This is a genomic window from Embleya sp. NPDC025285 (genome assembly GCF_055558835.1).
In genome coordinates this window covers 229,925-287,137 of sequence record NZ_JBVHLU010000001.1, presented here as the reverse complement: position 1 = coordinate 287,137, position 57,213 = coordinate 229,925, and the positions used below count along the sequence as shown (strand labels likewise).

General features: G+C 72.0%; 50 protein-coding genes and 2 pseudogenes (2 of these 52 only partly in view). 29 read left to right on the top strand and 23 right to left on the bottom strand.

Annotated elements, in window-relative coordinates; genetic code table 11:
• The 3 genes from ACZ4FV_RS01160 to ACZ4FV_RS01150 form a co-directional block, all read right to left on the bottom strand.
• Positions 1-1,898, bottom strand: the 5' portion of a protein-coding gene (locus ACZ4FV_RS01160) for an AfsR/SARP family transcriptional regulator (protein ID WP_465321544.1). Its footprint begins 1,351 nt before the window's first position; the window shows 1,898 of its 3,249 coding nt (coding positions 1-1,898); it begins with the start codon at positions 1,896-1,898; its stop codon lies off the left edge, out of view.
• A gap of 222 nt (positions 1,899-2,120) precedes the next feature.
• Positions 2,121-2,390 carry a DUF397 domain-containing protein gene (locus ACZ4FV_RS01155; protein WP_465321543.1) on the bottom strand — a complete coding sequence of 90 codons (270 nt, stop codon included), beginning with the start codon at positions 2,388-2,390 and terminating at the stop codon, positions 2,121-2,123.
• Positions 2,387-3,256, bottom strand: a complete 870-nt coding sequence (locus ACZ4FV_RS01150) for a helix-turn-helix domain-containing protein (protein ID WP_402229602.1) — start codon at positions 3,254-3,256, stop codon at positions 2,387-2,389. Before ACZ4FV_RS01150 ends, ACZ4FV_RS01155 begins: the two co-directional genes overlap by 4 nt.
• A 259-nt stretch (positions 3,257-3,515) precedes the next feature.
• On the opposite strand from ACZ4FV_RS01150, the gene ACZ4FV_RS01145 reads away from it, so the two are divergent.
• The gene (locus ACZ4FV_RS01145) at positions 3,516-3,917 is read left to right on the top strand and encodes an ATP-binding protein (RefSeq protein ID WP_395859738.1); all 402 of its coding nucleotides are present in this window, start codon (positions 3,516-3,518) and stop codon (positions 3,915-3,917) included.
• A gap of 85 nt (positions 3,918-4,002) precedes the next feature.
• On the opposite strand, the gene ACZ4FV_RS01140 is transcribed toward ACZ4FV_RS01145, so the two are convergent.
• Positions 4,003-4,950 carry an alpha/beta hydrolase gene (locus tag ACZ4FV_RS01140; RefSeq protein ID WP_395859739.1) on the bottom strand — a complete coding sequence of 316 codons (948 nt, stop codon included), beginning with the start codon at positions 4,948-4,950 and terminating at the stop codon, positions 4,003-4,005.
• A 149-nt stretch (positions 4,951-5,099) separates the two neighbouring features.
• Between ACZ4FV_RS01140 and ACZ4FV_RS01135 the strand changes: the two genes are divergently transcribed.
• Entirely contained in the window at positions 5,100-6,266 is a 1,167-nt protein-coding gene (locus tag ACZ4FV_RS01135; RefSeq protein ID WP_395859740.1) for an aromatic ring-hydroxylating oxygenase subunit alpha, read from the top strand.
• A gap of 481 nt (positions 6,267-6,747) precedes the next feature.
• Positions 6,748-8,283, top strand: coding sequence for an outer membrane protein assembly factor BamB family protein (locus ACZ4FV_RS01130; protein WP_402229168.1), 1,536 nt, complete (start codon positions 6,748-6,750; stop codon positions 8,281-8,283).
• On the opposite strand, the gene ACZ4FV_RS01125 is transcribed toward ACZ4FV_RS01130, so the two are convergent.
• From ACZ4FV_RS01125 to ACZ4FV_RS01090, 8 genes are all read right to left on the bottom strand, one after another.
• Positions 8,199-9,044 carry an urease accessory protein UreD gene (locus tag ACZ4FV_RS01125; RefSeq protein WP_402229170.1) on the bottom strand — a complete coding sequence of 282 codons (846 nt, stop codon included), beginning with the start codon at positions 9,042-9,044 and terminating at the stop codon, positions 8,199-8,201. The two genes, ACZ4FV_RS01130 and ACZ4FV_RS01125, sit on opposite strands and share 85 nt — an antisense overlap.
• The gene (gene ureG, locus ACZ4FV_RS01120; RefSeq protein WP_395859743.1) at positions 9,041-9,790 is read right to left on the bottom strand and encodes an urease accessory protein UreG; all 750 of its coding nucleotides are present in this window, start codon (positions 9,788-9,790) and stop codon (positions 9,041-9,043) included. Before ureG ends, ACZ4FV_RS01125 begins: the two co-directional genes overlap by 4 nt.
• On the bottom strand, positions 9,780-10,469 hold the full coding sequence (locus ACZ4FV_RS01115; protein ID WP_402229174.1) for an urease accessory protein UreF: 690 nt from the start codon (positions 10,467-10,469) through the stop codon (positions 9,780-9,782). The genes ureG and ACZ4FV_RS01115 overlap by 11 nt, the downstream gene beginning before the upstream one ends.
• 126 nt (positions 10,470-10,595) lie before the next feature.
• Positions 10,596-12,317 (bottom strand): urease subunit alpha, encoded by a 1,722-nt coding sequence (locus ACZ4FV_RS01110; protein WP_402229176.1) that lies wholly within the window; start codon positions 12,315-12,317, stop codon positions 10,596-10,598.
• Complete coding sequence (locus ACZ4FV_RS01105) at positions 12,314-12,739, bottom strand: urease subunit beta (protein ID WP_465321541.1); 426 nt, start codon at positions 12,737-12,739, stop codon at positions 12,314-12,316. Before ACZ4FV_RS01105 ends, ACZ4FV_RS01110 begins: the two co-directional genes overlap by 4 nt.
• Positions 12,736-13,038, bottom strand: coding sequence for an urease subunit gamma (locus ACZ4FV_RS01100; RefSeq protein ID WP_395859746.1), 303 nt, complete (start codon positions 13,036-13,038; stop codon positions 12,736-12,738). Before ACZ4FV_RS01100 ends, ACZ4FV_RS01105 begins: the two co-directional genes overlap by 4 nt.
• Positions 13,039-13,120: 82 nt before the next feature.
• Entirely contained in the window at positions 13,121-14,359 is a 1,239-nt protein-coding gene (locus tag ACZ4FV_RS01095; RefSeq protein WP_395859747.1) for an acyltransferase family protein, read from the bottom strand.
• Positions 14,360-14,618: 259 nt separating this feature from the next.
• Entirely contained in the window at positions 14,619-16,628 is a 2,010-nt protein-coding gene (locus ACZ4FV_RS01090; RefSeq protein WP_465321539.1) for a S9 family peptidase, read from the bottom strand.
• Between the two features lie 95 nt (positions 16,629-16,723).
• Between ACZ4FV_RS01090 and arfB the strand changes: the two genes are divergently transcribed.
• Positions 16,724-17,146 carry an alternative ribosome rescue aminoacyl-tRNA hydrolase ArfB gene (gene arfB, locus ACZ4FV_RS01085; protein WP_465321537.1) on the top strand — a complete coding sequence of 141 codons (423 nt, stop codon included), beginning with the start codon at positions 16,724-16,726 and terminating at the stop codon, positions 17,144-17,146.
• Positions 17,147-17,396: 250 nt separating this feature from the next.
• The gene (locus tag ACZ4FV_RS01080; RefSeq protein ID WP_402229185.1) at positions 17,397-17,897 is read left to right on the top strand and encodes an ATP-binding protein; all 501 of its coding nucleotides are present in this window, start codon (positions 17,397-17,399) and stop codon (positions 17,895-17,897) included.
• Positions 17,898-17,903: 6 nt separating this feature from the next.
• Here ACZ4FV_RS01080 and ACZ4FV_RS01075 read toward each other — a convergent pair whose 3' ends face one another.
• On the bottom strand, positions 17,904-18,770 hold the full coding sequence (locus ACZ4FV_RS01075; protein WP_395859750.1) for a DUF1206 domain-containing protein: 867 nt from the start codon (positions 18,768-18,770) through the stop codon (positions 17,904-17,906).
• A 199-nt stretch (positions 18,771-18,969) separates the two neighbouring features.
• Positions 18,970-20,150, bottom strand: a pseudogene (locus tag ACZ4FV_RS01070) (acyl-CoA dehydrogenase family protein).
• A gap of 101 nt (positions 20,151-20,251) precedes the next feature.
• Between ACZ4FV_RS01070 and yidD the strand changes: the two are divergent.
• On the top strand, positions 20,252-21,001 hold the full coding sequence (gene yidD / locus ACZ4FV_RS01065) for a membrane protein insertion efficiency factor YidD (protein ID WP_402229189.1): 750 nt from the start codon (positions 20,252-20,254) through the stop codon (positions 20,999-21,001).
• Between the two features lie 43 nt (positions 21,002-21,044).
• On the opposite strand, the gene rsgA is transcribed toward yidD, so the two are convergent.
• The 3 genes from rsgA to ACZ4FV_RS01050 form a co-directional block, all read right to left on the bottom strand.
• Positions 21,045-22,133, bottom strand: coding sequence for a ribosome small subunit-dependent GTPase A (rsgA, locus tag ACZ4FV_RS01060; RefSeq protein WP_395859753.1), 1,089 nt, complete (start codon positions 22,131-22,133; stop codon positions 21,045-21,047).
• A gap of 237 nt (positions 22,134-22,370) precedes the next feature.
• Positions 22,371-23,675: a YihY/virulence factor BrkB family protein gene (locus ACZ4FV_RS01055; RefSeq protein ID WP_395859754.1), complete on the bottom strand. Its 1,305-nt coding sequence runs from the start codon at positions 23,673-23,675 to the stop codon at positions 22,371-22,373.
• Between the two features lie 177 nt (positions 23,676-23,852).
• The gene (locus tag ACZ4FV_RS01050; RefSeq protein ID WP_395859755.1) at positions 23,853-24,389 is read right to left on the bottom strand and encodes a hypothetical protein; all 537 of its coding nucleotides are present in this window, start codon (positions 24,387-24,389) and stop codon (positions 23,853-23,855) included.
• A 226-nt stretch (positions 24,390-24,615) separates the two neighbouring features.
• Here ACZ4FV_RS01050 and ACZ4FV_RS01045 point away from each other — a divergent pair, with 226 nt between their 5' ends.
• From ACZ4FV_RS01045 to ACZ4FV_RS00995, 11 genes are all read left to right on the top strand, one after another.
• Positions 24,616-24,699 carry a putative leader peptide gene (locus tag ACZ4FV_RS01045; protein WP_355541009.1) on the top strand — a complete coding sequence of 28 codons (84 nt, stop codon included), beginning with the start codon at positions 24,616-24,618 and terminating at the stop codon, positions 24,697-24,699.
• A 133-nt stretch (positions 24,700-24,832) separates the two neighbouring features.
• Positions 24,833-26,530, top strand: coding sequence for a nitrite/sulfite reductase (locus ACZ4FV_RS01040; protein ID WP_395859756.1), 1,698 nt, complete (start codon positions 24,833-24,835; stop codon positions 26,528-26,530).
• Complete coding sequence (locus ACZ4FV_RS01035) at positions 26,527-26,748, top strand: hypothetical protein (protein ID WP_395859757.1); 222 nt, start codon at positions 26,527-26,529, stop codon at positions 26,746-26,748. The genes ACZ4FV_RS01040 and ACZ4FV_RS01035 overlap by 4 nt, the downstream gene beginning before the upstream one ends.
• Positions 26,745-27,443: a phosphoadenylyl-sulfate reductase gene (locus tag ACZ4FV_RS01030; protein ID WP_465321534.1), complete on the top strand. Its 699-nt coding sequence runs from the start codon at positions 26,745-26,747 to the stop codon at positions 27,441-27,443. Before ACZ4FV_RS01035 ends, ACZ4FV_RS01030 begins: the two co-directional genes overlap by 4 nt.
• Positions 27,444-27,498: 55 nt before the next feature.
• Positions 27,499-28,425: a sulfate adenylyltransferase subunit CysD gene (gene cysD, locus ACZ4FV_RS01025; RefSeq protein WP_395859759.1), complete on the top strand. Its 927-nt coding sequence runs from the start codon at positions 27,499-27,501 to the stop codon at positions 28,423-28,425.
• Between the two features lie 2 nt (positions 28,426-28,427).
• Positions 28,428-29,774 (top strand): sulfate adenylyltransferase subunit 1, encoded by a 1,347-nt coding sequence (locus ACZ4FV_RS01020; RefSeq protein WP_395859760.1) that lies wholly within the window; start codon positions 28,428-28,430, stop codon positions 29,772-29,774.
• Positions 29,775-29,936: 162 nt separating this feature from the next.
• Positions 29,937-31,043: an ABC transporter substrate-binding protein gene (locus tag ACZ4FV_RS01015; protein ID WP_395859761.1), complete on the top strand. Its 1,107-nt coding sequence runs from the start codon at positions 29,937-29,939 to the stop codon at positions 31,041-31,043.
• A gap of 84 nt (positions 31,044-31,127) precedes the next feature.
• Positions 31,128-31,925 (top strand): ABC transporter ATP-binding protein, encoded by a 798-nt coding sequence (locus ACZ4FV_RS01010; RefSeq protein WP_395859762.1) that lies wholly within the window; start codon positions 31,128-31,130, stop codon positions 31,923-31,925.
• Positions 31,912-32,835, top strand: a complete 924-nt coding sequence (locus ACZ4FV_RS01005; protein ID WP_402229200.1) for an ABC transporter permease — start codon at positions 31,912-31,914, stop codon at positions 32,833-32,835. The genes ACZ4FV_RS01010 and ACZ4FV_RS01005 overlap by 14 nt, the downstream gene beginning before the upstream one ends.
• Positions 32,836-32,837: 2 nt before the next feature.
• Positions 32,838-33,575 (top strand): sirohydrochlorin chelatase, encoded by a 738-nt coding sequence (locus ACZ4FV_RS01000; RefSeq protein WP_395859764.1) that lies wholly within the window; start codon positions 32,838-32,840, stop codon positions 33,573-33,575.
• 24 nt (positions 33,576-33,599) lie between these two features.
• Positions 33,600-34,487 (top strand): phosphotransferase enzyme family protein, encoded by an 888-nt coding sequence (locus ACZ4FV_RS00995; RefSeq protein ID WP_465321531.1) that lies wholly within the window; start codon positions 33,600-33,602, stop codon positions 34,485-34,487.
• A gap of 13 nt (positions 34,488-34,500) precedes the next feature.
• Here the strand turns inward: ACZ4FV_RS00995 and ACZ4FV_RS00990 are convergent, their stop codons facing one another.
• Positions 34,501-35,625 (bottom strand): SAV2148 family HEPN domain-containing protein, encoded by a 1,125-nt coding sequence (locus ACZ4FV_RS00990; protein ID WP_395859921.1) that lies wholly within the window; start codon positions 35,623-35,625, stop codon positions 34,501-34,503.
• Positions 35,626-36,213: 588 nt separating this feature from the next.
• Between ACZ4FV_RS00990 and ACZ4FV_RS00985 the strand changes: the two genes are divergently transcribed.
• From ACZ4FV_RS00985 to treZ, 4 genes are all read left to right on the top strand, one after another.
• Positions 36,214-36,417 (top strand): hypothetical protein, encoded by a 204-nt coding sequence (locus ACZ4FV_RS00985; RefSeq protein ID WP_395859766.1) that lies wholly within the window; start codon positions 36,214-36,216, stop codon positions 36,415-36,417.
• 165 nt (positions 36,418-36,582) lie between these two features.
• Positions 36,583-38,697 carry a glycogen debranching protein GlgX gene (glgX, locus tag ACZ4FV_RS00980; protein ID WP_395859767.1) on the top strand — a complete coding sequence of 705 codons (2,115 nt, stop codon included), beginning with the start codon at positions 36,583-36,585 and terminating at the stop codon, positions 38,695-38,697.
• A gap of 163 nt (positions 38,698-38,860) precedes the next feature.
• Entirely contained in the window at positions 38,861-41,152 is a 2,292-nt protein-coding gene (treY, locus tag ACZ4FV_RS00975; RefSeq protein WP_465321529.1) for a malto-oligosyltrehalose synthase, read from the top strand.
• 87 nt (positions 41,153-41,239) lie between these two features.
• The gene (treZ, locus tag ACZ4FV_RS00970; protein ID WP_402229210.1) at positions 41,240-43,000 is read left to right on the top strand and encodes a malto-oligosyltrehalose trehalohydrolase; all 1,761 of its coding nucleotides are present in this window, start codon (positions 41,240-41,242) and stop codon (positions 42,998-43,000) included.
• Positions 43,001-43,058: 58 nt separating this feature from the next.
• Here treZ and ACZ4FV_RS00965 read toward each other — a convergent pair whose 3' ends face one another.
• Positions 43,059-43,919 carry a PPK2 family polyphosphate kinase gene (locus ACZ4FV_RS00965; protein ID WP_395859923.1) on the bottom strand — a complete coding sequence of 287 codons (861 nt, stop codon included), beginning with the start codon at positions 43,917-43,919 and terminating at the stop codon, positions 43,059-43,061.
• Positions 43,920-44,670: 751 nt separating this feature from the next.
• Complete coding sequence (zapE, locus tag ACZ4FV_RS00960; RefSeq protein ID WP_395859925.1) at positions 44,671-45,717, bottom strand: cell division protein ZapE; 1,047 nt, start codon at positions 45,715-45,717, stop codon at positions 44,671-44,673.
• A gap of 31 nt (positions 45,718-45,748) precedes the next feature.
• On the opposite strand from zapE, the gene ACZ4FV_RS00955 reads away from it, so the two are divergent.
• From ACZ4FV_RS00955 to ACZ4FV_RS00930, 6 genes and pseudogenes are all read left to right on the top strand, one after another.
• Positions 45,749-46,489 carry a pyrimidine reductase family protein gene (locus ACZ4FV_RS00955; RefSeq protein ID WP_395859770.1) on the top strand — a complete coding sequence of 247 codons (741 nt, stop codon included), beginning with the start codon at positions 45,749-45,751 and terminating at the stop codon, positions 46,487-46,489.
• 174 nt (positions 46,490-46,663) lie between these two features.
• Complete coding sequence (locus ACZ4FV_RS00950; RefSeq protein ID WP_395859771.1) at positions 46,664-47,140, top strand: indole-3-glycerol phosphate synthase; 477 nt, start codon at positions 46,664-46,666, stop codon at positions 47,138-47,140.
• Between the two features lie 61 nt (positions 47,141-47,201).
• Positions 47,202-48,626, top strand: coding sequence for a UDP-N-acetylmuramate--L-alanine ligase (gene murC / locus ACZ4FV_RS00945; protein WP_395859772.1), 1,425 nt, complete (start codon positions 47,202-47,204; stop codon positions 48,624-48,626).
• 86 nt (positions 48,627-48,712) lie between these two features.
• On the top strand, positions 48,713-49,123 hold the full coding sequence (gene msrB, locus ACZ4FV_RS00940) for a peptide-methionine (R)-S-oxide reductase MsrB (protein WP_395859773.1): 411 nt from the start codon (positions 48,713-48,715) through the stop codon (positions 49,121-49,123).
• Positions 49,124-49,274: 151 nt separating this feature from the next.
• Positions 49,275-50,150: a TIGR04222 domain-containing membrane protein gene (locus tag ACZ4FV_RS00935; RefSeq protein ID WP_465321527.1), complete on the top strand. Its 876-nt coding sequence runs from the start codon at positions 49,275-49,277 to the stop codon at positions 50,148-50,150.
• 96 nt (positions 50,151-50,246) lie between these two features.
• Positions 50,247-51,451 (top strand): annotated as a pseudogene (locus ACZ4FV_RS00930) (MbnB/TglH/ChrH family RiPP precursor modification enzyme).
• A 535-nt stretch (positions 51,452-51,986) separates the two neighbouring features.
• Here the strand turns inward: ACZ4FV_RS00930 and hemQ are convergent.
• Both hemQ and hemG read right to left on the bottom strand, forming a co-directional pair.
• The gene (gene hemQ, locus ACZ4FV_RS00925) at positions 51,987-52,784 is read right to left on the bottom strand and encodes a hydrogen peroxide-dependent heme synthase (protein WP_395859777.1); all 798 of its coding nucleotides are present in this window, start codon (positions 52,782-52,784) and stop codon (positions 51,987-51,989) included.
• A gap of 30 nt (positions 52,785-52,814) precedes the next feature.
• Positions 52,815-54,287, bottom strand: a complete 1,473-nt coding sequence (gene hemG, locus ACZ4FV_RS00920; protein WP_395859927.1) for a protoporphyrinogen oxidase — start codon at positions 54,285-54,287, stop codon at positions 52,815-52,817.
• Between the two features lie 66 nt (positions 54,288-54,353).
• Here hemG and ACZ4FV_RS00915 point away from each other — a divergent pair, with 66 nt between their 5' ends.
• Positions 54,354-55,415, top strand: a complete 1,062-nt coding sequence (locus ACZ4FV_RS00915) for a DUF4349 domain-containing protein (protein WP_402229218.1) — start codon at positions 54,354-54,356, stop codon at positions 55,413-55,415.
• Between the two features lie 62 nt (positions 55,416-55,477).
• Here ACZ4FV_RS00915 and hemE read toward each other — a convergent pair whose 3' ends face one another.
• Positions 55,478-56,542, bottom strand: a complete 1,065-nt coding sequence (gene hemE, locus ACZ4FV_RS00910; RefSeq protein ID WP_395859779.1) for a uroporphyrinogen decarboxylase — start codon at positions 56,540-56,542, stop codon at positions 55,478-55,480.
• A 93-nt stretch (positions 56,543-56,635) separates the two neighbouring features.
• On the opposite strand from hemE, the gene ACZ4FV_RS00905 reads away from it, so the two are divergent.
• A protein-coding gene (locus tag ACZ4FV_RS00905; protein ID WP_395859780.1) for a DUF3000 domain-containing protein crosses the window boundary here: on the top strand, positions 56,636-57,213 show its 5' portion. It continues 19 nt past the right edge of the window; the window shows 578 of its 597 coding nt (coding positions 1-578); the start codon lies at positions 56,636-56,638; its stop codon lies off the right edge, out of view.

Sequence of the window (57,213 nt, the reverse complement as noted above, 5' to 3'; positions counted from 1 at the left end):
AACCAGCGCGCGTGCCGCTCCGCGGTCGCGTCCACCTCGCCCGCGTCGGCGAGCCGCTCGCTCGCGTAGGCCTGGATCGTCTCCAGCAACCGGTAGCGGGTCTCGGTGCTGCCGATCACGTCCACGAGCGACTTGTCCACCAACCCGGCGAGCAGGTCGAGCACGTCGGCCGCGGCGAAGTCCTCGCCCGGCAGCACCGCCTCGGCGGCTTCCAGCGTGGTGCCGCCGGCGAACACCGACAGTCGACGCAGCGCGACCCGTTCGCGCTCCTCCAGCAGGTCCCAGCTCCACTCGACCACCGCGCGCAACGTCTGGTGCCGGGGCAGCGCGGTCCGACTCCCGCCGGTCAGCAGCCGGAACCGGTCGTCGAGCCGGTTCGCGATCTGCGCGGGGGTGAGCGAGCGGGTGCGGGCGGCGGCGAGTTCGATGGCGAGCGGTTGCCCGTCCAGCCGCCGGCAGATCTCGGCGACCGCGCCGATGGTGGCGGCGTCGACCACCAGGCCCGGGCGGACCGCGCGGGCCCGGTCGGCGAACAGCCGCACCGACGCGTAGGTCATGCCCTCGTCCACGCCGACGTCGACCGGGGGCAGCGCGAGCGGCCCCAGCGGGCACAACATCTCGCCGTCGATGCCCAGCGGTTCCCGGCTGGTGGCCAGGATCCGCAGGTTGGGTGTCTGGGCGAGCAGTCGGCCGGCGAAAGTCGCGGCGGCGGCGATCAGGTGTTCGCAGTTGTCCAGGATGAGCAGGATGGGTCGGCCCGCGAGCAGCTCGGCGATCCGGTCCACGACATCGCGGCCGGGGCCGGGCAGGTGGGTGTCCAGCAGACCCACCTCACGTCGTCCCAATGCGGCCAGCACCGCCTGTGGGACGTCCAACGGGTCCAGCACCGGGGCGAGTTCGACGAACCAGATGCCGCCGTCCACACCCTGACCGCGAGCCGCGAGCCGGGCGCCGGCCTCGGTGCTCAGTCGGGTCTTGCCCGCGCCTCCCGGGCCCACCACGGTGACCAGGCGCGACTCGTCGAGCAGCCGGTCGACCCGGACCACCTCGTCCTCGCGGCCGACGAACGTGGTCAGCCGCGCGGGCAGATTGCCCGGCGCCGGGCGGGGCTCGACCGGGGGGTGGGGCTCGGCCGGCGCGGGCGGGGTCGCCCGAGCCGTCGGGCGCGGGTCGCCGCCGCGCAACACCGCGAGGTAGGCCGCCTCCAGGTCCGGCGAGGGGTCGATGCCCAACTCGTCCGCGAGCCGCTCGCGCAGGTCCTGATACAGCGTCAGCGCGTCCGCCCGGCGGCCCTCTTCGTGCAGCGTGCGGATCAGCAGTCCGTACAGTCGCTCGCGCAACGGGTGTTCGCGGGTCAACTGTTCCAGTTCGGCGGCCAGTCCCTGGCTGCGGCCGAGCGTCAACTGGGCCTGCACCCGATCCTCGATCGCGCCCAGGCGCTGCTCGGCCAGCCGCGCCGCGGGGCCGATCGCGAACGGCGCGTCGGCGGCGTCGACCAGCGCCGGGCCCCGCCACAGCGCGAGCGCCCGGCCCAGGGTCTCGGCGGCGCTCGCCGGATTGCGTTCGCCCAGCATCCTGCGACCGCGGACCGCGAGTGTGCCGAACACGTGCGCGTCCACGTCCTCGGGGCGAATCCCCAGCACGTAGCCGGCCGGCCCCGAGTCGAGCTCGGCGGGCAGTTGTCGACGCAGCCGGGAGATCAGCGACTGGAGCGCGTTGCCGGCCCCGGCGGGCGGCTCGTCGCCCCACACGGCCGCGATCAGCCGGTCCGCGGAAACCGGCTTGCCGGGGTCCAGGGCAAGCCGGATCAGCAGCGCACGCAACCGCGCGCCGCCGATCGTCACGGATCGACCGTCGTCGTCCCACACCTGGAGCGGGCCAAGCACCGAGATCTGCACCCCACCACTCTTCCACCCCGATGCGCTGCCGGAGCGAACCGGAGGGCAGCGCACGGAGTGGAGTAAGGGGTCGGCGACGGAGAGTTGCGCATTGGGAGCGTCCCGGGGCACGGGAACCCGGGACGATCATCGGGAGAATTCACTCTTTCGTGGGATTAATTCCCACTCCTGGGAGTGAGGAGCGCGAACAATCAACCGTTCGGTATCGGAACGGGACTCGACTCAGGCGCCGATCCCACCGATAAAGGTCCGCCACGCGCCGGCTTCCAGTTCGAGCACCGGACCGGCGGCAACTTTCGAGTCGCGCACCAGGACGGCGCTCTCGACGGGGGCCGTCTCGACGCAATTGCTGGTGGCGCCGCTGTATGTGCTCCGCCGCCACGCGTGGCCCGCGACAGCGCTGTGACCTGCATCTTTCCCATCGGGGTAGGAAACCGCAGTGATACTCGGGGAATCGAACCGGAAAAGCGAACCCGGGTTTGTGTTGCTCAAGACAATTCCTTTGCTGCGAGCTCGATCATGGACAAGGATTCACCGTACGACAGCGCCGAAGCGCGGATGTCCTCAAACAAACGCTCATAGACACTGACGTGTTCGGGCTCCTCCAGATAGAGGCTACTCGTATGCGTGTCGAGTACGACCACATCCAGATCGGAAAGCGCGGGGAATCCGATGATCGCGAATGAACCCTCGATCGCCGGGTGTGCGCCCGCCGAGAACGGGAGGATCTGCAGGCGCACGTGCGGCCGCGCGGCGGCGGCCATCAGGTGTTCCAACTGGGCCCGCATCGTCTCCCGACCGCCCACCACGGTGCGCAGCACGGACTCCGAGATCACCACGGTCAGCCGGAACGTCGCCTCGCCGTGCGGCCCGACGCGGTCCAGCACCGCCTGCCGCTCCTGACGGACCCGCACGAGCATGTCCACCTGCTCGGCGGACATGTCCTCGCGCACCGCGGCAATCACCGCCCGGACATAGTCCGGCGTTTGCAACAGGCCGGGAATGAGCGAGAGTTCGAATCCCCGCATACCCGAGGACTCGGCCTCCAGGCTGAGCAGTTCGGCATAGGAGCTGGGCAGGATCGACGAGTAACTGTGCCACCAGCCGCGCTTCTTCGCCTCACGCGCCAAAGTCAGCAGCGAATCGCGCTCCTGCTCGTCCGCGACCCGGTACAGGTCCAGCAGGATGCGCAGGTCCACCGGTCGTACGCCGCTGCGGCCCAATTCGATCCGACTGACCTTGGAATCCGAGCACTCCAGGCGCACGGCGACATCTTCGAGGCTGAGGCCGCGCGCTTCGCGCAACCGGCGCAGTTCGGTCCCGAGCCTGCGCTGCCGAACGGTCGGATTGGGCGCCATGGCCACGCCGCACCTCCACTTACACGCTGTTCACGCACCGAACCGGAACGTCGGCGCGTCCGATCGGGGGACAGTGTGCCCTACTGCGCGTGGAAGTGTGGTTACTACCGGAAACTTCCCGTCGATCCAAGATTGGGAGTTGCACACTCATTCACGGCCGGGCACGCTCCATGTCCGTCATGACTTAATGTTGTCCACGGGTCGCTCTGGGTGCATATCTCGGATCGCGCGACCCCCTGCCGCACGTCCGGAGGTCGACATGCCGGTGATGGCGGAGGACGTCCGTCACTATTGCGTTCAACTCGCCGCTTCGGCCCTGGGGGTGGGCCGGGCCCGCCGGACCACCGGCAAGGTTTTGCACGACTGGGGCCTGGCCGGGTTGGTCGACGTGGCGGAGGTACTGCTGACCGAACTACTGACCAACGTGCTCGTCCACGTCGGGCCCGGGGCCTGGCACGCGCTGACCCTGCTGCACGACGGCGACGTACTGCGGGTGGAGGTGCGCGACTCGTCGCCGCGCATGCCGATCGCCCGGGTCGGCGACTGGGACGAGGAGTCGGGTCGAGGGTTGCGGATGATCGACGGCCTGGCGCACGCGTGGGGCGCCGATCGACTCCCCCCGGGCAAGGTGGTGTGGTTCACCCTGCCGGACCGGCCGTGACCGGCGACACCCGGGCGCCGGATGGGCCGGGGTCGGTCGGTCCGGCGGCGGGATCGGCGCCGCCGGCTCCCCCGCAGTCGGTGCGTCAGCCGTTGGCGGGGCTCGCGAGCAGGCATTCCTCGGCGAAGGCCAGCACCCGCAGGTGATACGCGCGCGCGGCGTGGTGCAGGCTGATGTTGTGCCCGACACCGCGCTGCGTGTGCGTCTCCACCCAACCCGCGGCGGCGAGCAACTCGCGTGCCTCGTCCGGCACTTCGGGACCGGCCGGCTGGGAGCGCTCGAACTCGGCCACGGTCCAGTGCACCGGCGGCACCACCCTGGCCAGCACCGCGGGCAGCGTGTGCGGGGTCTCCCGTACGTCGAGGAACTCGGCCATCGGCACCGCCGCCGCCACCCGCCCGGCCCGGGTGAGCAGCGCCGGGTCGTAGGACCCGGGCGGCCCGAAGAAGGTGTCCGGAGTGCCGCCGCCGGTCGACGGCACGAAGTCGCCCTCGGTGGGGACCGAGGCGAACTCGGCCAACCGCTGTGGCGTGTACCGCAACGGCGCGCCGCCGACCGCGAGCCCGAGCAGTTCCCGACCGCGCTTGTCCGCGCCCATGCGCAGCGCCAGGATCGCGCCCATCGAGTGCGCCACGACGAACACCGGCAGCCGACCCGGCCCCTTCGACTCCGCGCCGGCCGGGATCCCGGCCGCCTCGGCCGGCGAGTCGGCGAGGCTCTCGGCCACCTCGTCCAGCAACGCGAACACCAGGTCCGCCTGCGCGTCCAGCCCCTGTCGTTCCCGGGCCAGACCCGCGGAGGCCCCGTAACCGGGTCGGTCGATCGCCAGGACCGCCCAGCCGAGGCCCGCGCCCAACAGCAGGAGTGAGCCCTCGGCGGCGCCCTCGCGATGCCAATAGGCCGCGCGCGACCCGCCGCCGTGCAGCGCGAGCAGCAGTCCGCGGGGGCGGACGCCGGGTCCGGGTCGGGCGAGCAGACCCGACAGGGTCAGGCCCGCGATGTCATAGGCAACGTTCTCGACCCGGCCGGGCATGGTGCTGACCTCCACGTGCGATTGCCCACTGATGACACCACATCCGGTCGCGGGTCATTGACGGGGTATCGGCCCGGTCCAACAATGTAACGGTGTAACAGAGATCCGGTCGGGGTTGTGCCGGCCGGCCCGGACATCGGAGTCACACCGTGAAGCACCAGGACGTGGTCGCCACCGGGCGGCGCATCATCGAGCACATCACCCACCGCACGCTCGACCTGGGCGCGGCGCCCGCCGTCCTGGACGGCTCGTGCTTCACCGACCCGGCCCGGCACGCCCGCGAGCGGGAGGTGCTCTTCCGCCGCACGCCGCAGGTGATCGGCTGGGCCGGCGAGGTGGCCGAGCCGGGCGACTTCATCGCGCGCGACGTGGACGGCGTACCGGTCCTGGTGACCCGGGACCGGGACGGCGGATTGCACGCGTTCCTGGACGCGTGCACCCACCGGGGCATGCGGGTCAGCCGGGACGTCCCGGAGACCGAGGGCCTGACCGGCACCGGTTGCGGCAGCGCGCAGCGCTTTCGCTGCGGCTATCACGGCTGGACCTTCGACGACCGGGGCGCCTTGACCGGGCTGCCCGGGCGTCCGCAGTTCCCCGGGATCGACCCGGAGAGGTTCGGCCTGCGCCCGCTGCCGGTCGCGCTGTCCGCCGGCCTGGTCGTGGTCGGCCTGCGTCCGGACGTCGAAGTGGCCGGTGCGTTGGACGAATTGGAGGACGCCTACGCGGGTTTCCCGTACGACCGCACCCGCGCGGTGGTCAGCGAGCGGTTCGAGTTGGCCTGCAACTGGAAGCTCACCGTCGACGTCAACGTCGAGGCGTACCACGTACCGTTCCTGCACACCGCGACCATCAACGGGATCGTGCTCAACCACGGCATCGTCGACACGTGGGGACCGCACACCCGGTTCGCCGTCCCGATCGTGGGGTTCGAGCAACTCGCCGAGGTCCCCGAGGAGTCCTGGCCCGCGCGGCTGCCGATGGTCAACGTGCAGACGGTGTTGCCGTCCACCGTGCTGATCGAGAGCCCGCTGAGCACCACGATGTTGCGGATCTACCCGGGCGATCGGCCGAACCGCTCGGTCGTGCACATGACCGAGGGCACCTGGGAGCCGCTGGCCGAGAGCAGCATCGCCATGGCCCGGGCCAACCACGAGACCAACAAGCGCGTGCTGGTGACCGAGGACTTCCCCGGCGCCGAGTCCTGTCAGCGCGGCTTCGACGCGGGTCTGCCCACGATGGTCGTCGGGACGGGCGAGTCGGCGGTCGCCCATTGGCACCGGGTGTGGGACGGCGCGCTCGAGTCGGCGCGGGACTGAGCGCCGCGACGACCCCGAGCCCGGCGCCGGCGGGCCGGCGGGCGCGGGCGGGTTATGAGCGTCCTGCTCGCGAAACGCTGTGCGGTTCGCGAAGGAGGCGCCTTTGGCCGGGCGCCTCCTTTTCTTTTGCCCGAAGCGGGCCCGCCTGTTTGCCCGAAGCCGGCCTGCCCGTTGCCCCGAAGCAGGCCCGGTCCTCGTCCGGCCCCGGTCCGAATGCGGCGCCAAGCCGGTCCCCACCCGACCCGAACCCGATCCGGACCCGACCCGCCCCCGGTCCGAACCGGTTCCGGCCCGGTCCCGGAGCACGCGCGAACCGGTCCGAAAACGCCGCCGAGGTCGCCCCGGGCGCCTCGTGTTCCCCTCGCGCCTCGGGCCGGCGAACCGTTTCCGGATCGTTTTTCCGGGCTCTATCCGTGCCGCCCCCCAGGTCCTACTCTGCTCTCCAGCAAGCACGTCGACAGGTCCCGGAAGGGCGTGGGCGATGCCCGGAGTGCGGACGCTCGGTGAGGTGCTCGACCACGACGGTCCGCTTGCGGACGGCCCGTTGCGCGAGGTCGCGGCGGGCATCGCCGACGCTCTGGCCCGTGTGCACGCGATCGGTCTCGTGCACGGCCGGCTGGGTCCGGACCAGGTGCTGATCACCCCGTACGGTCCGCGCGTGACCGGCTTCGCGGGCCGCACGGACGCGGACGACGGCGGTGATCCCTCCGAGGACGTGTACGCGTTCGGCACGCTGATCACGCTCGCCGGGGGCGGCACGCCCTCCGCCGAGTTGAGCCCGCTGCTCCGGCGCTGCCTGGATCCCGACCCCGGACAACGTCCGACGGCGGTGGACGTGGACCGGGTGCTGACCCCGCGGCCTTCGATACTGGTCCTGCCCGCCGCTCCCGCGCGCGAGCGCGCCGACATGCCGCAGGCGGCCCGGGCACAGGACCCGCCGACCGGGAGCACGCTGACCCGGCGCCGGCTCCTGATCGCGGGCGGCTTCGCGGTGACCGCGGCGACGGTGACCTCGGCCGGCGTCGCGTTCGCGCGGCTGGGCGAGGGCCGGTCGCAGCCGAAGACGCGATGGCGGCGCGCGGTGGAGGGCCGGGTGACCACCCTCCAGGTCTTCGACAACGTCGCCTACTGCACGACCACCGAGAACGTGGTGATGGCCCTGGGCACCGAGACCGGCGTCGCGCTGTGGACCGCGCGCACCGAGTCGATGGTGTGGTCCGAGCCGGTGGTCTCCGGGACCGCCGTGTTCCTGGCGTGTGTGGCGGGGCAACTCTCCGCGCTCGACCCGGGCAACGGTGAACGCGTGTGGCAGCAGTACGCGGGCGACCAGATCCTCGGCGCGCCGGTGATGCTGGGCTCGTCCCTGGTGGTGGGCACCCGGGACGACCGGGTGCTCGCGTTCGACATCGCGCAGGGCGCGCACCGCTGGGAGTGGAGCGAGTCGGCGCAGCGCGGCGGGGTGATGCCGGCCGTGATCGGCGAGAACGGCGGCGGCGACCTGGTGTACCTGACCCATACCGACGGCACGGTCAGCGCGATCGTCCCCGAGCGCGGGGAGCCGCGATGGTCGATCCACCTCGCCGCGCCGATCACCCGGCCTCCGCACGTCGTCCGTGATCTGGTCTACGTGGTCACCGGGTTCACCCTGGTCGCGCTGAACATCGCCACCGGCGAGATCGTCTGGCGCTTCCGCGGCACCCCGGACCTGACCGCGCCGGTGGTCGTGGACGACATCATCTACACCACCGACGTCGGGACGCTGTACGCGCTGGACGCGCGCACCGGCGCGGAGCGCTGGCGGCGGACCACCGGTGCCGGCGTGCCCAGCCCGGTGGCCGTGGTGGACGGGATCGCCTATGCCGGCGGCACCGACGAGTTGCACGCCTTCGATCGGGCGACGGGCCGGCGGCGCTGGACGCATCCGCTGTCGACCTACCTGACCGCCGCTGCCGCGGGCACCGGCGAGGTGTTGTTGCTGGGTACGGCCGGCTCCGAACTGGTCGCCCTGGAGAGCTGATCCGCCAAGGCCGCGACCGGGGCCGCGGGCGTCGCGGGGGCCGGAGCCGAGGCCGACGTCCCCGCGAGCGCGCGGTGTGCCGTCATCGTGTCCCGCGCGGTCACGGTCACCAGGAGACCGCCGCCCGCGAGATCGCACACCGCCCGGCCCGGCGCACTGGTCGGTCGATCGGGCGGGGCAGGCAGGGTCAACCGGGTGGCCACCACCGTCCCGCCGGCCGTGCCCGCCGGTCCGCGCCAGCCCGGATGCGCGGCCGGGCCGTAGCCGCTTTGCTGGCGCAGCACCGGACGCCCGTCGACGACCACGTCCCAGCGCGAGAGCGCGTCCCCGCAGGGCTCGTCGACACGCCCCAGGACCAGCGTCTCCTGCACCAACAGGCCTGCGTCCGGCGCCGGTTCGGCCCGCACGACGCTGTGGAAGGCGGCCCGCGCGGCCACCACGACCGGTTCCGGCAGCCACTCCAGCAGGCCGCCGGCGCCGATCACCAGGTCCACCCGTTGCCGGGCCGGCGTGCCGTCGCCGATCAGGATCACCGCGGCGGCGGCGGTGCGTACCCGCAGCCGCGCGCCGGCCCCCACCTCGACGCGCAGCGCCAGGTCGTCGCCGCCGATCGGTCCGGCCGCGCCGCCCACGAAGACCACCTCGGCGACACCGCCCGGCACGGACACCTCGCGCGGCAGCAGCGGCACCTGTCCGCGCAGTTCGGTCAGCACCGTGCGGCCGTGCCGAAGTTCCGCGCGGACCAGGGCGGTTGCCCTCACCCGAGGACCGGGGCCGCGGCCGACGCGACCTCGACCCGGCCCGCCGGCCGTACCGGTACCGCCGTGCCGGCCCGCCATGCGGCGATCTGGTCGAGCACCCACGCGGTGACCACGTCCGCGCCCGGACTCTCGCGCAGCGACAGGAAGGCAACCGGGGTGCCCGGTCGCATGCGGGCCGCGTCGCGGTCCATCACGGCCAGGTCGGCGCCGATCTGCGGGGCGATGTCGGTCTTGTTGATCACCAGCAGGTCGGAACGGGTCACCCCGGGGCCGCCCTTGCGCGGCACCTTGTCGCCGCCGGACACGTCGATGACGAACATCTGCACATCGGCCAGACCCCGGCTGAAGGTCATGGTCAGGTTGTCGCCGCCGGACTCGATGATCACCAGGTCCAGGTCCGGATGCGCCGCCTCCAGGTCCTCGATCGCGTCCAGGTTGCCGCTGATGTCGTCGCGCACGGCGGTGTGCGGACAACAGCCGGTCTGCACGGCGGCGATCCGGTCCGCCGCCAACACCCCTGCGGCGCGCAGGAAGTCGGCGTCCTCGGTGGTGTAGATGTCGTTGGTGACCACCGCGAGCGAGAAGCGGTCGGCGAGGACCCGGCACAGCGCGGCGACCAGCGCCGTCTTGCCGGATCCCACCGGTCCGCCGATGCCGATCCGCAACGCGCGCGAGCCGGGCACGGTGGGCGGCGGCGAAGGGTGCGTGTGGGTCCCGCCGTTGCCGGGGGCATGGTCAAGATGCAAAGTGGACGACCTCCTCGTGGGCGTGCAGTTCGGCGCAGACGTCGAGGCCGACCGAGGACCAGCACGGCAGCCGGTCCCAGTCGCCGTCGGCGAACACGGTGCGGGCCGCGTCGGCGGCCTCCTCGGCGACCTGATCGCAGTGCCCGGCCATCTCGGCGAGCACCACGGTGACCGAGATCGGATCGAGGGAGAGCAGCTTGACCGCTGCCGAGGCGGGCCCGTTGACCACGTTGGTCGCGGCCAGCACGGCCGCCTCGCGCTCGTCGAGCCGGGCCCGGGTGGCCGCCGCGCCGAGCACGATCGCGTGGTGCGGGGACACCCCCAGGGCCGGCCACGGTTCGGTGGGCCAGGCCGCCTTGGCCACCCGGCGCAGTGATCGGCCCTGGGCGCGCGAGGCGGCCCGGGCCGGCGCGGAGGGGGTCCGCGCGTCGAGTTCGGCGTCGAGTTCGGCCCACGGCGCGATCTCGGGCAGCGCGTACGGCCCCGCGGTCAGCGCGGCGACGGCGGCGAAGGCCGCCTGCACCGCCCCGGTGCCGTAGAGCTTGCCGAGCAGGAATTCGGTGAGCGTGTCGAGGTCGTGCACCTCGCCCCGCTGGACGGCGTTCTCCAAGCCGCCCGAATGCGCGTAGCCGCCTGCCGGCAGCCTGGAATCCCCGAGCAGGAGAAGTCCAGCACCCATGAGTACCACCTCTTACTGGTCGTAACGTGTCGATGTCGGTCCTGGCCGGTCACCGCAGTCACAGTTCTACATCCTGACGGTGAGTCAGCTTTCACTGACCCTCCGTCAAGAAGCTTTCATGCGCAATCAGAACAGGAAATAACGTTGCGCCATCGGCAGGGTTCCGGCCGGCGCCGCGACCACCTTCTCCCCGTCCACGCGCACCGAGAACGTCTCGGGATCCACCTCGATGTGCGGCATGGCGTCATTGAGCGGCATGGCCGACTTGCCCCGTCCTCGCACATCGCCGGTCGGCACCAGTCGGCGGTCGATGTCCAGCCGCCGCGCGAGCCCGTCCTCCAGCGCCGCCGGCGCCACGAAGTGCACCGACGTCGCCGCGGCGGTGCGCGCCGCCGCACCGAACATGGGCCTGGGCAACACCGGTTGCGGCGTGGGAATGGACGCGTTCGCGTCGCCCATCGCGGCCCACGCGATGGCCCCGCCCTTGACGACCAGGTGCGGTCGTACGCCGAAGAACCTCGGGTCCCACAACACCAGGTCCGCGAGCTTGCCGACGGCGACCGAGCCGACCTCTTCGTCCAGTCCGTGCGCGACGGCCGGGCAGATCGTGTACTTGGCCACATAACGACGGGCCCGCAGGTTGTCCGCGGCCCCATCGCCGGGCAGCGCGCCGCGCCGGACCTTGTTCACGTGCGCGGTCTGCCAGGTGCGCAGCACGGTCTCGCCGACCCGGCCCATCGCCTGGCTGTCCGAGCCGATCATGGAGATCGCCCCGAGGTCGTGCAGCACGTCCTCGGCGGCGATGGTCGAGGGCCGGATCCGCGACTCGGCGAACGCCAGGTCCTCGGCGACGGCCGGATTCAGGTGGTGGCAGACCATCAGCATGTCGAGATGTTCCTCGACCGTGTTGACGGTGTGCGGCCGGGTCGGATTGGTGGACGAGGGCAGGATGTTGGGCAGTCCGGCCACGGTGATGATGTCCGGCGCGTGCCCGCCGCCGGCACCCTCGGTGTGATAGGCGTGAATGGTCCGCCCGCCGATCGCGGCCAGCGTGCCCTCGACGAAACCGGTCTCGTTGAGCGTGTCGCTGTGCAGCGCGACCTGGATGCCCGCCGCGTCCGCCACACGCAGCGCGGCGTCGATCACCGCGGGCGTCGAGCCCCAGTCCTCGTGCAGCTTGAGGCCGCCCGCGCCGGCCCGGATCTGCTCCCACATGGCCTCCTCGGACACGGTGTTGCCCTTGCCCAGGAGGACGAAGTTGATCGGCACCCCGTCCAGCGACTCCAGCATCCGGGCCAGGTGCCACGCGCCGGGCGTGACGGTGGTCGCCTTGCTGCCCTCGGCGGGCCCCGTACCGCCGGCGACCATCGTGGTCACCCCGGCCGACAGCGCCTCGGGGAACTGGGTCGGCGAGATCAGGTGCACATGGCAGTCGACCGCGCCGGCGGTCAGGATCCGGCCGTTGCCCGCGATGATCTCGGTCGACGGGCCGATCACCAGGTCCGGGTGCACTCCATCCATCGTGTCGGGGTTGCCCGCCTTGCCGATCGCCCGGATCCGGCCGTCCCGGATGCCGACGTCGGCCTTGACGATCCCCCAGTGGTCCAGGATCACCGCGCCGGTGATCACCGTGTCCGGCGTGCCCTCGGCGCGGGTGGCCACGGACTGCCCCATCGACTCGCGGATCACCTTGCCGCCGCCGAAGATCGCCTCGTCCCCGGCCGCACCGCGCGGGCGGGTCAGGTCCTCGGTCACCTCGACCAGCAGTTCGGTATCGGCGAGCCGGATCCGGTCGCCGGTGGTGGGGCCGTAGAGCAGCGCGTATCGGTGCCGATCGATCGAGGTCATCGCGCGTCCTCCCCGTCCGACGCGCCCCGTGCCGCGTGTCCCGGGCCCATCGCCTCCCCCACGTCCCCGGCGTCCCCGGTGTCGCCCGCGTCCAGCACCCCGCCGCGGCCGGGCCGGAGCCCGGGCACGATCCGGGCACCGGCCAACGGCACCAGCTCCACCTCGCGGGCCACGCCCGGCTCGAACCGCACCGCGGTCCCGGCGGGCACGTGCAGCCGATGCCCCCAGGCCGCTCGGCGATCGAACTCCAACGCGTCGTTGGCCGCCGGGAAGTGCAGATGCGATCCCACCTGCACGGGCCGGTCCCCGGCGTTGACCACCGGCAACACCAGCACCACCCGCCCCGGGTTCAGCGGGATGGGCTCCTCGCCCAGCAGGATCTCGCCCGGCACCACGGCCGCCAACGACCGGCGCGGCCTCACGGAATCGGCCGATGCACGGTCACCAGCTTGGTCCCGTCCGGGAAGGTGGCCTCCACCTGCACGTCCGCCAACAGCTCCGGAACGCCCTCCATCACGTCGTCCCGGGCGAGCACGTGTCGACCCGCCTCCTGGAGGTCGGCCACCGAGCGCCCGTCCCGCGCGCCCTCCAGCAGGAACGACGACAGGACCGCCACCGACTCCGGGTGGTTGAGCCGCAGTCCTCTGGCTCTCCTGCGCTGCGCCAGATCGGCGGCGTAGGAGACCATCAACCGCTCCTGCTCATGCGGGGTCAGCAACACGTCGTGCCCCTCCTCGAGAGTCGTACCGGCTTGTTGCCCTCGAAGAATCGCCGCCGCGTGTTACCCGTCGAAACGGGGCATGTTAACGCGGTGTATCCAAACCCTCACCACTCGAACGCCGCAACCCGCGCCTCGGGGCGGGGTCGGACGCCGCTCGCATGGTCGTCAGGGACTTGTCGAAGCCGCGCTTCATGAGCCGACTCAGCGGACGCTCGACCAGGCGATGCAGCAGCCATGCCACGGTCAGCGCCGCGACCAGCGCCACCCCGATCGCCGCCCGGTCGCCGAGCCCGCGCTCGCGCAGCCAGTGGATCAGCGTCCAGCCGGCCTCCTGGTGGATCAGATACAGGGGATAGGTCAGCGCGCCGAACACGGCCAGCCCCTTCCACCGCACCCAGTCGAACCAGCCCAGCGCCACCGCGATGATCACCGCGTAGGCCAGAGTGATCGCCACCGACACGCCCACCGTCGACATCGGGTCGCCGACCGCGTCGTCGTAGACCTTCTTCAGGCCCGGCACGTCCGCCATCGCCAGCAGCCAGGTGAAGCCGACCATGGCCCAGAGCAGCAGATTCGGCCCGAAGCGATACATCAGGTAGATGGTCACACCCGCGACGAAGTACGGCGCCTGACGCAACATCGCGAGCTCTTCCAGGATCGGCACCTCGCTGCCGTTCGCGATCATCGCCACGACCAGCCAGATGCCGCAGAAGGCGACCACGCGGCGATAGGTCAATCCCATCGCCACGACGATCGCGAACAGCAGATAGAACTGCAGTTCCAGCCACAGCGTCCAATAGACGCCGTCGACGTCCTTGTACCCGAGCCGGCCCTCGAACATGGTGAAGTTCACCAGCACGGTCCGGGCGTCGATGCCGGCCCGAGCGCCCGGCCGGCCCAGGTCCGGCGCGAAGTGCAGGACCGTGGCGGTGAGCAGGATGGCCGCCCAGAAGGCCGGATACAGGCGCACGACCCGGGAGACCACGAAGTCGCCGGCCTGCCGCCCCCACGAACTCATGCAGATCACGAAGCCGCTGATGATGAAGAACAGTTCGACGCCGAGCCAGCCGTATTGGGTGATCCCGGCGACGGTCGGCATGAAGTCCTGCGGGGTGCGACCGCCCCAGATCTCCGGCACGCCGGCGTCCGCCGTCCAGTGGAAGGACAACACGGCGAGCGCGGCGAACAGTCGAAGCACGTCGAGCGCGTACAGGCGGGTGGGACCCGTGCGGCGGGCGGCGGGAGCCGGGACCGGCGGATCGGGCAAAGGCCCGCGATCCGGTGCGGCGGAGGGTCGCTCTTCGACGGGCGCTTCGGGCATGGTCGGCTTCCTCGACGGTGGGCCGCCTCGGCTCGGACGGTCGACCGCGGCGCGGTCGACACCATCCCACCCGAGGCGGGCGAAAACATACGAACCGATGACCGAGTGCGTCGGCATGTCCGCACTGCCTCGGGAATCACAGGACCCGAGGGTAACGGCCCGCGCGCCCGATCCGGACGGGCGGGCCGACGGGCCGCGTCGCTCACCCGCGCGGCGCCCCGTCGGAGGGGACGCCGCGCTCGGTTCGAGCTGTGTCCGGTCAGAATCCCCCACCCGGCGGGGGGTCGATCGGGTCGGCCGGCCGGAAGCCGAAGACCTTTCCGTAGAACCACAGTTCGGCCTCCAACGCGCGGATGATGTTCTCCGCCCGCCGGAAGCCGTGCTGTTCGCCCTCGAAGGCCAGGTAGACGTACGGCAGCCCCTTCTCCTTCAGGGCCGCGACGATCATCTCCGCCTGGGCCGGCGGGACCACCTGGTCCTCCAGCCCCTGGAACACCGCGAGCGGAGTGGACAGGTGCTCGGTGTGGTTGATCGGCGAGCGCGCCCGATAGACCGCCTCGGCCTCCGGGTACGGGCCGACCAGTCGGTCCAGGTAGCGCGATTCGAACTTGTGCGTGTGCCGGGCCAGCGCCGCGATGTCGGCGACGCCGAAGTGGCTCGCGCCGGCGGTGAAGTCGTCGCCCGCCACCAGCGCGGCCAACGTGGTGTAGCCGCCCGCCGAGCCGCCCCGGATGGCCAGCTTGGTGCCGTCCACGACGCCGGTGTCGGCGAGGTGCCGGGCCACCGCGGTGCAGTCCTCGACGTCGACGATGCCCCACGAGTCGTACAGCAGGTTGCGGTACTCCCGGCCGTAACCGGTGCTGCCGCCGTAGTTGACGTCCGCCACCGCGAAGCCCCGGCTGGTCCAGTACTGGATCCGCAGGTTGAGCACCGCCGACGCCTGCGCGGTCGGCCCGCCGTGGATGGACACGATCAACGGTGGCAGTTCACCCTCCGGCGCCCGCACGTCCGGGTTCTTCGGCAGATACAGCAGCGCGTGCGCGGTACGGCCGGCCGCGGAGGCGAACTCGATCGCCCGCGGCGCGCTGAACCACTGCGCGTCCAACCCGAAGTCCCGGGCCGGGCGCAGCCGTTCGATCTGCAACGCGGTGGCGGTGCCGGGCGCGAGCCGAACCCGGCGCGGCGCGTCCTCGTCGTCCGGACCACCGCCGATCAACAACACCCCGCCGGGCACCGCGATCAGGTCGGACAACCGGTTCAGCCCGGTCTCCACCCGGGCTGGCGGCTGCTCCGGGCGGGTCGGGTCGACCAGACCCAGGTGGTCGAAGCCGCCGGAGCCGACCGAGCAGGCGATCCGGCCGTCGTCGAGGAAGGTGTAGAAGCGCTCGCCGAAGACCCACTGCGGGCCGCCGATCTCCGCCTCGACCGGCGCCACCGCCTCGACCTGACCACCCGCACCGACCCGGTACAGGTTCCACCACCCGGTGCGGTCCGACGTGAACCACAGCGCGCCGTCCGGCCCCCACTCGGGCTGGACCACCGATTCGCGCCCGCCGCCCGCGAGCGCCTGCGCGCCGGTCGGCCGCGGCCCCGCCTCGATCGCCGCGACCATCAGCTCGGCCGCGTCCCACGGCATGTCCGGGTGCGACCACTGGGTCCAGGCGAGCGCGGAGCCGTCCGCGGCCAGGCGCGGCGAGGACACGAAGTCCGGTCCGGTGACCAGGACCCGATCGCCGCCCGGGCCGTCCAGCGGCAGCGCGACGATCTCGTTGACCGCCTCGCCGTGCGTGTTCACCGCCGCCGGCTCGTGGCTCTCGCGCACCGCGACCAGCCACTCGCCCGGACCCCACTGCCCCGCGGGCACGATCGTGAAGTCGGCGTAGCGCAGGCCCGCCTCGACCTCCGGCTCGGCGGAGACCGGCACCGGCGCCGCGTCGCCGGGCGCGAGGCGGTACAACCGCTGATCGGTCCAGTTCGCGAAGACCAGCACACCCGCGCGAACCGTCCAGGCGGCGCCGCCGTACTCGTGCACGCGGGTTCGCGCCGAGAACCCCTCGGGCAGCACGTCCTCGGGCGACCCGCCCGGTCGCAGCCGCACCAACTGGATCCGGCCACCCTCGGACGGCCTACCCTCCGACCACCACACGTCCTCGCCGTCGGCCCGGATGTCGCCGGGAGTCGCGGCCCCCTCCACGAGCCGCTCGGCCGTGATCGGCGAGGGCCAGGACCCGTATGTCTTCGTCTCGTCCGCGTTCATGTCGGCACTCATCCCCCGATCCTCTCCGTCCCGAGCCCGGAAAGCATCCGCCAACGCGCTCGAAAACCCGGTCGACCCGGGCCGGTGCGACACGGGATCATGTCCGTATGACGACAGATCTCGACATTCGCGGCGTGGTGATACCCGTCGCCGAGCTGTCGTGGCGATTCTCGCGCTCCTCCGGACCGGGCGGACAGTCGGTGAACACCACGGACAGCCGCGCCGAGGTGTCCTTCGACCTGGGCGCCAGCACGATATTGCCCGACGAGCTCAAGGAGCGGGCGCTGCACCGATTGGCCGGGCGCCTGGTGGACGGCGTACTCACGGTCGCCTCGTCCGAGCAGCGTTCCCAGCTCATGAATCGACAGGCCGCGGTCCGCCGATTGGTCGAGCTCCTGGTCGAGGCCACCGCCCCGCCCCCGCCACCCCGGCGGCCGACCAAACCCTCGCGCGGGATGCGCGAACGCAGGCTGCGCAACAAGCACCATCGCGGTGAGATCAAACGACTGCGGCGCTCGACGGGCGATTGATCCCGGATCCGAACAGGATCCGAACCGGGCGCAAAGTCGAGATGAAGTGCCACTTACCGAAGCATTACGGATCACACCCGGAAAACCACGCCCCGAGCACGACGGGCCATCGCACACTGCCAACGCCGGCGCAAGACCCGCGCTCCGCAGTGAACGAAGCGAAGGACTCCGGGATGCCATCCCCCGCACGTGTGCCCCATCCGCCCCATCCGACGATCGTCCCGGTCGCGTCCCGCTCGTCGAGTCATCCGTGACCGCCGTCGGGCGGGCCCGCGCCCGCGCTCGCCACGAGCGCACCTCGAGGGACGACCGGCACGACCCGGATCCCGAGCATCGACCCGGGCCCGTGTTCGTGCGTTGGACCATCGCACCCACGGTCGCCGGCGTGCCCGAGGTACGGCATCGCCTGCGCGACCTGTTACGCGCCTGGGGGGTGGCCGAGGAGATCGAGGAGATCCTGCTCCTGGTCGCCACCGAGCTGACCTCCAACGCGGTCCGACACGCCGCGATCCGTACCGAGCGCATCCGGATCACCGCGTCGCACACCGGCGCCGAGGTCCGCCTCGAGGTCGCCGACGACCACCCGTTCCGCCCGCACGCGCTCCTGGACACCGGCCCGGATGCCGAGGACGGCCGGGGGTTGATGATCGTGAAGCTGATGGTCGCCGAAATCGGCGGCCGGATCGACGTCCTGTCGGTCGGCGCCGGGAAGAGCATCCGGGTCACGGTGCGCGGGGACGCGCCGGGGTAGCCGGCCTCAGCGCACCCGGCGCCACCGCGCCTCACAGAACGAGTACAGCCCGAACACCACCAGGCCCAGTGCCACCACCACGAGCAGGGCGGGCCCCACCGGCGTGCCCGCGAACGAGCGCAACGTCTCGTCCACTCCCTTGGCCCGGTTCGGGTCGAACTTCACCGCCGCCACCACGATGAACACACCGGCCGCGCCGAACACCACACCTCGACTGATTCCGCCGATCATCCCGAGCAGGTCCACCACCTTGCGCTGCGTGGGGCTCATCTCGCCGGTGTTCAGCTTCTCCCGGAACTTGCGCAGCGCGTACCGTACGGCCATCCCGATCCCGACGCCGAGCAGCACCAGTCCGGCCAGTCCCACCAGATACCGACCACCCGGCCAGTCCAGCGCCTTGGCGGTGAGGTCCTTCGAGGTCTCGTTGCTGCTGCCGCCCTGCTCCTTGCCCTGCTCGCCACCGTCCGCGGTGAGGGTGCGGATCAGCGAGACGACCACGAAGCCGTAGAAGATCGCCCGGCCCAGCGACATCAGTCGCTTGCTCGCCTTGTTGCCGTCCGGCACGGCCTGCCCGAACGCGGCCTCCACCAGCCGCCACAGGCACATCCCGATCAGCGCGACGACCAGCACCCACAACATGGCCTCGCCGAACGGCTTCTTGCCGATCTCCTCGACCGCACCGCCCCGGTCGGCTTCCTGGTTCTTGTCGCCGAAGGCGATCTGCACCGCGATCGCGCCGACGAGGATATAGAGGAGGCCGCGTGCGGCCAGGCCCGCTCGGGCAAGGCCCACCATCACCTTGCTGTCGGCGGCCTGCCGCCCGGCGGCCTTGGCTTCACGACCCGATTCGGCCATGGAGGCTGACGCTGACATGTCGTATCCCCAAAGGTTGTCCCGGAGCGCCTTCGCGGCCGTGCCGTACGGCATCCGGCTGGGCAGGCGTCTGCCCGGACCGGCCCTGGGCAAACGGCGCGCAAAGCCGCCGCGGCGTCGGGGATCAAGGAATCGAGGGGTCGTCGGGTGGTCGGGTCGCCGGGCGGTCGGGCGGAGGCCCCCCGCCGCGCGGGTCCGATCAGTGGAAGGCGTCCAGGCCGGTGAGCGCCTTGCCGATGACCAGGGTGTGCATCTCCGAGGTGCCCTCGTAGGTGAGCACCGACTCCAGGTTGTTCATGTGCCGGATCACCGGGTACTCCAGCGAGATCCCGTTCGCGCCCAGGATCGTACGCGCCTGACGGGCGATCGCGATCGCCTCGCGGACGTTGTTGAGCTTGCCGAAGCTGATCTGCTCCGGGCGCACCGCGCCCGCGTCCTTGCGCCTGCCCAGGTGCAGCGCGAGCAGGTGCGCCTTGCCGATCTCCACCGCCATGTCCGCCAGCTTGGCCTGGGTGAGCTGGAACCCGCCGATCGGCCGGCCGAACTGCTCCCGCGTGCGGGCGTAGTCCAGCGCGGACTCGAAGCACGAGCGCGCCGCGCCCACCGTGCCCCACACGATTCCGTACCGGGCCTCGCCCAGCACGTCAGCGGGCCGCGCATGCCCACCACGTCGGGCAGCACCGCGTCGGCCGGCAACCGTACGTCGTCCAGCGTCAACTCGCTGGTGATCGACGCACGCAGGGACATCTTGTGCCTGATGTCGACGGCCGCGAAGCCGGCGGTGTCGGTGGGCACCACGAAGCCGCGCACACCTTCCTCGGTCTGCGCCCAGATCACCGCCACGTCGGCCACCGAGCCGTTGGTGATCCACATCTTGCGGCCGTTGAGCACCCAGTCGTCGCCGTCCCGCTTGGCGTGCGTACGCATCGACGCCGGATCCGAACCGTGATCGGGCTCGGTCAACCCGTAGCACCCGAGCGCCTCGCCCGCGGCCAGCCGAGGCAGCCACGTGCGTCGGTGCTCCTCGGTGCCGAAGCGGTGGATCGCGAACATCGCCAGCGAGCCCTGCACCGACACCAGCGAGCGCAACCCCGAATCGCACGCCTCCAGTTCCAGGCACGCCAGGCCGTACTGCACCGCACTGGTCCCGGCGCAGCCGTAGCCGCCCAGGGTCATCCCGAGTACGCCGATCCCGCCCAGCCCACGCGCGAGTTCCCGCACGTCGGGCAGCTCGCCGCGCTCGAACCACTCGGCCACGTAAGGCGTGACCCGGTCGGCGCAGAATCGGCGCACGGTGTCCCGGATCGCCTTGTCCTCGGGGTCGAGCAGATCGTCGATGCCGAGCGGGTCCATCGGGTCGAACGCGGGTGCCTTGGCCATCTGCGGGTGCCTCCTGTGTGCGGACCGGGAGACCCGAACGGCGCCGAACGGGTCCCGGTAGATTGCCCCGAACATAGATCCGGAACACGGGGAGCACCACCATGACCCAACCGCCACACGACCCGCATCCCCTGTTCGGTGACGGCGCGGGCCCGCCCGGCGAGACGCCCGAGCAGCGGCGCCGCCGGCTCGAGGAGGAAGAGGAACGTCGCCGCCGCCAGGAGCGCCGTGAGGATCTCGTGGACGCAGCCGGGGAATTGGGCAACCAGCCCTCGGGCGGCGGAGGTGGTGGTGGTGGCGACGGCTGGTCCGGCGGCGGATCCGGCGGTTCCGGGGGGTCCGGCGGTGGATCGGGCGGTGGTCGTGGAGGTGGTGGCGGCGGAGGTGGTGGCGGCGGAGGCGACGGCCGGGGCTGCTGCGGCCGCGGCGGCAACCGGGACGGCGGCGATCGGGACAGTGGTGGAGGCGGGGGTAGTGGCGGCGGGGGCGGCGGCGGGGGCGGTCGCGGAGGCGGCGGGGGAAACGGCGACTGCGGTTGCGACGCGTGCCTGATCAGCCTGTTCTCGCTGCGCCTGATGTGGATCGCGCTGACCAGCCTGCTCCGCCCACGCGGCGGCTCGCCCGCCCGCCGGTTGGGTGCCGCCGTGGAGCGCTACCGCACCGAGATCAGCCCGCGCACCCCGCCGTGCTGCACCTTCACGCCGACCTGTTCGACCTACGGCAAGCAGGCCCTGCACCGGCACGGCGCGGTCCGGGGCACGTATCTGACGGCGCGTCGGCTGATCCGCTGCCGCCCCGGCAACGGCGGCTTCGACCCGGTGCCGGGCGCACGGCGGGCGAAGGGACACTGACCGGCGGTCGGGGGGCGGACCGAGTCCGCCCCCCGACCCGGCGTCACTTCTTCGGCGACGGCGAGCGGCGCATCTCCTTGTGGATCAGCTTCCACTCACGGGCCCGCTCGGCGCGGATGCGATGGTCCTCGCGCGAGGCGATCCAGCGTGCCTCCCGGAGCAGCTTGCGGTAGCTGTCCAGGCGGCGCTGCGGCAGTTCGCCCGCCTCGATCGCGGCGAGCACCGCGCAGCCGGGTTCGCTGTCGTGCGTGCAGTCGGCGAAGCGACAGTCCCGGACCAGGGCGTCGATGTCCGCGAAGGTGCGGTCCAGACCCTCGCCGACGTCGTACATGCCGACGCCGCGCATGCCCGGGGTGTCCACCAGCACGCCGCCGTTCGGCAGCGGGACCAACTCGCGCCAGGTGGTGGTGTGCCGGCCCTTGCCGTCGCCGCGCACCTCCTGGACCGAGGTCACCTCGGCGCCCGCGAGCGCGTTGGTGAGCGTGGACTTGCCCGCGCCGGAGGTGCCGATCAGCGCGACGCTCTGCCCGGCGGTGTAAGCCTGAAGCACGTCCAGGCCCTCGCCGGTGAGCGCGCTGGCGACCACGACGTCCACGCCCATCGCCACCGACTCGACGTCGGTGCGCAGGTCGTCGGCGTCGGCCGCGAGGTCGGCCTTGGTGAGGATGACCAGCGGCCGGGCGCCGCTCTCCCACGCGAGCGTGAGCAGCCGCTCCAGCCGGCCGAGATCCGGCGGCACGTCCAGCGGGACGACGGCGCCGATCAGGTCGACGTTGACCGCCAGGACCTGACCCGCCGAGCGCCCGGACGCCTGCGAGCGCACCAGTGCGGTCCGGCGCTCCAGCAGCGCGGCGACGAACGCCTCGCGCCCGTCGTCGGGAAACTCCAGCGCGGCCCAGTCGCCGGTGCACGGCAGTTCACCACCGCCGTGCGCGGCCCGCACGGTGCCGTCGGCGGTGACCACCTCGCACAGCGAGCGGTCCACGCGGGCGATCCGCCCGGGGACGAGGCCGTGGGTCAGGTAGGGAGCGAATTCGATGTCGCGGTCCGCGTCCCAGCCGTAGGCGGCGAGCACGTCGGAGGTCGCGACGGAAGAGGTGTTGCGGGAAATGCGGTGCTGCTGGGAAGACAAGCCGGTGGCCCTTCGAGGGGCGGATCCGCCGACCTGCGCGCCACCCGGAACGACCCGGTGCGGCTACGCGGTGCGAACCCGAGAGATGGAGAGGGGGAATGAGGTCCAGCCCATCCGGGCGACCGTCATCAAGGTCGTGGTCACGACATCCACCTCCCACCTGTTGTGTGCGACCTCGGGTCGCGCGCTCTCGGGTACCACGTGGCCCCAGCGGACCACTCGGGAAAGCCTAGGCCATCACGGCCGGTCGCGTCGAGCGTGTTCCTGCTCGCCGGCCACGGGGCGGGTCGGCCGCGGCGGCCACGCCGTGTCGTCCAGCGGCAGGCCCGGCAACTCCTGCCCGGCGGGCATGTGCAGGCTCGGCGGCTGGCCGTTGGTGGGCGGCGGACCGGGCGGTCGAGGCGGTCGGGACGGCATCCGGGTGGGCACTTCGCCGGCCCGGCGGCTGCCGTTGGCCCGACCGTTGACCGTGCCCGCGTCGCCGCGCTTGGCGTCGCGCGCGTGGATGGCCCAGCGCTCGGGGAACTCGGACGGCGGCTCGGCGATGTCGGGGAGTTCGCCGTGGATGACGGTGTCCTCCATCTCGTCGTGCTCGTCCGAGGTGGGTGTCCAGTCGCCGGGGTTGCCCCGGTGCCGGCCCGAGCGCAGGTGCTCCATGGCCGCGGCGATCTCCTCGGCGGCCTTCTCCTTGTCCCGCTCGGCGCGCGCCTGCGCGGTCTCCTGGCTGGGCCAGACCTGGTCGATCGCGGCGTTGACGGCCGCGCCGATCAGCACGGCCATCGCCGCGAAGTACATCCACACCATGACCGCGACCGGGGCGGCGAGCGAGCCGTAGACGGTGGGGCCGTCGATGGTGGTGGCGAGGTACACGCGCAGCAGGAAGCTGCCGAGGATGCACAGGAGCAGGGCGACCAGCGCACCGGGTATGTCCTCGCGCCACGGCGTCCGTACCGGCACCGACACGTGGTAGAGCGAGGTCAGGAAGCAGACCGAGAGCACCACCAGGACCGGCCAGTACAGGATGTGCACGGTCCCGGCGAAGTGCGGGAAGGCCTTGACCACCAACTCGGGACCGGCCACCAGGAGCGGGATCAGGAACATCCCGAGCAGCAGGCCGACCACGTACAGCGTGAAGGACAGCAGTCGGGTGCGTACGATGCCGCGCTTGCCGGACAGGCCGTACATGATCGTGATGGTGTCGACGTAGACGTTGAGCGCGCGCGAGCCGGACCACAGGGCGATCAGGAAGCCGGCCGAGATGATGTCGGCGCGCCCGGAGTCGAAGACGTCGTTGACCAGTGGGACCACCACCTGCTCGGTGCTCTTGCTGGAGAGCACCGACCCGGCGGCCTTGACGATGTCCGCCTTGAGGTCGTTGACCGTGCTGCCGCCGATCATGCCGTGCAGGTAGCCGACGGTACCGGCGAGCCCGAGCAGCAGCGGGGGCAGCGAGAGCAGCATGAAGAACCCGGCCTCGGCGGCCAGGCCGGTGACCCGGTGGTTGAAGCAGGAGATCACCGTCTCGCGGAGTATCCGCCACAATGCGCTCCGCAACCGGATGCGACCGGCCCCTCGCAGGCGAGGTCGTTGTTGGTAGTCCGCTGCCACCCCTTTAAGGTATCCGGCCGGGGGCCCGCCATTCGCCAAGTCGCCGACCGGGTGGATCCACCCCCCGTTCGGCCGCCCTCCACACCCCGTTCATCAGGTGGTCCGCGCTGGTCAGCGAGTGGGCACGAGCACCCCGGAAAGCCTGCTGAGCACCCGCGCCGCGGTGCGCAGTTCCTCGGCCGGCAGGTCCGCGAAGGCGCTCTCCCAACTCTCCCGGAACAACGTGTCGAGCCGGTACAACTCGCGCCGTCCGGCCGGGGTGAGCCGGGCCACCGAGCCGCCCCGGCCGCGCCCGGCGCGCACCGCCTCGACCAGACCCTCGCGTCCGTGCACGTCCAACAGGTCGCGCACGGCGGGCACCGGCAGGCCGAGCACCCGGGCCAGCCGCTCGTTGTCCAGGTCGAGTTCGTCGGCGAGCGCGGCGAGCAGCCGATACCGGGTACCGTCGGCATCGGCGTCGACCGGACCGACCTGCCCGGCACGATCGGCACGGATCGCGGAGAGAAATCCGTTGAGGGCGTACCGCAGTGTCTCGACCGCTTCCTCGCGACGCGGCTCCGGCCGCTCGGAGGCGGATCCCGCGGTAGATACGGGAACGCATACGGAGCGCGTTCTGCGCCGGGGCGCGCCCAGAACCTCGCCTGGCATACCCATCAGCTCCTCGTCCACTGTGGTGCGTGGGCCGCGTACCGTTCGGGGGAAACGGCATCCGACCACCCGTACCGTAACCAACCGCGGCGACGATCCATGCCGCGACCGGCGGGGAAGATCATCTCATCTCATAATGTGGGCATGCGTGTTCGATATGTGAGATGGGCGTTCGCATCCCGGACAGTGATGGACGGCTTTCTGGCTCCATGTCAATCTTTGCGACATGTCACGCGCCGGTATTGCTCTCGTAGGTCGACTCCACGTCGACCTCGGACGCATGTCCAGCGCCGTCTGTTCGCCGGTCTGACGACCCGCCCGTAGCACCTGTCTGCCGGGCGCGCGGTCGCACCGGCACCTCGACTCTCACGGCCGGTCCGGCGAGGGTGCGGCCGGATGCTCCCCTGCGCGTCCCCCACCGATCCGCCCGGAGGACGCTCCCCATGGCCGCCACTACCGACACCGCCGGCAGCGGTCCCCGCGCCCGCAAGACCGCTCGCCATCGCGGCGAGGGTCAGTGGGCCCTCGGCCATCACGAGCCACTCAACGGGAACGAGCAGTTCAAGAAGGACGACGACGGTCTCAATGTGCGCGCGCGCATCGAGAATGTCTACGCCCATCGCGGCTTCTCCTCGATCGACCCCAACGACCTGCGTGGCCGGATGCGTTGGTGGGGCCTGTACACCCAGCGCAAGCCCGGGATCGACGGCGGCAAGACCGGCGTGCTCGAACCGCACGAGCTCGACGACGAGTACTTCATGCTGCGCGTGCGGGTGGACGGCGGCCGGCTGAACCTGGCCCAGTTGCGGGCCATCGCCGAGGTCTCCGAGCGGTTCGCGCGTGGCACCGCGGACGTCACCGACCGGCAGAACGTGCAGTTCCACTGGATCCGGATCGAGGACGTCCCGGAGATCTGGCGGATCCTGGAGGGCGTCGGCCTGTCCACCACCGAGGCCTGCGGCGACACCCCGCGCGTGGTGCTCGGCTCGCCGGTGGCCGGCGTCGCCGAGGAAGAGATCATCGACGGCACCTGGGCCATCGACGAGATCAACCGGCTGTACATCGGCAAGCCCGAGTACTCGAACCTGCCGCGCAAGTTCAAGACCGCGATCTCCGGATCGCCGCTGCTGGACGTCGCGCACGAGATCAACGACATCTCCTTCGTCGGCGTCGTGCACCCCGAGTTCGGCCCCGGTTTCGACGTGTGGGTCGGCGGCGGGCTGTCCACCAACCCCAAGCTCGCGGTCCGCCTGGGCACCTGGGTGCCGCTGGCGGAGGTGCCGCAGGTCTGGGAAGGCGTCATCTCGATCTTCCGCGACTACGGCTACCGCCGGCTGCGCAACCGCGCGCGGCTGAAGTTCCTGGTCGCCGACTGGGGGCCGGAGCGCTTCCGCGAGGTGCTGGAGAACGAATACCTGGGCCGCAAGCTGGTCGACGGCCCCGCGCCCGAGGCGCCCGCGCAGGTGTGGCGCGACCACGTCGGCGTGCGTCCGCAAAAGGGCGGCGGCTTCTACGTGGGCTTCGCCCCGCGCGTGGGCCGGGTCGACGGCGCGACGCTCGGCAAGATCGCCGACCTCGCCGAGCGGCACGGCTCGGACCGGGTGCGCACCACGGTCGAGCAGAAGATGCTCATCCTGGACGTCACCGAGGACAAGGTCGCCTCGCTCAAGGAGGGTCTGGAGGCGCTCGGTCTGCGGGTGGACCCGAGCCCGTTCCGGCGCGGCACGATGGCCTGCACCGGCATCGAGTTCTGCAAGCTGGCGATCGTGGAGACCAAGGGTCGCGGGATCCGGCTGATCGACGAACTCGAGCAGCGGCTGCCGGAGTTCGACCAGCCGATCACGATCAACATCAACGGTTGCCCGAACGCGTGCGCCCGGATCCAGGTGGCCGACATCGGCCTCAAGGGCCAGTTGGTGCTCGACGACGACGGCGAGCAGGTCGAGGGCTACCAGGTGCACCTGGGCGGCGGGCTCGGCCTGGACCCCGGCTTCGGGCGCAAGATCCGCGGCCTCAAGGTGACCTCGGCGGGCCTGGCCGACTACATCGAACGCGTGCTGCGCCGCTTCCAGGAGCAGCGCACCGAGGGCGAGCGCTTCGCCCAGTGGGCCGTGCGCGCGGCCGACGCGGACCTGTCGTGAGCGCCGCCGGCGGCGCCGAGCCGGGTCAGCGGGCCGTCCCGTTCTACTGTCCCTTCTGCGGCGACGAGGACCTTCGTCCGCACGAGGAGGGACACGGCACCTGGCTGTGCTCGGCCTGCCGGCGGGCGTTCTCGCTGAAGTTCCTGGGTTTGGTCTTCCCGCAGAAGCACGGCACCGCAGAGCACGACCGGTCGATCACACAGGAGGAGGCCCGATGACCGTCACCGAGACCACCGATCTCGAGGCACTCGCCACTCGCGCCGGCCTCGAACTCGAGGACGCCGGCGCGTCGGAGATCCTGGCCTGGACGCACGAGCTGTTCGGCCCGACCTGGTGCGTGACGTCCTCGATGGAGGACGCCGTGGTCGCGCACCTCGCCTCGAAGGTGGCGCCGGGCGTGGACGTGGTCTTCCTGGACACCGGCTACCACTTCCCCGAGACCGTCGGCACCCGCGACGCGGTCGCCGCGATCTACGACGTCAACGTGATCACCGTGCACCCGGAGCTGACCGTCGTCCAGCAGGACGAGAAGTACGGCGCCGCGCTGCACGATCGTGATCCCGACGCGTGTTGCGCGATGCGCAAGGTGGCGCCGCTGGAGCGGTCGCTGACGAACTACCGCGCGTGGGCCACCGGACTGCGCCGGGACGACTCGCCGAGCCGGGCGAACACCCCGGTCGTGTCCTGGGACGCGCGCAGGCGCAAGGTCAAGGTCGCCCCGATCGCCCGCTGGACACAGGACGACGTGGACGCCTACGTGGCCGAGCACGGCGTACTGACCAACCCGCTCCTGATGGACGGGTACGCCTCGATCGGCTGCGCGCCGTGCACCCGCCGGGTGGCGCCCGGCGAGGACGCCCGTGCCGGACGATGGGCCGGCAACGGCAAGACCGAGTGTGGGATCCACACATGACCGGCCCGATACGCACCACGGCACCGTGCTCGACGAAGACGAAGGAGGGGTTGGCGTGACCACGACGATCGACAAGGGCACCGCACCCGGGGCCCTGACCCACCTGGACGCGTTGGAAGCCGAGTCCGTGCACATCTTCCGCGAGGTCGCGGGCGAGTTCGAGAAGCCGGTGATCCTGTTCTCCGGCGGCAAGGACTCGATCGTGATGCTGCACCTGGCGCGCAAGGCCTTTTGGCCCGCGCCGGTCCCCTTCGCGCTCCTTCATGTCGATACCGGGCACAACTTCCCCGAGGTCATCGAGTATCGCGACCGCGTGGTGGCCGAGCACAACCTGCGGCTGCACGTGGCGAGCGTGCAGGAGTTCATCGACAACGGCCGGTTGCGCGAGCGCCCGGACGGCACCCGCAACCCGTTGCAGACCGTGCCGCTCCTGGACGCGATCGAGTCCAACCGCTTCGACGCGGTGTTCGGCGGCGGTCGGCGCGACGAGGAGAAGGCCCGGGCCAAGGAGCGGGTGTTCTCGCTGCGCGACGAGTTCGGCGCGTGGGACCCGCGCCGGCAGCGGCCCGAGCTGTGGCAGCTCTACAACGGCCGGCACCGCGTGGGCGAGCACGTGCGGGTGTTCCCGATCTCGAACTGGACCGAGCTGGACGTGTGGCAGTACATCGAGCGGGAGAAGATCGCGCTGCCGCGGATCTACTTCTCGCACGAGCGGGACGTCTTCGAGCGCAACGGGATGTGGCTCTCGCCCGGCGAGTGGGGCGGGCCGAAGGCCGACGAGGAGACGGTGCGGCGCGTGGTGCGCTACCGCACGGTCGGCGACATGAGCTGCACCGGCGCCGTCGACTCCCCCGCCACGACGGTGGCGGACGTGATCGCCGAGATCGCGGTGAGCAGGCTGACCGAACGGGGGGCCACGCGCGCGGACGACAAGATGTCCGAGGCCGCGATGGAAGACCGCAAGCGCGAGGGGTACTTCTAGCCATGAGTGGGACATCCGAGATTTCGCCGGACGCCGCGCCGTCCGCGGACGAGCGCGTGGGTCTGCTCCGGCTGGCCACCGCCGGCTCCGTCGACGACGGCAAGTCCACCCTGGTGGGTCGACTCCTGCACGACTCCAAGTCGGTGCTCACCGACCAGTTGGAGGCGGTCACCCGGGTCAGCAACGAGCGCGGCCAGGAGGAGGCCGACCTCGCGCTGCTCACCGACGGGCTGCGGGCCGAGCGCGAGCAGGGCATCACCATCGACGTCGCCTACCGCTACTTCGCCACCGCCAGGCGCCGGTTCATCCTCGCCGACACACCGGGCCACGTGCAGTACACGCGCAACATGGTCACCGGCGCCTCCACCGCGGAGCTTGCCGTGGTGCTGGTGGACGCGCGCAACGGCGTGGTCGAGCAGACCCGCCGGCACGCGGCCGTCGCGGCGCTGCTGCGGGTGCCGCACGTGGTGCTCGCGGTGAACAAGATGGACCTGGTCGACTACAGCGAGGAGCGTTTCGCCGAGGTCGCGAACACGTTCACCGAGTACGCCGAGGCGCTCGGTGTGCCCGACGTGCGCTCGATCCCGGTCTCCGCGCTGCGCGGCGACAACGTGGTGGACCCCAGCTCGCACATGGACTGGTTCTCCGGGCCGACCCTGCTGGAGTACCTGGAGACGGTGCCGGTGGAGAGCGACCCGACGCTGGAACCGGCGCGCTTTCCGGTGCAGTACGTGCTGCGGCCGCAGTCGGACGACGAGTACCGCGACTACCGCGGCTATGCCGGCCAGGTCGCCTCCGGGGTGTTCCGCGAGGGCGACGAGGTCGTGGTGCTGCCGTCCGGACAGCGCACCTCGGTCGCGGGCATCGACCGGCTCGGCGTCTCGGTGCGCCAGGCCCGGCAGGGCGAGTCGATCACCCTGCGGCTGGCCGACGACGTGGACATCTCGCGCGGCGACCTGATCGCGCCGGTGGACTCAGCGCCGCGGCCCACCCAGGACGTCGAGGCCACCGTGTGCCACGTCGCCGACCGCCCGCTGCGGGCCGGCGACCGGGTCCTGCTCAAGCACACCACGCGCACGGTCAAGGCGATCGTCAAGGACATCGCCTACCGCCTGGACCTGAACGCCCCCATCGACGGCGTGCTGGGCCACGAGCGCCACCTGACCGAACTGCGCGCCAACGACATCGCGCGGGTCGTCCTGCGCACGGCGCAGCCGCTCGCGCTCGACGACTACGCCGTCGGTCGCCGTACCGGATCCTTCCTGTTGATCGACGAGGCCGACGGCTCGACGCTCACCGCCGGCATGGCCGGCGCCGCGTTCCCCGCGCCGGGTCGATGTCACGGCTGACTCGATCGCGGGTGTGACCACCCGCTTTTGACGCTCCGTCAGTTGTACCCAGACATCGTCCGCCGCCGTCCACCACACACGTCGTCCCGGCCCGCGCACAACGGCGCGGGCCCGAGGGAAGGTCCCCGCATGTCCGTTTTCAGGACAAACCGTCGTAGATCGATGCGTACCGGCTTCACCGCCGCCCTCCTTTTGCCGCTGCTCGCGATGTCCGCGTGCGGCTACGGCGAGGACAAGAAGGACGACAAGAAGAACACGCCGGCCGCGGGCGCGGCGCCGGCATCCGGTGGCGCGAAGGCGGGCACCTCGGCCTCGCAGATCCGCCTGGGCTTCTTCGCCAACGTCACCCACGCGACGCCGCTGATCGGTCTGAACGAGGGCTTCTTCGCCAAGGAGCTGGGGAGCACCGAGATCAAGCCGCAGGTGTTCAACGCCGGACCGGCCGCGATCGAGGCGCTCAAGGGCGGCTCGATCGACGCGACGTACATCGGCCCGAACCCGTCCATCTCCGGCTTCACCAGCACCAACGGCGAGTTGTTGCGGATCGTGGCGGGCGCCACCTCCGGCGGCGCGTCGCTGGTGGTCAAGCCCGGCATCAACGGGCCGGCCGACCTCAAGGGCAAGAAGATCGCCTCGCCGCAGCTCGGCGGCACCCAGGACGTCGCGCTGCGTGCGTGGCTGACCAAGGCCGGCTACAGCGTGGACACCTCCGGCAAGGGCGACGTCAGCGTCGTGCCGACCGACAACGCGCAGACCCTGGCCGCGTTCCAGAAGGGCGACCTGGACGGCGCCTGGCTGCCCGAGCCGTGGGCCACCCGGCTGGTGCTGGAGGCCAACGCCAAGGTCCTGGTGGACGAGCGCACGCTGTGGCCCGACGGCAAGTTCGTCACCACCGACCTGATCGTGTCCACCAAGTTCCTCAAGGAGCACCCGGACACCATCGAGGCGCTGCTCAAGGGCCAGGTCGCGGCGAACGACTGGGCCGCGAGCAACCAGGACAAGGCCAAGACCGCGGTCAACGCGAAGATCGCCGAGTACGCCGGCAAGCCGCTCGCGCAGAATGTGCTCGACACGGCCTGGCCGAACATCTCGATCACCAACGACCCGCTCGCGGCCTCGCTGCAAAAGCTCTCCGACGACGGCGTCGCGGTCGGTGTGACCAAGAAGCTCGACATCCACGGCATCTATGACCTCACTCTGTTGAACAAGGTCCTGACCGCGAGCGGCAAGCCCGCGGTCTCCGACGGGGGCCTGGGCCCGAAGAAGTAGCGTTCGCGCCGCTTCGACCCGGGCGACCGTGCCCGACCGAGCCCTTCCCCGCCCGACGCGCCCACCGAGAGAGGTGATCCGGACATGACCCAGACCATCAGCGAGGCCACGACCAAGGCCACGACCCCTGTCGAGACCGGCTTCGCGGTCCGCCTTGACCAGGTCACCAAGATCTTCGGCCGAGGCGGCGGCACGCCCGTCCTGGACGGCATCGACCTGACCGTCGCCCCGGGCGAGTTCGTCTGCCTCCTGGGCGCGTCGGGCTGCGGGAAGTCCACCCTGCTCAACCTGATCGCCGACCTGGACCGGCCCACCTCGGGCACCATCGAGGTCTCCGGCGACCGCCCCGCGCTGATGTTCCAGGACCACGCGCTGTTCCCGTGGCTGACCGCGGGCAAGAACATCGAGCTGGCCCTGAAACTGCGCGGGGTCCCCCGCGACCAGCGGCGCGCCGAGACCGACGCGCTGCTGGAGCTGGTCCGGCTCGGCGGCGCGCACAAGAAGCGCGTGCACGAGTTGTCCGGCGGCATGCGCCAGCGGGTGGCGCTGGCCCGCGCGCTCGCGCAGGCCGGCGATCTGCTGCTGATGGACGAGCCGTTCGCCGCGCTGGACGCGATCACCCGCGACGTGCTGCACGACGAGCTGACCCGGATCTGGGCGGAGACCGGCCGCTCGGTGGTGTTCGTGACGCACAACGTCCGCGAGGCGGTGCGACTCGCCCAGCGGGTCGTGCTGATGTCCTCGCGCCCGGGTCGGATCGCCCGGGAGTGGAAGATCGACATTCCACAGCCGCGCCGGATCGAGTCCACCGGCGTGTCCGAGCTGTCCGTGGAGATCACCGACGAGTTGCGAGGGGAGATCCGCCGCCATGGCCGCGCCTGATCTGACGAAGTCCGCCCCCGAGATCGAGGCCGACGCCGGCAAGGCCCATGTCGAGGAGGACCTGGCCGGGCTCGAGGCCGGTCTGGACGCGCTGGAGAGCTACGAGAAGGAGCGCAAGCCGTTCTCCCGCGTCCTGCTGGAGAAGGTGCTCCCGCCGATCCTGGCGATCCTGCTGGTGTTGGCCGCCTGGCAGATCGCCTACTCGATGGAGATCAAGCCCCGCTACGCGCTGCCCAGCCCGCAGGACGTGTGGGACGCGTTCATGGTGCAGTGGAAGAAGGGCACCGTCTTCGACATCCTGTGGACGAGCCTGTCCCGGGGCATCCTGGGCTTTTTGATCGCGGTCGCGATCGGCACCCCGCTGGGCCTGATCGTGGCCCGGGTGAGCTGGATCCGGGCCGCGATCGGCCCGATCCTCTCCGGTCTCCAGTCGCTGCCCTCGGTGGCGTGGGTGCCGCCGGCGGTGATCTGGTTCGGACTGAACAACAGCGCCATCTACGCGGTCGTGCTGCTCGGCGCGGTGCCCTCGATCGCGAACGGCCTGGTGGCCGGGATCGACCAGATCCCGCCGCTGTACCTGCGCGCGGGCCGGGTGCTCGGCGCGCGCGGCCTCAACAGCGTGTGGCACGTCATGCTGCCCGCGTCACTGCCCGGCTACGTGGCCGGTCTCAAGCAGGGCTGGGCCTTCTCGTGGCGCTCGCTGATGGCCGCGGAGCTGATCGCCGCAGGGCCCGAACTGGGCTCGGGGCTGGGCCAATTGATGGACCAGGGACGAGACCTGGGCGACATGCCGATGATGTTGACGGCGGTGTTCATGATCCTGATCGTGGGCATCGGCATCGAGATGCTGGTCTTCACCCCCATCGAACGCCTCGTGCTGCGCCAGCGCGGCCTGGTCGCGGGGAAGTAGCCATGCGCCCCGCTCCCCCGCTCCTGGCCGTCGCGCACGGCAGCCGCGACCCTCGGCACGCCGAGGCGATGGCCGCCCTGGCCGGACGCGTTCGCGCGCTGCGGCCGGGGTTGCGGGTGGAGATCGGCTACCTGGACCACTGCGGCCCGCGGGTACCCGAGCGCCTGGACGAACTGGCCGACGCCGGTGCGGACGCGGTGGTCGCGGTGCCGCTGCTGTTCACCCCGGCGTTCCACGCCAAGCAGGACGTGCCCGACGTACTGCGACACACCCGCCTGACCGTGCGTCAGGCGGCCACACTGGCCCCCTCTCCGCTCCTGCTGGCCGCCCTGGACCTGCGCATGCGCGAGGCCGGGGTACGGCCGGGCGACGGCCGCTACGGCGTCGTCCTGGCCACCGCCGGTTCCACCGACCCGGAGGCGAACGCGGTGATCACCATCGTCGCGCGGGAGTGGCGGCGCACCGGTTGGTGCGCCGTGGTCCCCGCGTTCGCCTCCGTCCACCAAGGCTCCACGATCGGCGCCGCGGTCGCCGATCTGCGCGCTCTGGGCGCCGAGCGGATCGTCGTCGCGTCCTGCATGCTGGCGCCGGGCATCCTGCCTGACCGGATCCGCGAGCAGGCCGCGGCGGCGGGCGCCGACCCGATCACCGAGCCGGTCGCGGACACCGACGAGATCGCCCGTCTGGTGCTCGACCGCTACGACGCGGCGCTGCCGTCGCGATCCCGGCTCTCCGCCTGACCCGAGACCGGTACCATCACCGGCGTGATCGACTCGGTGGCCGGCGAACGTTCGGTACTCGTACGCGCGTGCGCGAAGGTCGGAGTGCCGTCCGCCGGCGCCACGTTGCTCGCCTTCGGCGAGAACGCGGTGTTCGCGCTGCCCGGTCCGGGCCTGGTGGTCCGGGTCGCGCGCGGGGCGCACATGGCCGAGCGGGCCCGCCGCGAGATCGCGGTCGCGTGCTGGCTCGCCGAACAGGACTTCCCCGCGGTGCGACCGGCGGCGGGCGTCGACCCGCAGCCGGTGTCGATCGACGGCCGTCCGGTCACCTTCTGGGAGTTGCTCTCGCCGGCCGAGCGCGAGCCGGACATCGTCGACCTGGCCAAACTGCTCAAGAAGCTGCACGCGCTGCCCGCGCCGCCGTTCGCGCTGCCCGCCCGGGAGCCGCTCGCGCTCGTGGAGACCTGGCTGGACTCCGCGGACGCCGCGGTGGGGTTGGAGGATCGCCGCTTTCTGCTGGCCCGCCGCGACGCGCTTCAGGCGGCCTGCCGCGAGCTGACCCCGACGCTGCCGCGCGGCCTGATCCACGGCGACGCGCTGCTGCGCAACGTCGGCGTGCACGGCGGCCGGGCACTGCTGCTGGACTGGGAGACGGTCGCCCACGACCTGCGCGAGTTCGACCTGGTGCCCACCCCGTTGTCCGCCATGCGCTACGGCCTGCCCGACGGCGCCGAGCGACGGTTCGCGAAGAAGTACGGCTTCGACGTCACCGACTGGCCCGGCTACCCGGTGCTGCGCGACACCCGCGAACTGGCCGCCACCGCCTGGGTCGCCCAGCACGTGCCCGGCAACCCGGCGGCGGAGGAGGAGTTCCACCACCGGGTCCGCACGCTGCGCACCGGCGACCTGGACGCCCGCTGGCACGCGTTCTGAGCGCCGCGGGCGCTCACGAGGTGCGCTTGCTGTCCGCCCACTGCTGCTCGAACTCTTCCTGGAACAACGGGTAGAGCCCGCGCACCGTGTCGCCCGCCGCGTCGGCGCGCAGCACGAAGGCGGGCGACTCGATCCCGCGCGCGTGCCGCAGGTACGGCTGGACCAGGCCGACGTCGCCGTCCACCAGGTAGGCGCCGAATCGAGGCGCCTCGTCGTACAGCCGGATCTCGATCCGCCTGGGCTCGCGCAGCTTCGAGCGGATCCGGCGCATGTGCAGGATGTTGAGCGTGGTCATCCGGGACAGCAGCCCCTTCTTGATGCCCTCGTCCCGCTCCCGCTGCTTCATCGCGTCGCCTGCCGGGTTCAGGAACAACAGCCGCATCTCGCAGCCGCTCGCGCCCAGCCGGGCGAGATCGCGCCCGGAGTAGTTCTGGCACAGCAGGTTCAGCGACACGCCCATCGCGTCGATCCCGCGCGCGCCGTCCACCAGGTCGGCGAACGGCAACCGGCGTTGCAGCGCCGAGCGGTCCTGGAAGACCCCGACCACGTCCGCGTAGCGCCCGGCGAACAGCTCCTCCACCGCGTCCAGCGCCAGCCTGCGGTCGCCCCGGTCGGCGAGCGGGCCGTCCAGCATCGCCAGCACCCGCAGGCACGCGCGTTCGACCTGGGCCAGCACATCCGGCGACAACACCCGGTTGCGGGCCACGATGTGCCGGCCGATCTCGACCTCTTCCAGGGCGCGTTCCAGCTTGCGCCGGTCGGGCAGGAACGGTTCGAAGCACCACCAGTTGCGCACCATCAGCTCGCGCAGTTGCGGCAGGGTCAGGAACGCGATCAGTTCGTCGTCGGCCGGGTCCACGATGTATCCGCGGCGGCGGCTCATCTCCCGTACCGCCTCGGCGCGTTCGACCCATTCGTTCTGCGCGTTGCCGGCCGCGGCCAGCACCCAGGCGCCGTCGTCGTGGGGGTGTTCGCCGGGGCCGTAGACCGGGATGAGCACCGCGCCGATCACCGCGCGCAGCCGCTGTTCGATCAGGTTCAGGTACACGTACGCCCGACCCGCCCGGCGGGCCCGCAGCAGCGCGCCGGCCCAGTCCTCCTCGGTCCAGGTGAGCGTCGCGGGGTCTATCCCGGGCATCGGGTCGGGCGGGCCGGAGCCGTCCAGGACGGCGGTGTCGACGATCGCGTGCCGGGGGCCGGGCAGCGCTCCCGGGTCGATCGCGAACGAGCCGGTGTCGGTGAGCCCGGCCGTCCCGGCCGAGGACTCGCCGTCGGGGTAGGGGGCGTACGGATCCGGGAAGGTGTCACCGCCGCCGCCCGGCAGCGGGCCGCCCAGGTCACCGAAGCCGGTCGTACTCGTCCCCTCCACAGGATTCTCGGTCGTCGAGGGTGGCGAGTCGGACTCCCGATCGGCCATCGCGTCCCATCCGTTCGTCGTCGAGCCGGAACCGAACGAGCGTATAGCGAAACCCGGGGGCCTCGGGGAGCCCGCGCGGGCCGGGTCGGATACCCCGTTCGAGTGATGGAGCCGCGCGGATTACCCGGATGGCGTAAGGCGATTGGGGGGACTCGACGCGCTCTGGCAACTTCTGCCCAGCGGCACGACGGCGTGCCGGAACAATTGCCGGACGGGAGAGGGTCTTCCCTCCACCTGTTCCGAGACGCAACCGGGACGGATCGACGGTCCGTCTCATGCGGCAGGAACCGTGGCACCCAGGAGGTCGTCATGTTGGCCACGAACAGCAGGATCCCGGCGGGACGAAACGGCGCCGAGGACGATTTCGCCAAGTACCGCGACGTGGTCGCGGACATCTTCGCCCACCACCGGCGGACCACCGTCGCGGGCACCAACGAGGCCGGATGCTCGTGCGGCGGCCCGTGGCCGTGCCGGGACGAGATGCTCGCGGCCGAACTGCTCGACTGGATCTGATCGTTCCGATCGAAACCGATCGCAGTCGACGGCGCGCACGACCACCGCCCCGGGCCGGAATTCCACCCGACCGGGGGACGCCGGAGCGGATCTCGCACATGGATCCGGTTCGGTACGGGAGACTGCAAGCTGCCGAAGCACGATCCGCGACAAAGCAGGTTGCTCATGCAGGTCTGGCCCGGTCATCCGTATCCGCTCGGCGCCACGTACGACGGCGCCGGCACCAACTTCGCGGTCTTCTCGGAGGCCGCCGAACGCGTCTGGTTGTGCCTTCTCGACGAAGACGGCACCGAGCGGCGTGTCGAGCTGCGCGAGGCCGACGCGTTCGTCCGGCACGCCTACCTGCCCGGGATCCAGCCCGGACAGCGGTACGGCTACCGCGTCCAGGGCCCGTTCGCCCCGGCCTCGGGGGCCCGGTGCAACCCGAACAAGCTGCTGCTCGACCCGTACGCGAAGGCGATGTGCGGCGAGGTGCACTGGCACGAGTCGATGTACGGCTACTCGTTCGAGCACCCGGACCTGATGAGCACCACCGACTCCGGGCCGCACACGATGGCCTCGGTGGTGATCAACCCGTACTTCGACTGGGGTGACGACCGGCCGCCACGCACCGAGTACCACGACACGGTGATCTACGAGGCGCACGTGCGCGGGCTGACCCGCACCCATCCGGGGCTGCCCGAGGAGATTCGCGGCACCTACGCGGGCATGGCGCACCCGGCGGTGATCGAGCACCTGGTGAGCCTGGGCGTGACCGCGATCGAGCTGATGCCGGTACACCAGTTCGTCCAGGACCACCGGCTGTCCGACCTGGGCATGCGCAACTACTGGGGCTACAACACGATCGGCTTCTTCGCGCCGCACGCGGCCTACTCGTCCACGGGCGAACGCGGGCAGCAGGTGCAGGAGTTCCGCTCGATGGTCAAGGCGCTGCACGCGGCGGGCATCGAGGTGATCCTCGACGTGGTCTACAACCACACCGCCGAGGGCAACCACCTCGGTCCCACACTGTCCTTCCGCGGCCTGGACAACGCCTCCTACTACCGGCTCGCCGACGACAAGCGCTACTACCTGGACACCACCGGCACCGGCAACAGCCTTCTGATGCGCAGTCCGCACGTGCTCCAGTTGATCATGGACTCGCTGCGCTACTGGGTCACCGACATGCATGTCGACGGCTTCCGCTTCGACCTCGCGGCCACCCTGGCCCGGCAGTTCCACGAGGTGGACCGGCTGTCCTCGTTCTTCGACCTGGTCCAGCAGGACCCGGTGGTGTCCCAGGTCAAGCTGATCGCCGAGCCGTGGGACCTGGGCGAGGGCGGCTACCAGGTGGGCAACTTTCCGCCGCTGTGGACCGAGTGGAACGGCAAGTACCGGGATACCGTGCGCGACTTCTGGCGCGGCGAGGAGCGCACGCTGGCCGAGTTCGGCTCGCGGCTGACCGGCTCCTCCGACCTGTACCAGGACGACGGCCGGCGGCCGATCGCCTCGATCAACTTCGTCACCTGCCACGACGGCTTCACGCTGCACGACCTGGTGTCCTACAACGACAAGCACAACGCGGCCAACCGTGAGGACAACCGGGACGGCGAGAGCCACAACCGCTCCTGGAACCACGGCGTCGAGGGCGAGACGGACGATCCGGACGTGCTCGCGCTGCGGGCCCGCCAGCAGCGCAACTTCATCGCCACCGTGCTGCTGTCCCAGGGCGTGCCGATGATCGCGCACGGCGACGAGTTCGGCCGCACCCAGCGGGGCAACAACAACGTCTACTGCCAGGACAACGAACTCGCGTGGGTGAAGTGGCCACAGGGCGAGGAGCCCGACCAACTGGAGTTCATGCGGATGATGACCCGGCTGCGGGCAGAGCATCCGGTGTTCCGGCGCCGGCGCTTCTTCCACGGCAGGTCGGTCCAGGGCACCCACGACGAACTCACCGACATCGCGTGGTTCACGCCCACGGGCGAGGAGATGTCCGACGGCGACTGGTGGGCGGCGGCGGCCAAGTCCGTCGCGGTCTTCCTCAACGGCAACGCCATCTCCGAGCCCGACCCGCGCGGTCAGAAGATCACCGACGACTCGTTCCTGCTCCTGTTCAACGCCTCGCACGAGGCCGAGGAGTTCACCATCCCCGACGGCCTGGGCAAGACCTGGACGGTCGTGGTCGACACCGCCGACGACAAGACCACGATGCACGAGCCCAAGACCCGCGCGACCGTCGACGGCGGCTCCTGCCAATCGGTCGAGGCCCGCTCACTGGTGGTGCTGCAACGGCCCTGACCGGGCGTGCGCCTACGCACCGGTGCCCCCGGCGCTCGACCGGGGGCACGGCTCGTCGAGCCGGCGCGTCGCCCCCGCCGCCCGAGCCCGCCGACGCGCGTCCGATCAGGTTTCACCACCCCGGCGGGTGGTAGCCCGTGGTCCTCCGGGGAAGCTTGTCCGCATGACCTCGTCGCCTTCGCGTGTCCCCACCGGCACCTACCGGCTGCAACTGCAACCCGCCTTCGGGTTCGCCGACGCCGCCGCCGCCGTGCCCTACATCGCCTCGCTCGGGGTGAGCCACCTGCACCTGTCACCCATCCTGCAGGCGGTGCCCGGGTCCACCCACGGCTACGACGTCGTCGACCACTCGCGCGTGTCCGCCGACCTGGGCGGCGAGGACGGCCTGCGCGAGCTCGCCGCCTCGGCCGCCGCGCACGGCCTGGGCATCGTGGTGGACATCGTGCCCAACCACATGGCGGTGCCCACGCCCGAGTCGCTCAACAGGCCGCTGTGGGAGACCCTGCGGGACGGGCCGGACTCGCCCTACGCCCGCTGGTTCGACATCGACTGGACGCGGCACGACGGCCGGGTCCTGCTGCCCGTGCTCGGCGGACCCGTCGAGGAGGTCGCCGACGAGCTGATCGTGGACGGCGACGTGCTGCGCTACCACGACCACGAGTTCCCGCTCCGGGCCGGCACCGACAAGCTCGCGCTCGAGGAGCTGCTCGCCGCGCAACACTTCGAACTCGCGCACTGGCGGCGCGCGGACACCGAGCTCAACTACCGCCGGTTCTTCACCATCGCGGGCCTGATCGGGCTGCGCCAGGAGGACGACGAGGTCTTCTCGGCCACCCACGAGACCATCCTGCGGCTGCTCAACGAGGGCCTGGTGCACGGCCTGCGGATCGACCACCCGGACGGGCTCGCCGACCCGCGCGCGTACCTGGACCGGCTGCGCGCCGCCGCGCCGAACGCGTGGATCGTGGTGGAGAAGATCCTCGCCGACGAGGAGCGGCTCGCCGCCGACTGGGCCTGCGACGGCACCACCGGCTACGACGCGCTGCGCCGGGTGGACTCCCTGTTCACCGACCCCGAGGGCGCCGAGCCGCTGCGCGCACTGCACCGCGAGCAGACCGGCGTCCGTGAGGGCTTCGACTATCTCGCCCAGGAGGCCAAGGCCGAGGTGCTCGACGGTGGACTTGCCACCGAGTTCGCCCGACTGCGACGGGCCCTGGACCGACTCGAACCGATCGCCGGCGCCGGTGACATCGGCCGCGCGCTGCCGCCGCTGCTGGCCGCGTTCCCCACCTACCGCCCCTACCCCGGCGGCGGCCCCGAATCGATCGCGGCGATGGCACGCGCCCTCACCGGCGTCCCCGGGCAGGTCTCCGAAGCGGCCCGGGAGATCGCCGAACTCGCGCTCGCCGACGGAGAGTTCGGCACCCGCTTCGGCCAGGTGGCGGCGGCGCTCGCGGCCAAGGGCGTCGAGGACCGCGCGTTCTACCGTTGGTACGGCCTGACTTCGCTGAACGAGGTCGGCGGCGCACCGGACTCGATCGGCCTGGACATCGCCGGCTTCCACGCCGCGTGCGCGCGGATGTCGCCGACCACGATGACCACGCTGAGCACCCACGACACCAAGCGCAGCGAGGACGTGCGGGCCCGACTCACGGTGCTGGCCGAGGTGCCCGAGGACTGGGCCGAGCGGGTGCACACGTGGAACGACTGGTCCCGGCCGCACCGCTCCGAGTTCCGCTTCGGGCCGGACGGCTACGACACCTACCTGCTGTGGCAGACCCTGGTCGGCGCGTGGCCGCTGAGCCCCGACCGGGCCGTCGCCTACCTGCGCAAGGCGATGCGCGAGGCGGCCCGGGCCACCACCTGGACCGACCCGAACCCCGACTACGAACAGGCGAGCGAGGCGTTCATGCGCGCCGTCCTGGCGGACGAGGAACTCACCGCCGACATCGCCGAGTTCGTCACCGACCTGGACCGTCCCGCACGCACCGTCTCGCTCGGTGCCAAGCTGGTCCAGCTCACCATGCCGGGCGTGCCGGACGTCTACCAGGGCGGCGAACTGGCGCTGTACACCCTGGTCGACCCGGACAACCGGGCCCCGGTCGACTTCGGCCGCGAGCACGGCCCGCTGGACGCGCTCAAGTTCAAGGTCACCTCGGCCGCGCTGCGGCTGCGGCGCGAGCATCCGACCTGGTTCGCCGGCGCCTACGAGCCGCTGCTCGCGCGCGGCAAGGAGGCCGACTACGCGATCGCGTTCGTGCGCGGCGGCGAGGCGATCACCGTGGCGACCCGACTGCCGGCCGGTCTCGCGGCCAAGGGCGGCTGGGGCGGCGCGCTGCTCCCGCTGCCGCCGGGCCGCTGGGTCGACGCGCTCACCGGCGACACGTACACCGGCCAGGCCCGGCTGCGGCACATCCTGGAGAACCTGCCGGTGGCCCTGCTCACCCGCGGCTGACCCGGCCGCCCCCGCTCACGCACGTTCGCATCCGCCGCCACCCGTCGCCACGTTCGCCCGCACGTTCCCGGAAAGGACACAACCATCGTGGTCAGGTTCGAGGTCTGGGCTCCGAAAGCGTCGTCCCTCGACGTCGTCGTCGACGGCCGGCGCAAGCCGATGCGGGACGCGAACCGGCCCGGGTGGTGGCAGGCGGACGTGCCGGCCGCGGTCCACGGGAGCGACTACGCGTTCGTGATCGACGGCAGCACACCGCTGCCCGACCCGCGCTCGCCGTGGCAACCACAGGGTCCGGACGGCCCGAGCCGGGTGGTGGACCACGCCGCGTACGCGTGGGCCGATCAGTCCTGGACCGGCCGGCCGCTGCCCGGCGCGGTGGTCTACGAGCTGCACATCGGCACCTTCACCGTCGAGGGCACCTTCGCGGCGGCGATCGAGCGGCTGGAGCACCTGGTCGACCTGGGCGTCACGCACGTCGAGGTGATGCCGGTGTCCGCCTTCCCGGGCAAGGCCGGGTGGGGCTACGACGGCGTGTGCCCCTGGGCGGTGCACGAACCCTACGGCGGTCCGGAGGGCCTCAAGCGCTTCGTGGACGCCTGCCACGGGCACGGCCTGGGCGTGATCCTGGACGTGGTGCACAACCACCTGGGGCCGTCCGGGAACCACCTGCCGCGCTTCGGGCCCTACTTCACCGACCGCTACAAGACGCCGTGGGGCTGGGCGGTCAACCTGGACGGCCCCGGCTCCGACGAGGTGCGCGCCTACCTGGTCGCCAGCGCGCTGATGTGGCTGCGCGACTACCACGTGGACGGGCTGCGGCTGGACGCGGTGCACGCGCTGGCGGACAACCGCGCGGTGCCCTTCCTCGAGGAGTTGTCCGAGGCGGTGGACAAGCTCGCCGCCTCGACCGGCCGGCCGCTGTTCCTGATCGCCGAGTCGGACCTGAACGACCCGCGCGTGGTCACCCCGCGCGAGAGCGGCGGGATGGGCGTCCAGGCCCAGTGGAGCGACGATTTCCACCACGCCCTGCACTCCCTGCTCACCGGTGAACGGCAGGGCTATTACGGCGACTTCGGGTCGATGGGCACGCTCGCCAAGACGCTCACCCGGGTCTGGCTGCACGACGGCACGTGGTCCTCGTTCCGCGAGCGCACGCACGGCCGCCCGGTGCCGACCTCGCGGATGCCCGCGTACCGCTTCCTGGGTTACCTGCAAACCCACGACCAGGTCGGCAACCGGGCCACCGGCGACCGGATCTCGGCCACGCTGCCGCCGGCGCTGCTGGCCGCGGGCGCGGCCCTGGTGCTGACCTCGCCGTTCACCCCGATGTTGTTCATGGGCGAGGAATGGGGCGCGTCCACGCCGTGGCAGTACTTCACCGACCACACCGATCCCGCGCTGGCGGAGGCGGTGCGGGGCGGACGCCGCGCCGAGTTCGCCTCGCACGGCTGGGACGCCGCGCAGATCCCGGACCCGCAGTCGCCGCAGACCGTGCGCGACTCGTGTCTGGACTGGGACGAGCGCGAGCGCGCCCCGCACGCGGCGCTGCTGGCCTGGTACAAGCGGTTGATCGCGCTGCGCCGGGAGTGGGAGAACCTGACCGATCCGGACCTGACCCGGGTGCAGGTCACCTTCGAGGAGACCGCCGGCTGGCTGATGGTGCACCGGGGCGCGTTCCGTACGGCGGTCAATCTCGCCGAGCAGCCCGCGACGCTGCCGATGGGCACCGGCGCGGCCGAGATCGTCGCGGCGTGGGACGACCGCGCGGAGATCCGCCGGGGCCTGGTCGGCACCACGCTGCGCCTGCCCGCGACCTCGGTCGCGGTGGTGCGTGTGGGGTCACGCTAGAACCGTCGGCGTGCGCGCGGGTCGTCCCGGATCCGATCCGACCCGCGCGCGATCGTGCTCACGTGTCGAGCAGCCGCTTACGCTCCGCCTCGACGTCGAAGGTGCCCGGCGGATACTGCGGGTCCACCTCGGTGAGGTGCTCCAGCAGCAGCCGGCTGATCGCCCAGTTGCGGTACCACTTGCGATCCGAGGGCACCACGTACCAGGGAGCCGCGTCGAGGTCGCACCTCTCCAGCGCCGCTTCGTAGGCCGCTTGGTACTGCGGCCACACCGCGCGCTCGTCGATGTCCGCCGGGTTGAACTTCCAGTGCTTGTCCGGGTTGTCCAGCCGCGCGAGCAGGCGCTCCTTCTGCTCCTGGGGCGAGATGTGCAGGAAGACCTTGACCACGGTCACCTCGTCCTTGGCCAGCCCCTGCTCGAACCGGTTGATCGCGCCGTAGCGGCGCGCCCACACCTGGCGCGGGACCAGGTTGCGCACTCGCGCGATCAGCACGTCCTCGTAGTGCGAGCGGTCGAACACGCCGATCAGGCCGGGTCCCGGCAGGTTGTTGCGGATCCGCCACAGGAACGGGTGCCCGAGCTCCTCCTCGGTGGGCGCCTTGAACGCGTGGATGTGGCAGCCCGACGGGTTGAACTGACCGATCACGTGCTTGACCGTGCCGCCCTTGCCGGAGGTGTCCATGCCCTGGACCACCAGCAGCACCCGGCGCCGCGCACCACCGGCCACCGCCTGCGCGTACAACTTCTCCTGGAGTTCGGCCAGTCGCGGGCCCATCGCGGCGATGTCGGCGACCGCGTCCGCCTTGTCGCCGGCGAAGGCCGGGGTCGCGCGCGGGTCGATCGTGCTCAGGTCGACCGGGCCGCCGGTCGGGCGCAGCGCGGCCCGGACGGACGGTACGTCGCTCCGGGGGCGAGGGATGTCGGCGGGCCGCTCGGCGACGACCCGGAGCCGGGGCGGCTCGGCCACGGGCTCGGCCGCCGGCTCGACGGCGTCCGCGGCTTCGGCCCGCTCCTCGACGAGCGTCTCGAGTTCCAGCGTCTCGAGTTCGACCGATTCGAGCCCGACCACCTCCAGGCCACCACCCGCTTCGAGGCCACCGGTTTCGAGCCCACCGGTTTCGAGTCCACCCGTGGGGAAGCCGAGTGCCTCGGCGGCGGCGCGCTCGGCCTCGGCCCGCTCGGCCGCCTGCTTGGCGGCCTTCTTCGCGCGCTTCTTGGCCGCCTTCGCGGCCTCGGCCGCTTCGGCCGCCTCGCGCTCGGCTGCGGCCTCCCGGGCCTTGGCGGCCTTCTTGGCCGCCTTGCGCGCCGCCCTGGCCTGCTCGGCGAGGCGCTCCCGCTCGGCCTTCAGCGCCTTCTCGGCCTTGGTGACCTTTACAGCCTTCTCGGGCTTCTCGGGCTTCGACACCTCGGCGGTCTTGGCGGCCTTGGCGGCAGCCTTGGCCGCCTTCGCGGCGGCCTTGTCCCGCGGCGCCTCGCCCAGGCCCACCGGGGCGTGCCTCTTCGAGTCCCGGTCGGCCCTGCCTGCACTCTTGCGTTCGGCCTTCTTCGCCATGCGCTGCCTCCGCGTCGTCGGGACCCGGCTCCGATGATGCCTCACCCGCATACCGGTCGCCCACGGACAACACCCGCGCGACGCACGGCCGACCCCGGACCCCGCACGGCCGCTCCGGTCAGTGCGTCGGGACGCGACCCGCGCCGTCGCGCGCCATCGCCACCAGGCGCGATACCGCGCGCAGGTACTTCTTGCGATAGCCGCCGGCCAGCATCTCCTCGGTGAACAGCTCGTCGAACGGCACGCCCGAGGCGACGATCGGCAGTTCCCGGTCGTACATCCGGTCCGCGAGCACCACCAGGCGCAGCGCGGTCGCCTGGTCCCCGACCGGGCGCACACCACGCCAGAAGATCCCGGTGACGCCGTCGAGCATCGCGCCGTAGCGGCTGGGGTGCACGCCGGCCAGGTGGGCGAGCAGGTCGGGGAAGTCGTCGAGCGCGGCGCCGTCGGGCGCGGCCTCGGCGGACTCACCGACCACGTCGTCCTCGACCGGCGTCGGCGCGGCGGGCAGGCCGCGGTGCCGGTAGTCCTCGCCGTCGATGCGCAGCGCCTCGAAGCGCGCGGACAGTTTCTGTATCTCGCGCATGAAGTCCTGCGCGGCGAATCGCCCCTCGCCGAGCTTGTCCGGCAGCGTGTTCGAGGTCGCGGCCAGCTTGACCCCCGCGTCGGCCAGCTTGCCGAGCAGCGTGGAGACCAGGACGGTGTCGCCCGGGTCGTCCAGCTCGAACTCGTCGATGCACAACAACCGGTGTCCGGACAGCGCCTCGACGGTGTGCCGGAAGCCCAGCGCGCCGACCAGGTTGGTCAGCTCGACGAACGTGCACAGCGACTTGGGCCCGGGGGCGGCGTGCCACAGCGACGCGAGCAGGTGCGTCTTGCCGACGCCGTAGCCGCCGTCGAGATAGATCCCGCTCGGTCCGGCCGCGGGCTCGCGGCGGAACCAGCGCCGCTTCCCGTTCCCGCCGTCGCCGTTGAGCTCGGCGGCGAACCGCTCCAGGCGCACCACGGCCGCGGCCTGCCCGGGCTGGTTCGGATCGGGGATGTAGGTATCGAAGCGCACGTCGCCGAAGCGCGGCGGCGGAACCATCTCGGCGACGAGACGGTCGGCGGGGACGCTGGGCTGACGCCGGGTGAGCGACACGACGTGGGGCACGGACACGATCATCAAGCCTACGACCCGTGCAAAACTCGGTCGCATGCGCCGTCTCCTTCCCGTGCCCAGCGCCCCCGCCGAGCCCGACGTCGACCTCGTCGAGGCGTACGCCTATCCCCCCGGTCGAACCTGGCTGCGGGCGAACATGGTGGCCAGCCTGGACGGCGCCGCGCAGGCCCCCGACGGCCTGTCGGCGGGGTTGTCCTCACCGGCGGACAAACGCGTGTTCGGCGTGCTGCGCGGCCTGGCCGACGTGATCGTGGTGGGCGCGTCCACGGTGCGCAACGAGGGCTACCGGCCGCCGAAGCCCAAGCCCGCCTACGCCGCCGCGCGCGCCGCCGCCGGGCAGCTCCCGGCACCGGTGATCGCGATCGTCTCGCGCAGCCTGGCCATCGACTTCACCACCCCGCTGTTCACCGAGGCGATCACCCCGACCATCGTGATCACCTGCGAGAACGCCCGCCCGGAGGGCCTGGCGGCGGCGGCCGAGTACGGCGACGTGCTCCGGGCCGGACGGGACCGGGTGGACTTCCCGAGCGCCCTGGACGCGCTGGCGGCACGCGGACTGACCCGGCAGCTCACCGAGGGCGGACCGCACGTACTGGCCCAGATCGCCGCGTGCGGTCGGCTGGACGAGCTGTGCCTGACCGTGAGCCCGCTGCTGACCGCGGGCCCCGCCGATCGCATCCTGGCGGGCCCCGGCCTGACCGGCGCGATGTCGATGCGCCCGATCTCGCTGCTGGAGGAGGACGGGTCGCTGTTCGCCCGCTACGTCCGCCCCTGAGCGATCGTCCCCGCGCGATCCCGAGCGCTTCCGAGCGCTTCCGAGCGCTTCCGAGCGGTCGCCGAATGGTCGCCGGACGGTCGCCGATCCGGAGAGTGGGAGGGTGGTCCCCCGGGCAGACGGGGCTCAGACACCGGCCCGGCGGCCGGCTCACGTGGATCAAGGGAGTGTTGCGTGTACACGATCGTGCTGCTCGTCGAAAAGGTCCTGAACGAGGCGGACGTCAAGTTCGTCACCAGCCTGCACGAGGGCGTCGAGACCTCCTTCGTGGTGGTCCTGCCCGGCAAGGCCGACCATCGCAAGCTGCTCCAGGCGCTGGACGACGTGGCCCTGGTCCGGCTGGACGAGGCCGCGGAGGACATCGAGGACCGGCCCGGCCCGGACGACGGCGCGGACGCGGCCCGGCGCACCCTGGAGGCGAGCGTGGCGGCGCTGCGCGCGTTCGGCGCGAACGCGGTCGGCGAGACCACCCCCGGGCGCGACCCGCTGGACACGCTCAAGCAGATCGTCGAGCGGCACGACGCCGACGAGGTGATCGTGCTCACCGACCCGCACTTCATCGAAGAGGTCTTCCATCGCGATTGGGCCTCGCGGGCCCGGCAGAACGTGGGTGTCCCGGTGCTCAAGCTCTTCGCACACGATCTGGGCTGACACAATCGCGGGGAGCCCGCGCCGAACCGCCCGGGTCCCACGATTCGAAGGAGCCCGCTTCATGGCACCCCCCGCCGAGCCCGTCGACCTCGGCAGCCCCTTCTTCGTCGGCATCGGTGGCGCCGGCATGTCCGGGCTCGCCAAGATCCTCGCGATCCGCGGGGCGCGGGTGTCCGGCAGCGACGCCAAGGACTCCACGCAGGTGCTCGCGCTGCGCCAGCTCGGCTGCACAGTGCACGTGGGCCACGACGCGGCCAACGTGGCCGACGACGTGACCTGTGTGGTCGTGTCGTCCGCGATCCGCGAGAGCAACCCCGAACTGGTCGTCGCGCGCGAGCGCGGCATCCCGATCGTGCACCGCGCGGACGCGCTCGCCCGGCTGATGGACGGACGCCGCTCGGTGGCGGTCGCCGGCACGCACGGCAAGACCACCACGACCAGCATGCTCGCGGTCGGCCTGACCTCGCTGGGTCTGGACCCGTCCTTCGCGATCGGCGCCGACCTCAACGAGGCGGGCAGCAACGCGCATCACGGCTCCGGCAACATCTTCGTGGCCGAGGCGGACGAGAGCGATCGCAGCTTCCACAAGTACGCGCCCGAGGTCGCCGTCGTCCTCAACGTCGAGTTGGACCACCACGCCAACTACGGCTCGCTGGACGACGTCCTGGAGGCGTTCGAGATCTTCGCCGCCCGGATCGTCCCCGGCGGCACCCTGGTGGTGTCCGCCGACGACGCCGGCGCGCTCACTCTGCGCGAGCGGCTCGCGGTGTCCCTGCCGACGCTGAACGTGGTCACCGTCGGCGAGCGCGAGCACGCGGACCTGCGCCTGGTGGAGATCGAGTCGCTCGGTCTGGGCAGCCGGGTCACCGTGCGGGGCAAGGCCGCCGGCGGCGAGTTGGACTTCACCGTCGCGGTGCCCGGTCGGCACAACGCCTCCAACGCGGTGATGGCGCTCGCGGTCGGCCTGGCGCTGGGCGTCGAGCCGCAGCGGATGGCCGAGGGCCTGGGCAACTACCAGGGCGTGCGCCGCCGCTTCCAGCTCAAGGGCGAGGAGAGCGGCATCCGGGTGATCGACTCGTACGCGCACCACCCCACCGAGATCGCCGCCGACCTGGCCACCGCGCGCGGCGCGGTGGGCGCCGGCCGGGTGATCGCGGTCTACCAGCCGCACCTGTTCAGCCGCACGCAGCAGCTCGGCGTCGAGATGGGCCGCGCGCTGGCCGCCGCCGACATCGCGGTGGTGATGGACATCTACGCCGCCCGTGAGGACCCGCAACCCGGCGTTACCAGCAACATCATCGCGCACGCCGCGCTGGACAACGGCGGCCTGGTGCGCACCGAGCACAGCTGGTCCGACGTCGCGGGTTCGGTGGCCGGCCTGGCCCGGCCCGGCGACCTGATCCTGACGATGGGCGCGGGCGACGTCACGCTGCTCGGCCCGGAGATCCTGGACGCGATCCGCGACCGCGCCAACGCCCCGCGCTGAGCCCCGGTCGGCCCGGGTCGACCAACCGCGGTGCCGTGACGTCCCCGAGGGGAACGTCACGGCACCGTTGCGTGTTGGATGTGAACATGGCCTACGAAATCGAGAAGACCGACGACCAGTGGCGGGCCGAGCTGTCCCCCGAGGAGTTCCGGGTGCTGCGCCAGGCGGGCACCGAGCGCGCCTGGACGGGCGAGTACACCGAGACCAAGACGACCGGCGTCTACCGCTGTCGGGCGTGCCGGGCCGAGCTGTTCCGTTCCGACACCAAGTTCGACAGCCACTGCGGGTGGCCGTCCTTCTACGCGCCGCTGGCCGAGGACCGGGTCGAGTACATCGAGGACTCCTCGATGGGCATGACCCGGGTCGAGGTGCGCTGCAAGAGCTGCGGCTCGCATCTGGGACACGTCTTCGAGGGCGAGGGCTACGGGACGCCGACCGACCAGCGCTACTGCATCAACTCCATCTCGCTGACCCTGGAACCCGACCCGGCGGTGTGACCCGCGCTGCCGCGGCCTTCCCGGCCGCGGCACCGGCCTCGTCCGCGCCGGCGGCGGCCGCGCGAGGCGCCGGTCAAACATGCTTTCGCATGGTGCGGCAAAGGTCACATCGCCCCACGCGGACCGTGTTCGTCCACTAAGCCTGTGGACCATGAATCCGTGGTTGCCACCCCTCGCGTACTCGGTCTGGACGGCGCTCGTGCTCGGCGTCGCCATCGGGTCCGCCCGGCGCGGCGGCCGGCGGGCGAACAAACGGCGCCTGGCCGGACTGGGTCCGACCGAGTACGCGTTCGTGTCCGGCGGCGCCGCCCGCGCGGCGGACGTGTCGATCCTGATTCTGCTCGGCACCGACGGCCTGCACGTGAGCCGGGACGGGCAGGTCGTCGCCACCCGCACACCCGAGCCTGGCGCGGCGTCGGACGCGCCGCTGCGGGTGCTGGACGAGGAGTACGGCGGCCTGCCGCTGCGCGAACTGCGCACGCGGGTGGCCGCCTCGGCGGAGATCCAGGCGATCGGCGCCTCGCTGTTCGCGGACGGTCTGGTCGCGCCGCCGGACGCGCGGGCACGCCGACTGCCCCGCTGGGCGCTGTTCGCGACCATCCCGCTGGGTGTGGCCACCGCCGTGGCGGGCTTCGTGGGCGCCGACGACGGGGCGGCGAGCGCGCTGCCGTGGGTGGGCCTGCTGCTCGCGGTGATCGGGGTCCAGGCCTGCGTCGCGGGCCTGCTGCTGCTCGGCGTGTTCGGTGAGCGGGTGGTGCCCACCGCGCCGACCGCGCGCCGGCTGATCGGGGTGCGCCGGGACGAGGCGGCGGTGGCGGCGCTGGGCGCCGACGGGATCGGCGCGGTCGCGCTGTGGGGTCTGGACCGCTACCCCGACCCGGTGGTCAAGCAGATCTTCCGCCGCAACGCGCCCACCCCCGGCAACCGGGACCCGGGCTCGGCGTGGTGCGGCGGCACGTCCTGCGCGTCCCCGCAGGGCGCCCGGGCGGGCTCCTGCGGCGGCAGCGCGGACGGCTGCGGCGGGTAGCGCCCGACCGCGGTTCCCGTCCGGGGTTCCCGGTCCCGGGCGAACCGAGGGAACTCCGCCTGTTTCGGACCGGGACGGGCCCGTCATGCTGGGCGTATGCGGACAGCGGTGGGAATCGGATGGCGGCCGGAGATCGACCTGACCGTCGAGCGCCTGGCCGGCGTCGACTTCGTCGAGGTGGTCGCCGAGAACGTGTGTGTGGAGCACCTGCCGGAGTCGTTGCGGGTGTTGCGTGCGCGGGGAGTGGAGGTGATCCCGCACGGGGTCGGCCTCGGGCTCGCGGGCGCGGACCGGCCCGACCCGGCGCGACTGGCCCGGCTGGCGGAGGTCGCCGAGGCGCTGGGGTCGCCGCTGGTCAGCGAGCACCTGGCGTTCGTCCGCGCGGGCGGCATGGAGGCCGGCCACCTGCTGCCCGCGCCGATGACCCGGGACGCGCTCGAGGTGGTCGGGGAGAACGTGCGGATCGCCCAGGAATCACTGCCGGTCCCGCTCGCCCTGGAGAACCCGGCGACGCTGCTGTCCTGGCCCGGCAACGAGATGAGCGAGGCGCGGTTCCTGACCGAGTTGGTCGAGCGCACCGGCGTGCGGCTGCTGATCGACGTGGCCAACCTGCACACCGAACGGGTCAACCACGGCCTGGACCCGGCCGCCGCGCTGGCCGAACTGCCGCTGGAGGCGGTCGAGTACGTGCACGTCGCCGGTGGCGTCGAGCGCGGCGGCCTGTGGCACGACACGCACGCGCACCCGGTGACCGCGCCGATCCTCGAGGTGCTGGAGATGTTGTGCGCGCTGCGCCCGCCGCCGCGCGTGTTGCTGGAGCGCGACTCCGACTTCCCGCCCGCCGGCGAGATGGCCGCCGAACTGGCCGCGATCCGCGCGGTGGTCGACCGTACGGCGGTGCGCTCGTGAGCGCGCGCGAGCGGCTGGCCCGGCAGCAGAGCGAGTTGCTCGCGGCGCTGGTCGCGGGCGGGCCCACGCCGGCCGGCTTCGATCCGGACCGGGTGCGCGCACAGGCGCGCGCGCTGGCCGCCAAGCGGCGCGACTCGGCGCTGCGCGCGGTGCCCGAGCTGGCGACGGCCCTGGGCCCGCGCTGGCCGGGCGAGTTCATCACGTGGGCCCTGGTGCACCCGAAGCCGGCGGACGGCGGCACCCGTGCGGACGTGCACGCCTTCGCGGCCCATCTGTGGGAGCGCGACGCGCTGCCGGCCGCGCTGGCCGAGGTGTTCATCCCGCGCGAGCCGTCCCGGTGGGGCCGGTGGCGGGCACGGCTCGGGCTCCGCCCGTGGACGCGCGACCGGTAGGTACGAGCAGGCGATCACGCACAGAGGGTGGGTGGCATGACCTGGTTCATGGTGGTTCCGTTCGTCATCGCGGGCACGTGCGCGCTGGTGGCGAGCCTGAGCGTCCGGGCGGCGGCCAGACGGCGGATGCGCCGCACGTTCGGCCGGCCGTACGGGTCCGCCGGCGGCCGGCCGGCCGGCGGGTCGTGGTTCGGCCCCCACCCCGGCTCCGGCCCGCCCCCCGGCCAGTGGTCGCCGGGCCCGAACCCGTTCGACGGATACGGCACGCACCACTCGCCCGGGCACCATTCGCCCGGCCCCGACTGGCAGGGGCACCACTCGCACGGCCACCACGCCTCGTGCGGTGGGAACTCCTCGTGCGGCGGGAGCGGGGGCTCCTCGTGTTCGAGCGGCTCGTCCTGTTCGAGCGGGTCCTCGTGCTCCGGCGGGTCTTCGTGTTCGAGCGGGTCCTCGTGTTCGAGCAGCTCGTCCTAGGTACCGGCGCCCCGAGGCGGTCGGGCCGATCGTGGCCGCCCGACCGCCGCACGGGGACGACTCAGGCCAGACCGGCGAGCAGCTCGCCGACCGGGTGCCGGCGACCGGTGTAGAACGGCACCTCCTCGCGCACGTGCCGACGGGTCTCCGAACCGCGCAGGTGCCGCATCAGGTCGACGATGCGGTGCAGTTCGTCGGCCTCGAAGGCGAGGATCCACTCGTAGTCGCCGAGCGCGAACGAGGGCACCGTGTTGGCCCGCACATCCGGGAAGCCGCGCGCCATCTTCCCGTGCTCCGCGAGCAGCCGACGGCGCTCGTCGTCCTCCAGCAGGTACCACTCGTACGAGCGCACGAACGGGTACACCGCGACGTAGTCGCGCGGGGTCTCGTCGGCCAGGAAGGCCGGGATGTGACTCTTGTTGAACTCGGCCGGGCGGTGCAGCGCCATGTTCGACCACACCGGCTCCAGCAGCCGCCCCAGACCGGTGCGGCGGAAGCGGTTGTACGCCTCCTGGAGCGAGTCCGAGTCCTCGGCGTGCCACCAGATCATGATGTCCGCGTCGGCGCGCAGGCCGGAGACGTCGTAGGTACCGCGCACCACGACGTCCTTGTCCAGCAGCTGCTCGAACAATTGCTCGACCTCGCCGGCCAGGCCGGCCCGGCCGCCGGGCAGCGGCTCACGGAGCCGGAAGACCGACCACATCGTGTACCTGATCACCTGGTTGAGGTCGCGGGCCTTGCGGCGCGCCGGCGTGGGGGCGCCCTCGGCCTCCAGGACGTCGTCGGTGAGCGCGGCCTCGATCACGGCTGCGGCGGCGTCGACCGGTTCCGGGGTGTTCTCCGCGGTGCTTTGCGTCATGGGTCGATTCTCTCTCCCCCGTGTCCGAGCTCAGCGCACGGGGCGCGCGAGCGGCTTCGCGAGCTGCGCCAGCACGTCGGCCGCGGCCGACGTCGCGCTCGCCACACACGCCGGAATGCCCACGCCCTCGTACACCGCGCCGCACACCGCGAGCCGGGGCAGCCGCTCCACCGCGTCGCGCACGCACGCGATCCGACCGAGATGGCCCACCGCGTACTGCGGCAACCCCCCGCCCCAGCGGGTGACCTTCGTGTCGATCGGCTCGGCCATCGGGCCGATCGCGTCGCGCAGGTCGGCGAGCGAGTCGGCGACCAGGTCCGCGTCCTCGCGTTGCAGCACGGCCTCCTCGCCGGCCCGCCCGAGCGAGGTACGCAGCACGAACGTCTCCGGATCCGCGTCGGCGATCCAGCCCCACTTGTTGGACGCGAAGGTGCTCGCCTTGATCCGCCGGCCGTCGATCGGCGGGACCAGGAACCCGCTGCCCTCGGGCACCGTCGCCAGGTCGGCGCGCCGGAACGCGAGGGTGACCAGGGCCATTCCGGCGTACTCGATGGAGGACAGTTCGACCGCCGCGACCGTCGAGTGCGGGCGCAGCAGCCGGGCGGCGGGCGCGGCCGGCACCGCGAGCACCACGGCGTCCGCCTCGATCGGCACCGGCGCGCTGGTCGGTCCGGTGACCAGTCGCCAGCCGGTCGGCGTACGCTCCAGCGCGCGCACCGTGGTCCGGGTCCGGATCTCGCCGCGCCCGGTCGCCACCACCGCGCCCGCGACCGCGACCGGCAACCGCCCGACGCCGCCTCGGATGCCCATGAACACCGGGCCGCCCGGTCGCTCGGCGGCCCGCTCCAGCAGCCCGCGCACACCCGCGACCAGCGACCCGCCGCCGCGCGCGAACGGAAGCAGTTGCGGGACCGCCGCGGCCAGCGAGATGTCGTAGGAATTGCCCGCGTACACCCCGCCCAGCAGCGGCTCGACCAGCCGGTCCACCACCTCGTGGCCGACCCGCTCGGCCACGTAGCGGCCCACCGAGACGTCGTCCTCGTAGCGGTGCGGCGCCAGCGCGTGGTCCAGCGGGATCCGGGCCAGGCCCGCGGGCGACAACACCCCGCTCGCGGCCAGTGGTTCCAGGTCGCCGGGCACACCCATCACGTGCCCGCGCGGCATCGGCCGCAACGCGCCGCGCGTCCACAACGACGCGGTCGCGGTGCTCGGCGGGCGCAGGTCCGCGGCCAGACCGACCTCGCGCGCGAGGTCGATCGACTCGGTGCGCCGGGCCAGCATCGACTCGGCGCCCTCGTCCACCGCGACGCCGGCGATGGTGCCGGCGTGCAGCTTGCCGCCGACCCGGGCGGAGCCCTCGAGCACCGTGACGGTCAGCCCCGGATCGCCGTCCCGGAGCAGAACCCAGGCGGCCGTGAGACCGGCGATTCCGCCACCCACGACGACGACATGACGACCGTTTTCCACCGGCGAACTGTCCACACCGCACCTTCTCACGAGCATCGTCCCGGGCACGGAACCGGTCACGGCTCGGCACCGTCCCATCACCGACTTCGAGGGGGGACCGAGATGACCGCACGACACGCGAGACGCACGGGCCCGGTGCTCGCGACCGCCGTGGCCGCGGTGCTGGTGGTGGGCGGGTGCAGCGGCGACGGTTCGGGCGGCAAGGACCGCTCCGGATCCGGATCCAAGCCGGCGGCGGGCGCGGCGGAGGCGGCGGCGCCCGCGGCGCCCGGCGCGCCCGGCGGCAAGGCCGCCCCGAACCCGGCCGTCGACCCGGCCGCCGGGCAGCGCAAGGTGGTGCTGACCGGCGACCTGCGGATACGGGTGCCCGACCTCGATCGCGCCACCGCCGACGCACAGGCCGTCGCCCGGGCACGCGGCGGCCTGGTCACCGACGAACGCACCACCCGCTCGAGCGATCGGGACGCGAGCAGGACGGACACCGCGACCACCACGCTCACCCTCAAGGTCCCGCCGACCGAGTTCGATCGGGCGTTGGACGAACTGAGCCGGATCGGCAAGGTGGTCAACCGGCAACGCACCGCCAAGGACGTCACCGACGAGGTCGTGGACGTGAACAGCCGGATCGACTCGCAGCGCCGCAGCTTGGAGCGCACCAGACAACTGATGGACAGGGCCGACACGATCGCCGACATCGTCACCCTGGAGAGCGAGTTGACCCGCCGCGAGGCGGACCTGGAGTCGCTGCTCAAGCGGCAGCAGGCGCTCACCGCGCAGACCGACCTGTCGACGATCACGATCACGATCGGCAGCGACCCGAAACAGGCGGCGGCCGAACCGAAGGACGACGACGACGGCTTCACCGGCGCGGTCGGCGACGCGTGGTCGGCGGGCTGGCACGGTCTGGCCGGCACCGGCCGGGTGATCGCGATCGTGCTGGCGGCGGTCTTCCCGTTCGCGCTGATCCTGATCGCGGTCTGGCTGCTCGACCGCTTCACGGGCCGCCGACTGCGCCGACTGCGCCCCCTGCGCCGCACCCGACCCCCGGCACCGGCCTGGCTCGGCTCGACCGCGCCGACGCCACCGACTCCGCCGATCGTGTCCGCCCGACCCGAGCCGTCGACCCCCGCCACCCGGGAGGAGCCGCCCGAGCCGCGACCGTAGCCGCTCCCGCGAGCGCCGGCCGAGGTCGCCTCGACCCCTCCGGCGCTCGACGCGAGAGCGCCCTACCGCGCGCTGACCTCGTGCACGTGCGCCACGATGCGCGTGAGCACCTCGGGGTCGGTGTTCGGCAGGACGCCGTGCCCGAGGTTGAAGATGTGCCCCTCGGCCGCGCGGCCGGCGGCGAGCACCTCGTCGGTCTTGGTCCGCACCGCGTCCCACGGCGCGAACACCACCGCCGAATCCAGGTTGCCCTGCAGCGCCTTGCCCGGCCCCACCCGGGTCACCGCCTCGTCCAGCGGAATGCGCCAGTCGACGCCGACCACGTCGGCCCCGGCCTCGCCGAACATGCGCAGCAGTTCCCCGGTACCGACGCCGAAGTGGATCCGCGGCACGCCGTAGTGCTCGACCGAGGCCAACACCTTCGTGCTGGCCGGCAGCACCGACGCCCGGTAGTCGGCGGCGGACAGCGCGCCGGCCCACGAGTCGAACAGTTGGATCGCCGACGCGCCCGCCTCGATCTGCACCTTCAGGAACGCCGAGGTGATCTGTGCGAGCCGGTCCACCAGGTCGGCCCAAAGCTGCGGGTCGCCGTACATCAGCGCCTTGGTGCGCTCGTGGTTCTTCGACGGACCGCCCTCGACGAGGTAGCTCGCCAGCGTGAACGGCGCACCGGCGAAGCCGATCAGCGGTGTGCCGCCGAGTTCGCCGACGAGTTGGCCGACCGCCTCGGTGATGTAGGGGACGTCCTCCGGCGTCAGGTCGCGCAACTGCGCGAGGTCGGCGCGCGAGCGGATCGGGTTCGCGACCACGGGGCCGACGCCGGGCTTGATGTCGAGGTCGACGCCGATCGCCTTGAGCGGGACGACGATGTCGCTGAAGAAGATCGCCGCGTCCACGCCGTGCCGGCGCACCGGTTGCAGGGTGATCTCGGTGACCATGTCCGGCAGCGTGCACGATTCGAGCATCGCGGTGCCCTCGCGCAGCTTGCGGTACTCGGGCAGCGAACGACCCGCCTGGCGCATGAACCACACCGGGGTGTGCGGGACGGGTTCACGTCGGCAGGCCCGCAGGAAGGCCGAGTCTCGGACGGTGGCGTGCGGAAGGCTCGTTTCGGTCACATCCGCCATCGTCCCAGACGCACCCGGACGGCCCAGACCGAGCACCCCCGCCCGGCGCGTCGCCCGGGCCTGGCGACCCCGGCGCGGCCTAGGCTGCCAGGCATGGCAGCAGTCGGCGAGACCGAGGAGCCCGAGGAGTTCCGGCAGGCGCTGGCCGGATGGCGGACCGCGATCCTGCGCCCGGAGATCGTCCTGGAGGAGATGTCCCGGCCGCGCGGCCTGGCCCCCTTCTCCGCGGCGTTCGCGGCCGAGGTGGCCCTGGGCGAGGACGAGGACGAACTGGCCGGCGGCCGGATCGTGCTGCTGCACGACCCGGCGGGCCACGAGGCCTGGGAGGGAACGTTCCGCGTGGTCACCATGACGCGCGCCGAACTCGAACCCGAGCTGGCCATGGACCCGCTGCTGCCCGAGGTCGGCTGGACCTGGCTGACCGAGTCCCTGCACGCCGTCGGCGCCGCCTATCGGGCCCCCAGCGGCACCGTCAGTCGCAGTACGTCGCAGGGCTTCGGCGGGCTTTCCGGGCAGATCGCCCGCACCGAGATCGAGGTGCGGGCATCCTGGACGCCGGCCGACGACGAGTTGTTGCCGCACCTGTTGGCGTGGACCGAACTCATGTGCACGTGCGCGGGTTTGCCGCCGGTGGTTTCCGGCGAGGGGGTGGTGGCCATACCGCGCCGGCC

Excerpts from the sequence above, each read along its gene's own strand:
- ACZ4FV_RS01040 (WP_395859756.1), top strand. The coding sequence starts at position 24,833 with ATGGCCGCCACTACCGACACCGCCGGCAGCGGTCCCCGCGCCCGCAAG.
- ACZ4FV_RS01145 (WP_395859738.1), top strand. The coding sequence starts at position 3,516 with ATGCCGGTGATGGCGGAGGACGTCCGTCACTATTGCGTTCAACTCGCC.
- ACZ4FV_RS01020 (WP_395859760.1), top strand. The coding sequence starts at position 28,428 with ATGAGTGGGACATCCGAGATTTCGCCGGACGCCGCGCCGTCCGCGGAC.
- ACZ4FV_RS01090 (WP_465321539.1), bottom strand. The coding sequence starts at position 16,628 with ATGAGTGCCGACATGAACGCGGACGAGACGAAGACATACGGGTCCTGG.
- ACZ4FV_RS01030 (WP_465321534.1), top strand. The coding sequence starts at position 26,745 with ATGACCGTCACCGAGACCACCGATCTCGAGGCACTCGCCACTCGCGCC.
- glgX (WP_395859767.1), top strand. The coding sequence starts at position 36,583 with ATGCAGGTCTGGCCCGGTCATCCGTATCCGCTCGGCGCCACGTACGAC.
- ACZ4FV_RS01005 (WP_402229200.1), top strand. The coding sequence starts at position 31,912 with ATGGCCGCGCCTGATCTGACGAAGTCCGCCCCCGAGATCGAGGCCGAC.
- ACZ4FV_RS01150 (WP_402229602.1), bottom strand. The coding sequence starts at position 3,256 with ATGGCGCCCAATCCGACCGTTCGGCAGCGCAGGCTCGGGACCGAACTG.
- hemG (WP_395859927.1), bottom strand. The coding sequence starts at position 54,287 with ATGCTCGTGAGAAGGTGCGGTGTGGACAGTTCGCCGGTGGAAAACGGT.
- arfB (WP_465321537.1), top strand. The coding sequence starts at position 16,724 with ATGACGACAGATCTCGACATTCGCGGCGTGGTGATACCCGTCGCCGAG.
- murC (WP_395859772.1), top strand. The coding sequence starts at position 47,202 with ATGGCACCCCCCGCCGAGCCCGTCGACCTCGGCAGCCCCTTCTTCGTC.
- zapE (WP_395859925.1), bottom strand. The coding sequence starts at position 45,717 with ATGATCGTGTCCGTGCCCCACGTCGTGTCGCTCACCCGGCGTCAGCCC.
- ACZ4FV_RS01015 (WP_395859761.1), top strand. The coding sequence starts at position 29,937 with ATGCGTACCGGCTTCACCGCCGCCCTCCTTTTGCCGCTGCTCGCGATG.
- ACZ4FV_RS01115 (WP_402229174.1), bottom strand. The coding sequence starts at position 10,469 with ATGGGTGCTGGACTTCTCCTGCTCGGGGATTCCAGGCTGCCGGCAGGC.
- ACZ4FV_RS01000 (WP_395859764.1), top strand. The coding sequence starts at position 32,838 with ATGCGCCCCGCTCCCCCGCTCCTGGCCGTCGCGCACGGCAGCCGCGAC.
- ACZ4FV_RS01095 (WP_395859747.1), bottom strand. The coding sequence starts at position 14,359 with ATGCCCGAAGCGCCCGTCGAAGAGCGACCCTCCGCCGCACCGGATCGC.
- ACZ4FV_RS01075 (WP_395859750.1), bottom strand. The coding sequence starts at position 18,770 with ATGTCAGCGTCAGCCTCCATGGCCGAATCGGGTCGTGAAGCCAAGGCC.
- ACZ4FV_RS00990 (WP_395859921.1), bottom strand. The coding sequence starts at position 35,625 with ATGCCCGGGATAGACCCCGCGACGCTCACCTGGACCGAGGAGGACTGG.
- ACZ4FV_RS01110 (WP_402229176.1), bottom strand. The coding sequence starts at position 12,317 with ATGACCTCGATCGATCGGCACCGATACGCGCTGCTCTACGGCCCCACC.
- ACZ4FV_RS00955 (WP_395859770.1), top strand. The coding sequence starts at position 45,749 with ATGCGCCGTCTCCTTCCCGTGCCCAGCGCCCCCGCCGAGCCCGACGTC.
- ACZ4FV_RS01045 (WP_355541009.1), top strand. The coding sequence starts at position 24,616 with ATGTCACGCGCCGGTATTGCTCTCGTAGGTCGACTCCACGTCGACCTC.
- ACZ4FV_RS00985 (WP_395859766.1), top strand. The coding sequence starts at position 36,214 with ATGTTGGCCACGAACAGCAGGATCCCGGCGGGACGAAACGGCGCCGAG.
- ACZ4FV_RS01140 (WP_395859739.1), bottom strand. The coding sequence starts at position 4,950 with ATGCCCGGCCGGGTCGAGAACGTTGCCTATGACATCGCGGGCCTGACC.
- ACZ4FV_RS00935 (WP_465321527.1), top strand. The coding sequence starts at position 49,275 with ATGAATCCGTGGTTGCCACCCCTCGCGTACTCGGTCTGGACGGCGCTC.
- ACZ4FV_RS01010 (WP_395859762.1), top strand. The coding sequence starts at position 31,128 with ATGACCCAGACCATCAGCGAGGCCACGACCAAGGCCACGACCCCTGTC.
- treY (WP_465321529.1), top strand. The coding sequence starts at position 38,861 with ATGACCTCGTCGCCTTCGCGTGTCCCCACCGGCACCTACCGGCTGCAA.
- hemE (WP_395859779.1), bottom strand. The coding sequence starts at position 56,542 with ATGGCGGATGTGACCGAAACGAGCCTTCCGCACGCCACCGTCCGAGAC.
- ACZ4FV_RS01050 (WP_395859755.1), bottom strand. The coding sequence starts at position 24,389 with ATGCCAGGCGAGGTTCTGGGCGCGCCCCGGCGCAGAACGCGCTCCGTA.
- hemQ (WP_395859777.1), bottom strand. The coding sequence starts at position 52,784 with ATGACGCAAAGCACCGCGGAGAACACCCCGGAACCGGTCGACGCCGCC.
- msrB (WP_395859773.1), top strand. The coding sequence starts at position 48,713 with ATGGCCTACGAAATCGAGAAGACCGACGACCAGTGGCGGGCCGAGCTG.
- ACZ4FV_RS01130 (WP_402229168.1), top strand. The coding sequence starts at position 6,748 with ATGCCCGGAGTGCGGACGCTCGGTGAGGTGCTCGACCACGACGGTCCG.
- ACZ4FV_RS00915 (WP_402229218.1), top strand. The coding sequence starts at position 54,354 with ATGACCGCACGACACGCGAGACGCACGGGCCCGGTGCTCGCGACCGCC.
- yidD (WP_402229189.1), top strand. The coding sequence starts at position 20,252 with ATGACCCAACCGCCACACGACCCGCATCCCCTGTTCGGTGACGGCGCG.